Consider the following 42,110-nt stretch of genomic DNA (forward strand, 5'->3'; position numbering starts at 1 on the left):
GGGGGTCCCCCCGGCCGAAGGCTGGGGGAGTTCCGGCACAGTCCGGGACGGGCGCGGAGGGCTCCGTGGCCGAGGTGACACGGCGGCGGTGGGGCGTGGCTCTGGGCGGACCGTTCCCGGCGCGGTTCTCGGAGCCGGGGTGGAGTTACGAGGAACGGGTCGGGCACCGTTGTCCTGTCTGTGAAGGGGAGTTGCATGCCATGCGCAGGCGGTATGCGTCGCAGGGGCGGGTGTACCGGTACACCGCGTTCATCTGCCCCGCCTGCCCCACTGCGTTCAGCCTGGCGGACCTGGGGGCGAAGAAGTAGGCCTCTTCGTCGTGACCGGGGTGAGGCTCAGACCGTGGTGATGACCTGCTCGAAGTCCAGGCGCGGGGAGCGCGGGTAGGAGGCGCCCTCGCCCGGCTTGCCGATGTTGACGACCATCAGCGGGGTGTGGTCGTCGTCCAGGAACTCCTTGCGGACGCCCTCCGCGTCGAAGCCGGTCATCGGGCCGGCGGCCAGGCCGGCGGCGCGGACGCCGATGATGAAGTACGCGGCCTGGAGGGCGGCGTTGAGCTTGGCGGAGCTCTCACGCGCCGCGCGCTCGGCGAAGAAGAGATCCTTGGCCTGCGGGAACGCCGGGAACAGGGTCGGCAGCTCCTCGTGGAACTCGTTGTCCGCGGAGAGGATCGCGACCAGCGGGGCGGTGGCCGTCTTGGCCTGGTTGCCCTCGGCCATGTGCGTCACCAGACGCTCACGGGCCTCGGCGGAGCGGACCAGGGTGATGCGCAGCGGGGTCTGGTTGAAGGCGGTCGGGCCGTACTTGACCAGGTCGTAGATCGCCTCCAGCTGCTCCTCGGTCACCGGCTCGTCGGTGAAGGCGTTCGCGGTGCGGGCCTCACGGAACAGCAGGTCCTGGGCGGCGGGGTCAAGAACGAGGGACATGGGGCAACCTTCGTGAGACTTGGTGGCTTACGGCCTCGACAGTACGCAAGGGAAGTTCAAGTTTCAACCAAAGAGTCCGTCAAGTGATCCGCTTCACAGAACCCAGGGGTGGGCCTACCGCCGCCGGCATGGGCACGAGGCCCGGCCCACCAGGCCTCCCCGCGACATGACACGACCCGAACCGCTCCCCACGCGCCGGAAAGGGCCGACCTCACCCACTCGCCGGGCTCCCTGCGCCGCCCCAGCCACTCGCCTCCACGTTTGCTGCCCCGGTTGGGGGCGCTCGGTTTCGTGTGGTTCGGCCCGGTCGGGATGGCCCGGCTCCGTGTGGCTCGACCCGGTTGGGGTCGCCCGGCTTTGCGTGGCTCGACCCGGTTGAGGTCGCCGCTTTGCGTGCTCGACCCGGTCGACCTCACTCACCCGCCAGGCCCCCTGATCCGGCCCCAGCCACTCGCTTTCACGCGTGCTGCCCCGGTTGGGGGCGCTCGGCTTCGTGTGGTTCGGCCCGGTCGGCCTCACTCACCCGCCGGGCTCCCTGACTCGGCCCCAGCCAATCGCGTGGCTCGACCCGGTCGGAATCGGTCGGCTCCGGGTGGCGCCACGCGGCCGGAGTCATCCGGCTCCACGCACCCGGGCGTCCCGCCTCATTCGCCCCCGCCGCCGGAGGCCCCCGGGTCCTCGTCCTCGCCCTCTGCCAGCGCCGCGTCCAGGCGGGCGCGGGCGCCGTCCAGCCAGCGGCGGCACACCTTTGCCAGTTCCTCGCCGCGCTCCCAGAGGGCGAGGGACTCCTCCAGCGTCGTACCGCCCGCCTCCAGCCGCCGTACGACCTCGATCAGCTCGTCACGCGCCTGCTCGTAACCGAGGGTCCGGTCGGCCTCGGACATACCGGGTGCCCCCTCGGCCTCGGTCATCCCCTCGGCCTCGCTCACGTTGCTGGTCATGCGGCCCACCTTATGCGTCCCCTCCGACAGTCCCGTCGACCCGGACGGTGAACTCGCCCCCGGCCACCCGAGCCCGCAGCGGCTCCGCCGCCGTGACCTCCCCGGGAGCGCGGACCACATGGCCGTCGGCCTTCTGCAGCACCGCGTACCCCCGCTGGAGGGTCGCGGCGGGGGAGAGGGCCACCACGCGCGCGTGCGTGTGCGTCAGCTCCGAGGAGGCGCGGTCCAGATGGTGGCCGAGACAGCGCCGGCCCCGGTCGAGGAGCGAGGCCACATGGTCGGCGCGCTCGTCGATCATCCGGTGCGGATCCTCTATCGACGGGCGGGCCAGCGCATGGGCCAGCCCCCGCTCCTCCCGCTCCACGAACGCCTCGACGCACCGCCGGGCCCGGTTCCGCAACAATCGCACCCGCTCGTACTCCTCGCCCACGTCCGGCACGACCTTCTTCGCCGCGTCGGTGGGCGTGGACGCCCGCAGGTCCGCCACATAGTCCAGCAGCGGGGTGTCCGGCTCATGCCCGATGGCCGACACGACGGGCGTACGGCACGCCGCCACCGCCCGTACGAGCTGCTCGTCGGAGAACGGCAACAGGTCCTCCACACTGCCGCCGCCGCGCGCCACGACGATGACGTCCACACCGTCCAGCGCGTCCAGCTCCTTCACGGCCTGGACCACCTGCGGCACCGCGTGCGCCCCCTGCACGGCCACATTGCGCACCTCGAAGCGGACGGCCGGCCAGCGGTGCCGCGCGTTCTCCAGGACGTCCCGCTCGGCCGCCGAGGCCCGACCGCACACCAGCCCGATCAGCTGCGGCAGAAACGGCAGCGCCTTCTTCCGCTCCGGCGCGAACAGCCCTTCGCTCGCCAGGGACTTCTTCAACTGCTCAAGCCGCGCGAGCAGTTCACCGACCCCGACCGGCCTTATCTCGGTCGCCCGCAGCGACAACTGCCCCCTGGGCGCGTACCACTCCGGCTTCGCCAGTACGACGACCCGCGCGCCCTCGCTCACCACATCGGCCACCGCGTCGAACACCTGCCGGAAACAGGTCACGCTCACGGAGATGTCGTACGACGGGTCCCGCAACGTCAGGAACACGACCCCCGCCCCCGGGCGCCGCGACAACTGCGTGATCTGCCCCTCGACCCACACCGCCCCGAGCCGGTCGATCCACCCGCCGATGAGCCGGGAGACCTCACCGACGGGGAGGGGAGCCTCTGCGGACGTGTTGAGAGCCATGCGGTGAGCGTAACGGCGGGGGCCGACAACGTCAGGGCGCCCGGCGTTCGAGAGGGCACCCGGCGTTCGGCACGCGTGTCGGCCCCCACAACCGCGGCCCTTACGATGGGACCCATGACCGCTTCGCCTGGCCGCCGTCGTGTCCTCCTCGCCGCTCCGCGCGGGTACTGCGCGGGGGTCGACCGTGCTGTGATCGCTGTCGAGAAGGCCCTGGAGCAGTACGGGGCCCCGATCTATGTCCGCCACGAGATCGTGCACAACAAATACGTCGTGCAGACCCTGGAGAAGAAGGGGGCCATCTTCGTCGAGCAGACGGAGGAGGTGCCCGAGGGGAACATCGTGATGTTCTCGGCGCACGGTGTGGCGCCGACCGTTCACGAGGAGGCGGAGCGAGGGAAGCTCGCCACGATCGACGCGACGTGCCCGCTGGTCACCAAGGTGCACAAGGAGGCGATCCGATACGCCAAGGAGGACTTCGACATCCTCCTGATCGGGCACGAGGGACACGAAGAGGTCATCGGTACGTCGGGCGAGGCGCCGGACCACATCCAGCTGGTCGACGGGCCCGGCGACGTCGAGAAGGTCAAGGTCCGCGACCCGTCCAAGGTGGTCTGGCTGTCGCAGACCACGCTCTCCGTCGACGAGACGATGGAGACGGTCGGCGCCCTCAAGGAGAAGTTCCCGCTGCTCGTCTCGCCGCCCAGCGACGACATCTGCTACGCCACGCAGAACCGTCAGCTCGCCGTGAAGCAGATGGGCGCGGAGGCAGAGCTGGTCATCGTGGTCGGCTCGCGCAACTCCTCCAACTCCAAGCGGCTCGTCGAGGTCGCCAAGCTCGCCGGCTCGCGCGAGGCGTACCTCGTGGACTTCGCGAACGAGATCGACGAGGCCTGGCTGGAGGGTGTCGAGACGGTCGGTGTCACCTCCGGCGCCTCCGTGCCCGAGGTCCTCGTCGAGGAGGTCCTGGAGTGGCTCTCCCAGCGCGGCTACGAGGACGTCGAGCTGGTCAAGGCCGCCGAGGAGTCGATCACCTTCTCCCTTCCGAAGGAACTCCGCCGCGACCTGCGCGAGGAGGCCGCGACCCTCGTCGCCGAGCGCACCGGCCAGGGCTCCGCCCAGGCCTGACTCCCCACCTGCCCGTACGGCCCCGGACGAGGAAGTTCCGGGGCCGCCGTGTTCGAGGACGGGCCGTGTTCGAATACGTGAAGGTTCGGAGGCCGTACGCGTTCGAGGGCGTGAGGATTCCCCGCCCGGACGGCGGACGGACCACCCCGGGCCGTGACTGTCAGTCGTACGACGTAACGTAGGGCCATGCACATCTTCGGCGTGGACATCGGCGGATCCGGGATCAAGGGCGCTCCCGTGGACCTGGACCGGGGCGACCTGGCGGACGAGCGGTACAAGGTGCTGACCCCGCACCCGGCGACGCCCGACGCGGTGGCCGACGGGGTGAAAGAGGTCGTCGAGCACTTCGGCTGGACCGGGCCGGTCGGCATCACCTTCCCCGGCGTGGTCACGGGCGGTGCCACGATCCGTACGGCGGCCAACGTCGACAAGGCCTGGATCGACGTCGACGCGCGCGCCCTGCTCGGCGAGCGGCTCGGCGGACTGCCGGTGACGGTGGTGAACGACGCGGACGCGGCGGGCGTCGCCGAGGTGCAGTTCGGCGCCGGACGCGACCGCCGGGGCACCGTCATCCTGCTCACCTTCGGCACGGGCATCGGCAGTGCCCTCTTCAGCGACGGCGTCCTCGTCCCCAACACCGAGCTGGGTCATCTGGAGCTGCACGGCCACGACGCCGAGACCCGCGCCTCCACCAAGGCCAAGGACGACCAAGAGCTGACCTGGGAGCACTGGGCCAAGCGTGTCACCAAGTACCTCGCCCATGTGGAGATGCTCTTCTCGCCCGAGCTCTTCATCATCGGCGGCGGGGTCAGCCGCAAGTCCAACAAGTTCCTTCACCTGATCGAGGGCATCAAGGCCGAGATCGTGCCGGCACAGCTGCAGAACAACGCGGGGATCGTGGGCGCGGCGATGCGCGCGGCGAAGGCCGGCTAGACACGGGGAGCCCCACCCCGGACTCCCCGGGGGAACGGGGCTCCCTCCGAGACCCTGGCTCCAGGACCTAGGAACCCCGAGGGACGGTCCGGCGGGGCTGCGCCGTCGCGGGCCTCGGGGAGCGGGGGCGGACAGGGCGGCGGTCGTACGGCCCCTGGGCCTGAACACCGGGTGCCCGGAGCCGCCCCTGCCCCTGCCGTCGCTCCCTCTCCCTCTGCCTCTCTCGCTCCCACTCCCGCTCGGCCGCCCGGCGGGCCATCAGCCGCACTTTGCGCACGGTCACGATGACGCCGGCGACGAGGGTGCCGCCGTAGAGCCAGCCCGCCTGTACGGCGAGGGCGGTGACGAGTGCCATCAGCTGGTCGCCGAGCCCGCCCTCGTCACCCTCGACGAGGGGCAGCCCGGCGGCGAAGGCGATGGGCACGACGACCGGCGCGCTGGCGAGGTCACCCCTCCGCACCCACACCGCGGTCAAGGCGCTGACCAGCAGGAACAGCACGCCGTAGACGATGGGGGAAGCCCCGAGGAGCAGTCGGACGAGGGCGGCGAGGACGAACATCGTCACCCCGCAGAACAACCCGGAACCCAGGCCGGTGAGCCGGGGGTTCGGCATGCGGCGCACGGCGCGGACGACGCGTCGTACGGCTTGCACCGGGGGTGGAACGGGCCCGCGCGCGACCGGAGCACGACGCGGCGCCCCCGCGCCCGACGAGCCCCGGCCGCCTCTGGCCGCCTGGGGTGGGAGGGGCATGCCGCGGTGCGGGTCGGTGCGAGGCGGGTGCGTCCTGTGTTGCTCCACTGGACCAACTTAGGTCGGTTAATGTGCCGAATAGGTCTACAGACACGCCGTTGGGCGGACCTTGGCCACGCGTTCGATACCTCGCCGGGGCGGGTACCGGCACGCCGTAAACTGGGGGATCGGCCGGCCCTCTGGCCGCTGGGGCATGATCCGCCGGACAGGCCCTGAACCTCCAGGCCCTGTCGCCCCAGGCCCCGGCCGCCTGGCCCTCCTCCTACGTACGGGAAGTCGTAAACGTGTCGCTCACGATCGGAATCGTCGGTCTGCCCAACGTCGGCAAGTCGACCCTGTTCAACGCCCTGACCAAGAACGACGTGCTCGCGGCCAACTACCCGTTCGCCACGATCGAGCCGAACGTGGGTGTCGTGGGCGTACCGGACGCCCGTCTGGACAAGCTGGCCGAGATCTTCGGCTCCCAGCGGATCCTCCCGGCGACCGTCGACTTCGTCGACATCGCGGGTATCGTGCGCGGCGCCAGCGAGGGCGAGGGCCTCGGCAACAAGTTCCTCGCGAACATCCGTGAGTCGGACGCGATCTGCCAGGTCATCCGTGCCTTCAAGGACGAGAACGTCGTGCACGTCGACGGCAAGGTCTCGCCCAAGGACGACATCGAGACGATCAACACCGAGCTGATCCTCGCCGACCTCCAGACCATCGAGAAGGTCCTGCCCCGGCTCCAGAAGGAGTCGCGGATCAAGAAGGACATCGCGCCGAAGGTCAAGGCGGTGGAGGAGGCCAAGGAGATCCTGGAGAAGGGCGACACGCTCTTCGGGCAGGGCATCGTCCAGGGCAGTGACCGCGCGGAGCTCCTGCACGACCTGCACCTGCTGACCACGAAGCCCTTCCTCTACGTCTTCAACGTCGACGAGGACGAGCTGACCGACGACGACTTCAAGAACGAGCAGCGCGCCCTGGTCGCCCCCGCCGAGGCGATCTTCCTCAACGCCAAGCTGGAGGCGGACCTCGCCGAGCTGGACGAGGCGGACGCGATGGAGCTGCTGGAGTCGGTCGGCGCGGAGGAGCCCGGCCTCGCCACCCTCGCCCGCGTCGGTTTCAACGCCCTCGGCCTCCAGACCTACCTCACGGCCGGTCCCAAGGAGTCCCGCGCCTGGACCATCAAGAAGGGCGCCACCGCCCCCGAGGCCGCCGGCGTCATCCACACGGACTTCCAGAAGGGCTTCATCAAGGCCGAGGTCATCTCCTTCCACGACCTCGTCGAAACCGGCTCGGTGGCCGAGGCCCGCGCCAAGGGCAAGGCCCGCATGGAGGGCAAGGACTACGTCATGCAGGACGGGGACGTCGTCGAGTTCCGCTTCAATGTGTGAGCGAGTGCGATAACACCACGTTGGCGATCTGGCAAACTTGCAGGTCAGATGGGGTCGGCTCTTCCGGGAGTCGGCCCTTTGCTGTTTCCCGTGCTGGGATGGTGCTGGTTTTTCTGGTGAGTCGTCACGCAATTGGTTCTGGTGTGGGCGGTTGGGAGTGGTACGTTATTCGGTACCATTTGGTGTAGGTCAACGACGATCATGAGGCCATCGAGATCGTCTCCAAGCACGGCAACGCCGTACCCCTCTCTGTCAGCCTTGGGTGAGACGTCCCGCTTCGTCGGGTTAGCCTGAGAGGGCACGACAGGAGAATCACCCCCTCATGACCAGCACCACTCCTTGACGTGCGAGTGGTACAGGCGCTCGCGGCGCAGGATCGCGCCCTTCTCGTTCTTGGGTGCGGCGTCGTACTCGGCCACGATCCGCAGCTTGTACACGGCCTGCTCGGCCGGATCCGGCTGGAGTACTAGGGTGCGTTTCATATGTGGATCTTGATGTGTCAAGATCCCACTTCGTGGGGCGGCATGATCTGACGAATACACAGTGGGCGAAGCTGGAGCCCCTGCTCCCGGTCGGCAAGAAGCCTGGACGGCCACCGGTGCACACCAAGCGGCAACTGATAGACGGCATACGGTGGCGCACCCGCGCCGGTGCTTCCTGGCGGGACGTGCCCGAGCGCTATGGCCCGTGGGAGACGGTCTACGGCCTGTTCCGCCGCTGGCAGCGGGACGGCACCTGGCACCGCATCTTCGAACAGCTGCAGGCCCAGGCCGACGCCGAGGGACTGATCACCTGGGACGTCTCGGTGGACTCGACCATCGCCCGCGCCCACCAGCATGCGGCCGGCGCCCGCAAAAAGGGGATCTGCAGATCGAGCCGCCAGGCGGTGTGTTCATCGAGCCCGACGACCACGGGCTCGGACGCTCCCGGGGCGGGCTGACAACCAAGCTCCACCTGGCGGTCGAGCAGGCCCAGAAACCGATGTCGCTGGTCATCACGGCAGGACAGCGCGGTGATTCCCCGCAGTTCCAGGTGGTCTTGGGCCGCATCCGGGTGCCCCGGCTCGGGTCGGGCCGCCCGCGCACCCGGCCGGACAAGGTGCGTGCCGACAAGGCGTACGGCTCCCGCGCGAACCGTGCCTACCTGCGCAAGCGCGGTATCCGCTGCACGATCCCGGAGAAGCGCGACCAGATCGCCAACCGCAAGAACCGCGGCTCCCACGGCGGCCGGCCACCTAAGTTCGACAAGGCCGACTACAAGGAGCGCCACGCGGTCGAGTGCGGAATCAATCGCCTCAAGCGGCACCGCGCTGTCGCCACGAGATACGACAAGTTGGCAGTTCGCTACGAGGCGACCGTGCTGGTCGCAGCCATCAACGAGTGGCTGTGACCAGCACTTTCAAAACGCACCCTAGGTGCGCCTCGGCGGGGTGAGCCGGTCGAGATCCAGGCTGATGTCGAAAGGCACAGGGCGCTTGAGTGTGCCCCGGAAGATGCCCGCAGGCGCGTAGAGGCGAGTCGGTTCGTCGAGTTCGTAGACGTGCACGACAGAAGCGCCGTCCTCTTCCTCGACGCACCAATAGTGCGGGATCTTGGCTTCTGCGTACTTGTGCAGCTTCACCGTGCGGTCACGGTGGGCGGATTCCGGTGAGACGACCTCGACGACGAGCCGGACCTCTTCCGGCGCGTACCACATGCGGTCCGGGTCGTACGGCGCGGTCGTCACGAGCAGATCCGGCTCCGGGCGGTTCCGCTCGTCAAGGCGGATCGTCATCTCCCGTTCGACCTCGAGACCGGCGGGCGCGGTGGCCATGAGCGCGGTGGTGAGGGTGGTGACAAGGCGGCCGTGCCAGGATCGCTGGGGCGACATCATGAAGACGAGGGCTCCGTCGATCAGCTCGGTGTGGCGGGGCGCCTCGGGGAGGCGGTCCAGGTCCTCCGCGAACCAGCCTTCCGCGCGCGGCGGGCGCATCCAGTCGGGCAGTGCGGTCATGGCTCAACCGTAGCGACTCGACGAGGCCCGGGCCACGAGATCGACGACGGGGCGACCGGCCCTCCTGCCGCCCTGAAGCACCAGACCTACCGCCGGTGCTGATTCTGTGCTGACTTGGATCTCCCAGAAGCGCGTTGGTGGTCGGCCGCGAGCAGATCAGCGACGACGGCCGCGCACAGCGGGTAGATCCTTGGGACCGAGGCTGAGTACCTGCTGCGAGAGGATCACGCAGCACACGCTGTACCACGACATCCTCACCGCCATGGCGCAGGCGGCCACCATCCCAAGCAAGCTCGGTGCTGCCCGGAGCGCCCGTTGCGATGCCGTCGCTCACCCCCCGAAGAGCCCGGTCAGCGTGAGGACGATGAGGAGCGCGTTCAGCGCGACGACGGCCACGGCGGTGGCGTACGTGGTCAGCCGCAGTACGGTGCTGTTAGCGAACGGGCCCATGAGCCGACGGTCGGAGGTCAGTCGAGCCAGGGGAATGAGGGCGAACGGGATGCCGATGCTCAGCATGACCTGGCTCAGGACCAGGGCCTGGGTCGCGTCGATGCCGAGGGCCAGGACGACGAGTGCGGGGACGAGCGTGACGGCGCGGCGCAGCAGGAGCGGGATCCGTACGCGCAGAAGCCCGGACATCACGGCTGCGCCCGCGTAGCAGCCGACGGAGGTGGAGGCCAGCCCGGAAGCGAGGATCCCGATACCGAAGACGAGGCCGACGGCGGTGCCGAGGGCTCGGGTGATAGCGGCGTGGGCGCCCTGGATGCTGTCGACGCCGGGGATGTCGTACAGGTTGCCCGCGGCGAGCAGCAGTAGCGCGATGTTGGCCGAGCCCGCGATGAGCAGGGCGATGCCCACGTCCCAGCGGCTCGCGCCGAGCAGCAGCCGGATCCGGGAGGGGGCCGGGTCGAAACCGTGGCGGTCGCGGGTGAGCGAGGAGTGGAGGTAGATGGCGTGCGGCATGACGGTCGCGCCCAGCATGCTCGCGGCGAGCAGTACGGTCTGGGCGCCCTCGAACCGGGGGGCGAGGCCGCCGGCCGCGGCCGTCCAGTCGATGCCGTGGACGACGAGGCCGGCGGTGAAACCGAGGACGATGATGGCCAGCGCTCCCGTCACGACGCCTTCGAAGGTGCGCTGACCGTGCCTCGTCTGTACGGCGAGGACCCACATCGACACCCCGCCGACGATGAGGCCGCCGAGCGGCAGCGGCACGTCGAAGAGGATCTCCAGGGCTATCGCACCGCCGACCACCTCGGCCAGGTCGGTGGCCATCACGACCAGCTCCGCCTGGGCCCAGAAGGCCAGTCGGCCCGCCCGGGGCATCCGGTCGCCGAGTGCCTCCGGCAGGCTGCGCCCGAGGACGATCCCCAGTTTCGCCGACAGGTACTGCACAACCATGGCCATCGCGTTGGCGACGACCAGCACCCAGATCAGCAGGTATCCGTACTGTGCCCCGGCGGAGACGTTCGCCGCGATGTTGCCGGGATCCACGTAGGCGATGGCGGCGACGAAGGCGGGGCCCAGGAGCCGTGCTGGGTTCGGCCGCGTTCGCGTGGGGGTCCGTCTCGTCCCGGTCACATCGGTCGAAGGCATGGGGCTCCTCGCGGGGGGGGGGGGGGGGGGTCGGCAGGACGGTGCCGGGTGCCGCTTCAGCGGTCCCCGGTCCGGGTGGCGTACTGGTCGGTGGCGGTGACCCAATCGAGATCGGCCGCCGGGTCCTGGCCGGGCCGGGGCAGCCGCAGCAGACTCAGCAGAGGGCCTGTCATGAGCGTCGTGACCACGGCCATGACGACGAGGACGGTGTAGAGAGACGCGTCGATCAGTCCGGCTTGGAGGCCGATGTTCAGCACGATCAGCTCGGTCAGCCCCCGGGTGTTCATGCAGACGCCCACGGCGACGGACTGCCGCCAGCTCAGGCCGACGGCCCGCGAGGCCAGGGTTCCGCCGCCGACCTTGCCCAGCATCGCCAAGGCGATCACCACGGCCAGCAGGACCAAGTCCCCACCGCGCAGCGCGCTGACATCCACCGACAGCCCGGCGGTGACGAAGAAGATCGGCATCAGGAGTTCCCCGGCACGGTCGACCGGGCCGAGGACGGCGGGGGCCGGGGTGCCGTCGAGTCGCCGGGGCATGACCAGGCCGAACAGCACCGCTCCGAAGATCGTGTGCAGGTTGAGGGAGGCGGTGGCCCACGCCGAGGCCATGGCCAGCGCTACCACGGCACCGACCCACTTCGGCGTGCACAGCCCGTGCCGTGCGCCCCACAGCAGTGCCGGCCGTACCACGAGGAACATCAGCAGGACGTATCCGATGGTGAGCGTGGTGGTCACCGCCAGGGACCTACCCTCGCCGGAGTGCAGGGCGACGATCACGCCGAGCGTGCTCCAGCCGGCCACGTCCACGACGGTCGCGGCGGCGATGCTTAGTGTCCCGGGCAGCGTCGGCGTGAGCCCGCGGTCGCGGACGATGCTGATCAGGACCGGAACCGCAGTGATGGACAGGGCGACGGCCAGGTACAGCACGAAGGTGAAGGTGCCCAGACCGCCCTCCTGCGGAGCGCTGTCACCGATGACCAGGGCCAGCCCGGCGCCCAGCAGCATGGGGAGCAGAAACGATCCGGCGGAGATGGTGGCCACACCCCGGGCGGTGCCTCGCAGCAGCCCCAGGTCCATCTCGTAGCCGACCGAGAACATGAACAGCACCAGACCGATCTGGGCCAGCACGGACAGGTACGGGATGATCTCGTGGGGGACGACCAGGGTGTCGATCCCGCCGGGCAGGTGGCCCAGGACGCTGGGGCCCATCGCGATGCCCGCGAGGATCTGCCCGACGACCGGCGGCTGCCCGAGCCGTCGGGCGAGGCCGCCGAGCAGCACGGCGAGCGCGCTGATCACCGCCACGGCCCCGACGACGTGGGCGACGATGGTGTCCTGGGTCATGCTGTTCTCCTGTGGGGGCGGGACGATGACCACGACGGTGCCGCGAGGATCCGCACCACGGCCGCCGCGATGTTGAGCCCCGGGCTGATGCCCAGCATCAACAGGTGGTCCCCGTGGGCGAGTTCGCCCGAGCGCAGCGCGTGGTCGAGGAAGATCACCTGGTCGCTCGGCCCCAAGTGGCCCAGATGACGGCCGAACTCCCAGTTGGACCGGTCGATCCCGATGCCCAGCGTGCGCAGCACACCGTCCTCCATGTGTTGCCGGGAGGAGTGGTTGTAGGCGACACGCGTGACGTCCGACACCTCAATGCCGGCCTCGTCGAGCACTTGGTCGATCACCTCGATCCTGGCCTTGATCAGCGGCAGCCAGGGACTCTCGCCGTCGTCCCGCGCCGTCACGTTCACCTGGAAGTCCGCGATGCGCCGGGCCAGGTCCCAGGCCGCGGCGTCGTCGCGGGACGGGAAGAGCGGCTCCCGTCCGCGTCCCATCTCCTCCAGTTCCACCACGGTGGTGGAGGCGACGGACAACAGTTGGGCGACGCCCGCGGCACGGGTCAGGACGACCGCCGAGGCGGCGTCACCGACGACGAAGTCCGGTGCCAGGCATTGCCACCGGTTGACGTGCGGCATGCTGATGTTGTCGGCGGCAACCGTCATCGCGGCGGCGTCCGGGCCCTGGCCCGTCAGGAACCCGGCGGCCAGTTCCAGCGCGGCGAACATGCCGTTGCACCCCTGACGCACTTCGGCCGTGGCCAGGCGACCGCCCACAAGGTGGCGTTGCAGGTACGACTGCGGATACCAGCCGACGGGGCCGTTGTTGTAGTTGTCGGCGTACAGGAGCAGGGAGAGGCCCGTCGGGTCCTGGCCGGACCGGGCGAGTGCTTGCCGGGCAGCGGCCAGAGCCATATCGACCGGAGGCACGTCACCGGCCACGGCGGCACCGGTGTACCCGGACTCCCGCGCCGGTCCCTCGGCGATCAGTCCGTCGGCCACCGCTTGCTCGATCGGGACTGTGTCGGGCAGGTGGACGCCGATGCCGCTGATGAAGACGTCGGTCACTTTCATAAGGGAATCCCCATACGGGTCAGGGCCGTTGCGGCCGGGCCACCACGTAGCAGGCCGGAAGTTTCAGGGGTGTGCCGTCGGCCAGTGTCTCGGTGGTGTGCATGGACAGGCTTCCGCTGGCGAGGAGTTCGAATCCGGAGGCGGCGAAGACCGCATCCAGCTCGGCCTCTCCCGCCGCCGTCTGCAGCCCGATGCCGAAGTAGGCCGACACACGGTCGAGCTTCGGCAAGTCATGGCGGCCGATGGTCATGAGGTATGCCATGTAGCGGTAGCTGTCGGGGGTGAGTTCCTGCGCGAACACGGTGCCGCGCGCGCCTGCGAGCAGGGCCAGCGAATGGATGCAGTTGTCCCGGTCGGCCGGAGCGAGCTGGTGGATGACACCGGACTGGTAGACGTTCACATCACCCAGCTCATCCCGGAACTCCCGCACGGCCGCCTCGTCCAGGAGGTCCAGCCGTCGGAATTCCACGTGGGGGCCGACGTTGAGCTGTCTGGCCTTGGCCAGCGCGGCCTCGGCGATGTCCACGCCCAGCACCCGCCCGAAGTGCCCCGCCAGGTAGGCGGTCTGGGTGCCGTTGCCGCAGCCCACGTCGACCAGTGGCAGCGCGGGGTCCAGGTGCGGTCCGAAGAGCTGGATGTGGGTGGCCGCGCCCAGCTCCGGCGGACAGTCCCAGAACGCCTCGCTCTCGCGCTGTGGAAGGTCCTGCCAGTAGGCCTCCCACAAGGGCCCGTATCGGCTTCCCATCCGGCTGTCCTGCCTTCCTTACACACGGGCTCTGGCGGCCCGCTGCGGTGCGGCGGGCCGGTGGTGGGTGTTCCGGGGTCCTAGAAGAGGGCCAGCGCCGAGGACGACGCCTTCAGATTGCCCAGGTGGGAGTGCCAGAGATGGGTCGGATCGGCCTCGACGGCCGCGACGTACTCCTTCATCGCGGTCAGGGCCGCGGGCTCGTCGGCGTCGTACACGTCACCCTGGAGCATGCGGATGACGTCCTCCCGGTAGCGAGGGTCGTCGATGAACGCGGTGAAGAGCACGTTCAGCCGGTAGTACATGGAGATGAAGTCGTACCAGATGTTCACCCCGCGCCGGAGCATGCTGACGTAGTCGTCGAAGCGGGGTTTGGTGAAGTCGTCGGCTTCGTACGCGGCGATGATGGACTTCGCGGCGAGCCGAGCGCTGTTCATCGCGACACTCACACCGCTGGAGAAGATCGGATCCACGAAGCGGGCGGCGTCCCCGATGAGGAGCCTGCTGTCGCCGGATATCTCCCGCATGCCGTAGCTGTAGTCGCCCTCGGACTTGAACTTCCGCAGCCGCTTGGCCTTGCGCAGAGCGTCGCCCAGTTCGGGCCGGCTGCCGACAGCCTTCCAGAAGAACCCCTCCAGGTCGTCCTTGGCCGCCTTGAACCTCTTCTTCTGTGTGACCACACCGATCGACGTGATGGTCTCGGTGATGGGGATCTGCCAGACCCAGGTGTCCTCCTCGGGCAGGAAGTGCACATGGATGTAGTCGGCGTCCTGGGGGCGCCGGGCCAGAGACTCGCGGTCCAGGTCCTCGAACCAGGTGTGCACCGCGTACTGGTTGAAGACCGGGTCGTTGACCTTGACCTTGAGCTGGCTGCCCAGCAGGGTCTGGCGGCCGGTGGCGTCGACCACCATGCGCACCGGGACCTCGGTCCGCTGGTTGCCGATCTTCATCTGGAGCACCGGCCGGTCCGCCCGGGAGAAGTCCACCCGGTTGACCCGTACTCCCTGGTAGATCCTGGCGCCCAGTTCCTCGGCGTGCTTCAGCAGGACGAGGTCGAACTCGCCCCGGTCGACGTGCCAGGCGTAGGTGCGGTCGACGCCGGGTTGTTCCCGCTCCTCGTAGGCGATCTCCGCGACGCCCAGCCCGTGCGAGCCCGCGTCGAACTCCATGGTGCTGGTCGGGCGGGTGTCCGAGGAGGTCCAGGCGGCGCCGTACTTGCGGACGAAGGGACCGTTCTCGATCTTGTCTATGGCGCCGATGTCGTGCAGGACCGGGATCACGGCCGGCACCAGCGACTCGCCCACGTGTTCCCGGGGGAAGACCTCGCTCTCGAACACCGCGACGGACAGCCCGGCCTTGGCCAGGTAGGAGGCCAGGGTCGAGCCCGCGGGACCGCCGCCGATGATGCCGACGTCGTAGTCGTACTCGTGGTCACTGTTCATGACGCAGCTCCTTCGCATACGTGCCACGTGGTCTGGGGAGGGGAACGCCGGTGGTCTCAACCTGAGGAATCCTGGAGGGAGAGCAACAGATCGGCGATGCTTTCCAGGTTCTGGAAGTGCTTCTTGACCATGTCGGTCGGAGGCACCCGCACGCCCAATTCCTGCCGGACGAAGGCGACCAGCCGGGCCGTTTCTATGGAGTTGAGCAGGCCCCAGTCGAGCAACGGCGTGGTCGTGTCGAACTGTTCGACGTCTTTGCCGTCAAGTAGTTCGGCGACGACGTAGTCGTTGAGTTTGGACAGGATCGTCGTGCGGTCGAGGTCGGTCACGTGTTCTCCTTCTGCCGAGGGGGCGTGAGCGAGGCGAGCAGGCGCGCACGGTCGGTCTTGCCGTTCGCGGTCCGGGGAAGGCTTGCGGCTGCCGACACGGAGTCGACGATCATGTAGGTCGGCAGCGACGCCGCGCAGTGGGCCTTGAGGGCGAGCAGGCCGGGCGGCTTTGAGTCGCTTGGTACCACGACGGCGTGCAACCGGGCCTCAAGACCCGTGCCGGTGACGACGACCGCGACGTCGGCAATGCCCGGGTGGGTGCTGAGTACGGCCTCGATCTCGCCGGGTTCGACCCGGTGGCCGCGGACTTTCATCATGGTGTCCTTGCGGCCCAGGTACTCCAGGTTGCCGTCGGCGTCGTAGCGGCCGAGATCCCCCGTGCGGTAGCCGCCCGGAGGCAGCCGGTCCTCATCCCAGTAGCCGAGCATGACCGTGGGACCGTCCACGACGATCTCGCCGGTGCCGTCCGCCGCCGTCCCGTCCAGCCTGATGACGTTGCCGGCGGCGGGTTTCCCGATCGGCAGCGGCCCGGACCGCCGGTCGTCGGCTTCCGTCAGCTGGTACCCGGCGCACACGTTGGTCTCGGTCGGGCCGTACCAGTTGAACAGCCGCACGCCGGGCCAGGCTGCCCGTAACCGCAGGGCGCTGCCGGTGGGGAAGGGCTCACCGGCGAAGACGCAGACGCGCAGGGCTGGGGGTGCGCCGGCGTCAAGGAGCCCGCCCGGTCGCATCATGAGCAGAAGCGCTGACGGCACCGAGTACCAGACGGTGATCTTCCGCTCGAAGAGGAAGTCCACCAGGGCCGAGGGCGCGTGAGCGAGGTCGTCCGGGACCAGGTCCACCGCCGCCCCGGCGTGGAAGGCGCCGTAGAGGTCGAAGACGGAGAGATCGAAGTTGAAGGGGGCGTGGTTGGCGAGTCGGTCGGCGGCGGACACACCGGTCTCGGCCACGGCCCACCGCACGAAGGCCAGCGCGTTGCGGTGACTCAGGCACACGCCCTTGGGGTCACCGGTCGAGCCGGAGGTGTAGAGGACGTACGCCGGATCGTCCGGCCGGGTGGGGTGCCACGGTGGCGCGGGCCGGGCGGCGGCCCGTGCCCGCACGGTGTCGAAGGTGACCAGGGGCGGTGCGGAAGCGGGCCAGCCCACTGCCGCCGCGGCCCCCGCGCCCGCTTGGTCCGTGACGACGAGGGCCGGTCGCAGGGTGGCTGCGATCCGGGCCACCCGGGGGGGCGGGTTGGCGGGCGCGAGGGGGCTGTAGACCGCGCCCAGGCGCAGGGCGGCCTGCGTCAGCGCGACGACGTCGGCACTCTTCGCGGCCCAGATCAGTACCGGGTCACCGGCGGTCACGCCGACGTCGGCGAGCCCGGCGGCGTACTGCTCGGCCATGCGGTCGAGTTCGTCGTACGACCAGGTCTCGGCGCCCAGGTGAACGGCGGGCGCGTCGGGGGTGGACCGTGCGGCGTCGGCCAGCAGGTGGTGGAGTCCGGCGGGTTCCGGGGGCGTCCTCATCGGCGTGTCCTCACAGACCCAGTTCGATGGCCACCAGCTGCCGCTGGATGTCCGAGGTGCCGGAGAAGAGGGTGGCAGCGACCGAGTCGCGCAGCGCTGACTCGATGCCGAACCCCTTGCGGAACCCCCGGCCGCCAAAGGTCCGCACGGCGTCGGTGGCGGTCGTCAGGGCTGCCTCCGAGACCGCGAGCTTCGACAGCGCGGCGGACAGTCCGCTCGTGCCGTTCTGGTCCATCTCCCAGCAGGTTCGGTAGAGCAGCAGCCGGGCGCTCTCCAGACGGATCTTCATGTCGACGACGCGGTTGGACACGGACTGGAACTCGGCGATACGACGTCCGAACTGGCGCCGTTCGCGCGCGTACGTCACGCATTCGTCGACCAGGCGTTCCTGAAGGCCGACGTAGAGCGCGAACAAGCAAGCGCGTTCCCAGCCCATCGAGTGCTGGAAGATCGCCGCCCCCTGCCCCGGTTCGCCGAGCACCGCCGACTCGGGCACCGGGCAGTCCCGGAACTCGACCGCTCCGGCCGGGCACCCTTCGAGACCGAGCTTGGCGAAGGGCTCAGCCGCCACCACGCCCGCTGCGTGCGCGTCCACCGCGAACCCGGTGGTGCCCCACTGCCGGGCCCCCGGGTCGGTCGTCGCGTAGACCACCAGGACGTCGGCCACCGGACCGTTGCTGACGAACGTCTTGGTCCCGTTCAGCAGATAGCCGTCCGGTACGCGGGTGGCGGTCGTGCGGAGGTTGCCGGTGTCCGACCCGGCCTCGGCCTCGGTCATGGCGTTCCCAGCGACGAGTTCGCCCGAGCAGAGCCCGGGGAGTGTCCGTGCCCGCAGCGCGGGCGAGCCGAACGCGACGATCGGCATCAGGCAGGCGAACAGGTGAGCGGCGGCGGCGAAGGCGAGCCCGGTGTCCGGGCAGCCCCGCCCGACCGCCTCGAAGACCCGCGCGGTGTCCAGTGCCCCAAGGCCCTGGCCACCGTACTCACAGGGAACGCAGGCACCCAGTACGCCCAGGTCGCCGAGGAACCGCCATGCCTCCCGGCTGAAGCCGTCCGGTTCCGAAACCGGATCCGCGGACGTCCGCCCGAAGTACTTCGTCACCTCGGAGAGGACGCTGTCATAGCGATGCTGCTGGTCGGCAGCCCAGCTGAACTCCATGGATCTCCACCGGTTTCCTCTCAGCTGCTGCCCCGGCGGGACGGTGACGCATCGTCAGGGGCACACGGAGGCTTTCGTCACAGACGTACGGGAACTTTGCTGAGCATGCCGATCGCCTCGGCGAAGAAGTAGATCCCCTGGAAGAAGGCCAGAGTGTCGCCCTTCTCCAGCCGCAGCTCGCGGTACATCACCACGCGGCGCGGGTCGCACTCGTTCGACAGCAACCGCTGCCAGCTGGCGAGGCCGCCGCGCAGGACGTAGTCGGCCGCCACGTCGGCGGGCTGTGCCGGCCCCAGCACGGCCGCCTTGACGCACTGCCCGTCCTGCCAGTCCACGTGCAGGTAGGCGGAGCTGTCCTGGCCGTCGGGCAGGCCGACGACCCCCAGCGCCCATGAGTACGAGTACGCCGAGCGCACCCCTTCGATCCACCGCCAGTAGTTGGGCAGCTTGGCCGCGCGTGCCTCCTCGTCCGGCCCGGCGTTCAACGCCCTGCGTACGTCCTCGGCCCACTCCTCGGTGAGGAACCCGGGCGCGGTCGGCGCCGCCTTCATCGTCACATCAGCCGTCATGACGTGCTCCTCAGCTCCGGGTCCGAATCGCGGAAACCATGCTGTCCAGGTCAGGGGGGAGGCTGATGCCGACGTCCGACAGCTTCATCCAGAGCTGGCGCATCATCTCTTGCTGGAGGCCGGCCAGGTCCCAGCCGAGCGGTTCGAGCGGGATCCGCCTGCTCGTCGTGGCGGAGACGGTCAAGGCCGCCCGGAGCGTGTCGTGGATGGCGAGCAGTAGCCGCGGATCCTCCTGTACCGAGTCACGCAGGAACCGCATGCCCGACTGCACATGGCGGGCCTCGTCCCGGCAGGACGCGGTGAACCCCGTGTAGTAGCCGGGGAGTAGGCCCCGGTTGCGGCAGAAGCTCAGCGTGACCTTCATGACGGTCAGCGCCAGCACGCCCTCGATCCACAGGAAGTACGAGGTGCCGTACCGCACACGGCGGACCGGATCCTCCGGGTCGCGCCGCAGGTCGTCGGCGAGGTACGCGAGGAGCCCGAACGAGCCGACGAAGGTCTCGGAAATGTAGCCGAACGACGAGTCGAGCAGTTCCTGCACCGACTGGCCGGGCAGGTCGACGACCTCCCGGTAGAAGCGGTCGAAGAAGACCATGTGCCGGGCCTCGTCCTCGACCTGGCTGGCGAGGAACATCTTCGACTCCTCGCTCCCGCCGAGCATGAACACCGGGAGCTCCACCTCGACCTGGCGTTCCCCGTGGTGGAAGCCCGCGGAGACGGCGGTGAACGCGTCGCGCTCCTCCTGCGTCATCCGGTTCCGCCAGTCGTCCACGTCCTGAGTGAAGTCGATCTCGAAGGCGTTCCAGCGCTGGCGGTGGTATCGCTGGTACAGGGCCGTGTAGTCCGGCAGCTTCTTGAGATCGGTGTGGAGATAGGCGATGACGTCGTCGATGTCAAGGTCGCGGATCTGGGAAAGGGTGGAACTGTCCACGCGGGATATCAGTTCCTGAGACAGCTTGGTCATGACCTCTTGGCTTTCTCTTATTCCATGCGCTAATCGCTGAGAATAGATAGAACGAAACATGATGGATCGAATTCCATGAAGTGTTCCGTGGAGCCAGGAATGCGAGAGGGGAGCAGTGGATCGAACTACTTGAACTCTATACCGGCTGAGGAACTTCAGGCGAGTGAGTGAGGGTAAACTAGAATTATTGCTGGTCTCGATCTTTAGCGCGCCCAGCAGAGTCGAAGGTCTTTGAGATGTAGTTGGTCTTGAGCTGCAAGCTCGTTGTCGCCTGCCGGTAAGTGCTGCCGGAAGCTGCGCGTCCTGTAACCGGGTGATCCCCGCGAACTGGGCGCGGGCCGGGTGGGCGTCGGAGGCGGCCGTAGTACCGCGACGAGCCGGCGGACAACACAACCGCCGGCCAGGGCAGGGTCGCTGCTTCGTCGATGCGCAGATTGTCTGGAGGCTTGGTGAGTGCCGTTTCGGCTGGTTCCGCCACGTCGGGATCTCTGAAAGCTGGGTCCGGTCCGAGCCTTGCAGCAGGTCGTAACAAACGGCCCGCCGGGCGGGTTGTCGGCGGCGTTCCCGAACCGGTGAGCCAGGCAGTCGCACTCCCGGGTGACCAAGTCGGACTGCCCGGGCATCGGTACGGAAGACTGCGACTGCGATACCAGGGGCCTCCTGCTGCTCAGTGATTCACACCAACGAGCTGTTCAGGAGGCCCCGCTTGTATGCGCCGAGCCCCCCCCGCGACCACCCGATCGGGACTTCCATCCGATCGGCAAACCCCAAGATCGGTACCACAACAGCTACTTACTCGGAGGATCAAGGTGGTGCAGGTCGAGTGCGTCGTTGGCGTACAGCTCCCGCAGTCGCTTCTTGTCGGCCTTGCCGACACTCGTCTTCGGTAGCGCAACCACGAAGGTCCACCGCTCGGGCAACTGCCACCGGGGCACCCGTTCGGACAGGAACGCACGCAGTTCAGCCGGGGTCGCATGGTGTCCTGCATGCAGGACGACCGCGACCAAGGGCCGTTCGCCCCATCGCTCGTCAGGCACCCCGATCGAGGCGGCCTCAGCCACCGCGGGGTGCGCCATCACCTGGTTCTCCAGGTCAATCGAGGAGATCCACTCACCACCGGATTTGATCACGTCCTTGGTCCGGTCGGTCAGGGTCAGATAGCCGTCGGGACTGATCCGGCCGACGTCCCCGGTGCGCAGCCAGCCGTCATGGAACTGATCCGGATCGACACCGCCGTAGTAGCCGCCCGCCACCCACGGCCCGCGCAGTTCCACTTCGCCGACGCTCTCGTCATCCCAGGGCAGTTCCCGGCCCGCGTCGTCGAGCAGCCGGGCCCGCACCGGCGCCGGGAAACGGCCCTGGGAGAGGCGGTAGGCCCAGGCCTGTTCGGGGTCCGCGCCGGCCGGCGGTCGGGCGACCGTGCCCAGCGGGGAGGTCTCGGTCATGCCCCAGGAGTGCAGGAGGGGTACGCCGTGGCGCTCCTCGTACGCCTTGAAGAGGGCGGGCGGGCATGCGGAGCCGCCGACCACGATCTCCCGCAGGTGTGAGATGTCCTGCGGTGCGGACTCGAGGTACCGCAGCACAGCCTGCCAGATCGTGGGCACGCCGCAGGCCAGTGTCGGTCGCTCGGAGGCGAGCATCCGCGCGATGTCCGCGGACTGGAGGAAACGATCCGGCAGGATCAGCGAGCCGCCGATCACCGCCGATGAGTGGGGTAGCCCCCAGGCCAGTACATGGAACATGGGTACGAGGACCAGGGACCTGTCTCCCTGGTACAGGCACGTGCTGTTCGTCATGCAGTCCTGGAGGGAGTGCAGCCAGATCGACCGGTGCGAGTAGACGACTCCCTTCGGGTCACCGGTGGTGCCGGAGGTGTAGCACATGGCGGCGGCCTGGCGTTCGTCGATGTCGGGCCAGGGGAAGTCGTCCGGCTGCCCGGCCAGCAGGTCGTCGTAGCCGTGTACTTCGACGGTGGCGGGGGCCTGGAGAGTGCTCGGGTCGCCGTTGACTACCACGACGTGCCGGACCGTCGTCATCCGCGGCAGCAGCTCGGCCAGATGCGGCACGAGCGAGCCGTCAACCAGGACGACATGGTCCTCGGCGTGATTGACGGTGTAGATCAACTGGCCGGGGAACAGCCGGACGTTCAGGGTGTGCAGCACAGCGCCCATGGCGGGGACGGCGAAGTACGCGGTCAGGTGCTCGGCGTTGTTCCACATGAAGGTGGCCACCCGTTGGTCACCGGTGACACCGAGCCCGCGCAGCGCGTGAGCCAGCCGCGCGGCGTCCCGGCCGACCTCTCTGTACGTCGTACGCCGGGGCTCGCCTTCCGTCCAGGTGGTGACCTGGACATCCGCGTGCACGCGACGCGTGTACTGGAGGAGATCCGCCAGGGAGAACTGTCCGTTCTGCATGGTGCTCAACATGGGACTGCTCCAGTACGGGCCATGGGGCACGGGGATGGAATGCGAGGGGACGTGGACTCCAGCGACCCTGGTTATTTCACGTACTGTGGAAGCACCATCGGCGGCCAGCAGGTCTCATCGAAAATCTGCCTGGCGAACATTCGGGAGATCAGTGCGGTTCGGCTGGGCGCGTCGAATTTCCGCAGCAGGCCGCTGATGTGGTATTCGACGCCCTGTCGGCTCATGCTCAGCCGTGAGGCGATTTGGTTAGACGAGTCGCCCATCGCGATGCCCTCGACGATGCGGGCGGCGATCCTGCTCAGCGTGACCTGTTTCTCACTGTAGGGCGCACCGTACTGACGCCTGATGATCACCAGCGCCATCCTGCCACCGTCGACGCGGTTGCCTTCAACAGCGAAGACATGTACGTGAATGTCGTTCACGCTTCCGTCGAGTGTCGCACCGACAAAGCGCTCTACGATGTGTTCTTTTTTGCTTTGAAATAGGTCATCGAGGTGATGGGTCAGGCGGCTTCCGGGATTTAGTCTCAAAATATCGCGGAACGACAATTGCTTGATTGATTCAATGGCATTTCCGGTAATTCGGGCGAAATTCTCACTGGTAGCCGCGATATGGAAACATGGGGCAACGAGGGCTGCGCAAAGGCTGGTCTCGTCCATTAGTTTTAAGAAATCATCAAATTGCCGCGTGGGACTGCTGCATCCTCCTCTGCAGGTCCAGGAATTATCTATTCGTGCTACATGCTTGCCCGCTTTTGTGGCCATCGGGTGAGCCCTTCTGAATCCAAAGCATGTATCGGTCTCTGCTGTAGTTGGTCCCGGCGCTCAATTGGTCGGGAGGGCCCTCGTAGCGCAAAAATCTCATGCGTCGAAAGGGTGATTTACCCCTGGTGTGCTAACCGGAGGGGGGTAGTCCGTTCTTTCCCATGCCGATACGGGGTCAATCTCGATGGGATTGTGACCTAAGTCACTGATGGATGCTTCGTGGTGATTGCCGGTGGGGGCTTCCAAGCCCGGGCAGGTCGAGCACCCAGATGTCGCGTCGGGTGGACACCGGATTCCGTGGCTCCGGCGGGCTTGCGCTCTTCCCGAGCATGGGTGATCACGTCGGTCCAGGGCCGCGCGCCGCGAGACGGAGGTAGCGGCGGCCGATGGTGATGAGCCGGCCTGCGGTGCGGAACACCCGGAACCAAGGTGGTGTGGGTTCCCGGAGGCGGACGGTGTCGTGAAGGGGGGCGCAGACCGGTTGCGTGGACGGTGCGGATGCGGTCCTTGGCCCCACGCGCGCTGACGGTGGCGCAGTTCCAGGTCCGTGATCGGCGCGGATGACATGGGGGATGGTCATGCCGACCGAGTACGACACCCCCCATCGGGCAAGCCGGGCGGCGAACCCGTGCCACTGTCGACGTCTCATGGCGCCGCCGGCGTTACGGGTCAAGATCTGTTCTCCCCGCCGGAACCGTCCTCGCTGGATGCCGCACGAGACACCGATTCCTCCACGGCCCCCACCTCGCACAACTCGACCGACGGGCCGTCCGAGGCACCCGCCTCAACACGCCTCAGCACCGCCTCGGACTCGGCAGTGCACCACGTCCGTGGACGTGGCTCGAAACGGCAAGGACGGTCAGTACAGCGGATCCGAGTTCTTCCCGGACTGGGGTGGGAAGGGCTCTACCGCCGCTCCGGAAAGAGTGGGACTTCTCGTGGTTTACGTTGGGGTATGCCCAGCCATGCGGGTTGCCCGGCTAGCCTCGCGCTATGACTTCACGGGACACCGAAGCGGTGTGGCCCTCTCCGGACAGGGTTTTCGACTGGTTGGAAAAAGAGTTCGCACGGCGGGCAGAGGCTGGGATTTTTCGGCGGTTGCGGACACGCGGAGCCGAGGACGAATTCATCGCCCTGCAGGGTAACGACTACCTCGGGCTGAGCCGGGACGAGCGGGTTGTCGAGGCGGCGGTCGAGGCCACCCGCCGCTGGGGAACCAGCTCCACCGGATCCCGTGTGGTCAGCGGATCCACGGCGCTGCACGCCGAGTTCGAAGAAGAACTGGCGGACTTCACCGGGGCCGAGGCGGCACTGGTTTTCTCTTCCGGATACATGGCCAACCTGAGCGCGATCACGACGCTCTCCGGACCGGAGTCCGTCATTGTCACCGACCAGGACATCCACGCCTCATTGATCGACGGGTGTCGGCTGTCCCGGTCGGAGGTCTCCGTGGCGCCACATCTCGACGTGAAGGCGATGGGCGAAGTACTGCGGAACCGTCGACAGCCGAACGCGCTCGTGATCACCGACTCGGTTTTCTCGGTCGACGGCGACCTAGCTCCGCTCAGCGACGTGATCGAGGTCTGCCGACGACACCAGGCCGCCCTGCTTGTCGACGACGCGCACGGCTTCGGAGTACTCGGTGAGGGTGGCAGGGGCGCCGCGCACGCCGCGGGCCTTGCCTCCGCCCCGGACGTTGTCACCTCGCTCACCCTCTCCAAGTCTCTCGGCGCACAGGGAGGCGCGGTCTTCGGCCCCCGGCGGGCGATCCGTCAGATGGTCGAGAGCGCCCGCACCTTCATCTTCGACACCGGCCTTGCCCCGGCCAGCGTGGCAGCAGCGCTTGCGGCCCTGCGGATCATGCGCACCGAGCCCGATCTGGTGCCACGCGCCAGGGGCATCGCTGCGGACATGTCGACGCGGCTGAAGGAACGCGGCTTCACCGTGAGCACGCCCGATGCGGCGGTGGTGTCCGTCCGGGCGCCCTCGCCGAAGGCCGCCGACGAGTGGGCGAGACACTGCGCTGAACGGGGCGTCCGCGTGGGTTGCTTCCGGCCGCCCGCAGTGACTGACGGCATCTCCCGCATCCGCATCGCATCCCGCGCGGACCTCACCCCCGCCCAGGTCGACCGGGCAGTGACGGTGATCACGGAGACCGCACCAGAGGGGGCGCTGACGTCTTGACCTTGCCATTGCGGTAGAAGTGATGAGGTGTCGCTGATCGTCGGCTGTCGGGTGGACGACGCGATTTCAGTTGGCGGTTTCCGCCCAGTTGCTGAAAGCCCGTCACCGCACCGCGGGCACGCGTCCTACCGCTGGGCGGTGAACTCGCCGGAGCCACCGGGACATACCTTCGAAGTTCCCGTCCGGTGCTGGTACAACGTCTGCACCGTTGAAGGTGAAGGGCACCTTCACCTTCAACAGGCCCTGCTTCCAGTCATGCGCGCTGCATCCGAGGAACGGCGGGAATCGCAGGACGGGGCAGCCGTTCCGCTGGGGAGTTGCCGCCAGCTCATCCGTACCTCGCCGCCGACACCCTGACAACAGCCTCCGAACGGCAGCCGCGTGATCTCTCACTCGGCCTCGCCGATGGTCACGGTGCGGGATCCCGGAGTGAAGTCGTCGAAGGACTGTTCCCAGGACTCGCCGGGCCAGTAGTAGGTCACGCGGCGCTCAGAGGGCTCGTAGTGGGCGGTGTAGATCGTCCCCTGGCCCTCTTCGTACGCGGACTGATACAGCGGCGGTTTCAGCATCGCCCTCACGTTCGTGCCCGTCGCGCGCACGGCCCTCAGCCGCTCCTGGGTCCGGGTGGACCGTTCCTGCTTGTCGGGCACGGGCATGTGCTGGTGGTTGGCGGCGCACGCGTCCGGTGCCAGGATCAGCGGGATGTCCGGTCCCACGTGGACCGTCACCGCTTTCTCGGAGTCGACGAGGGTGACGTTCTGAGGGATGCTGATCGGTATGGACCGCAGCCTGGCGATCGCGTCGTCCACGGTGCCGCAGGTCTCCAGCAGGTAGCGCAGCACGATGAAGATGGCGAACCCGGGGCCGTGGACGAACCGTCCGCCGAAGGTGTGCGAGACCGCGAGCCCGGCATCGTTCATCCCGTCCAGCAGGCCCCAGGCCGCGACCTGCATGCCGATCACCGGACGGAGGAAGCGTGAGAAGGCGATGGTGCCCTCGTACTGGTCGGGGCTGAAGTCGTAGTTGCGCAGCAGGGTGCCCCTGTCGCCGATCTGGGTGCAGCTTGCGAAGAACGGCCGCACGGTCGCAAGAGTGAGGAAGGTCTCCCCGCCGGGCCGGTCGAGCTGATGGGCGAGCCGGTCGAGCACCGGGACCAGTTCCGGCATGTGCGCATGGAAAAGCTTCCGAGCGCGCTCCGCGCCCTCTGAGCTCCCGCTCTCCTCGTTCATCCAGCCCTCGACAAGCGGCCACAGCGCCTGCGCATGGGCGGTCCATCGCCCGTCGCCACCGTTGCCCAAGTCGAGGGAACGGAAGGCCGCCTGCCGATGATTCACGGTTGCCACTCCCTTGGAAGGTCGTGCGAACTGGCGGAATTTTAGGTTGTCAGTGATGTCACGAGCAATGGGCTGCTCACATGACACCTCCGACTCAAATTTTCAAGGCGCGGAATTGGAGGCTGGGATTCCCAGAGATGCGGAGGATAGTGACAGGCAGTGAGCCTTTTCCAGTAATGGATCACGACAGTGAGCCTTTCCCAGTAATGGATCACGACAGTGTGTGATCGTTCAGATGGTGCGGTCGTACTCGAGTTGGAGCAGGACGAGGGCTGCGGCGGCGATCTTCGTGATGCGGCTGGGGTCGAGGCTGACCCTGTGCAGGGCCTTGAAGGTCGTCTTGAGCAGGGAGTTGGCGCGCTCACAGACAACGTGGATGCCGCGGATGACCTTGTTGTACGTCTGCTGGGCCTCGGTCAGCTCGCCTCCGGCGGGCTTCTTGACGGGGTGGCGGAAGCCGTCGCCGACGTTCTCGTAGCCGAGGTCGACCAGGGTCGGCATGTCCAGCTCGGCCGCGATGCGGTTGAGCGCCTCGACCAGTCCGTGGTGGCGGGCGCAGGTGGTGTCGTGCTCCCGGCCCGGCCGTACCGGCGAGACCCAGATCGGCCAGCCATCCGGCGTGGCGATGACCTGCACGTTCCCGCCATGGTGCTTGTGTTTTCCGGACCACCAGAGGTCTGCTCCGTTGGGGCCCGGAGCGGCGACGCGGTCGGTGCGGATGACGGTGCCGTCGAGGTTCAGATGCGTCAGCCCGGCCGCCTTCGCACGCTCCAGCGCGGTCGCCAGGTCCGGTGCTCCGGCCGCCAGAACGGTCAGCCCCTCGTGGAGGTAGCGGTAGGAGGTGGAGGCTGACAGGCCGTTGTCACGGGCGAGTTGGGCCAGCCGGGTGCCGTCGAGGAACCAGCGCAGCACGAATACCGCCTGCTTGAAGCAGCCCAGCGCACGCCGCCCCTTGCGGGTCCTGGCCACGATCCGGTGGTCGCGCAGCAGCCGGGCCAGGTGCTCGGCGGTGGACCGCTTCACATCGAGCACGGCGGTGTATGTGACACTGGTCGGCACGTGAGGCCCTCGGTCGGATCTTTCTGTCGCAAGATCGTTCCTACCAGGGGCCTTACGCCTGCCCGGACTTGGGGATACCACTCCCCGCGCTCACGGACGGTGGCCGACGGTTACTGGGAACAGCTCAGTGAGTCTTTGCCAGTAACGGATTATGACGTTCTGTGATTGATCAGATGGTGCGGTCGTACTCGAGCTGGAGCAGGACGAGGGCTGCGGCGGCGATCTTGAATGCGGCTGGGGTCGAGGCTGACCCGGCGCAGGGCCTTGAAGGTAATCTTGAGCAGGGAGTTGGCAGACCCCGTGGATGCCGCCGATGACCTTGTTGTAGGTCTGCTTGGCCTCGGTCAGTTCGCCACCGACGGGCTTCTTGTGCGGGTGGCGGAAGCCGTCGCCGACGTTCTCGTAGCCGAGGTCGACGAGGGTCGGCATGTCCAGCTCGACGGCGATCGAGAGGCGATCTGACGGGCGAACTCGTCGTGGTCGGCTCAACACGCCTGGCGACCAACCAGCTTGCCGCCGCCCTGGGCGAATTGCGTCGCATTCATCCGCGCCTGCAGGTGACCCTCGTCGAGGAACCCGCGCCGGTGGGGATGGAACACCTCGACCGCCTGGGCGCGGTCGATCTGGTGCTGTACCACAGCCTCACTCCCGAGTGCGGCTACGACGCCTACGAACTGGGTGAGGAGCTCTATGCCGCGATCCTCCCGGCCCACCACCCCTTGCACCGGGCCGCCTGAGTAGGGTTGGAGGACCTGGCCAGTGAAGGCTGGGTGCGGTTCACCCGCGGCAGCCTTCTGGACGAACAACTCGGCCAGATCCTGAAGGACGCCGGACTCACCGCCGCGGCCGTGGCCCGCGCATCCCGGATCTCCAGAGCGGTACGACTGGTCGCCCACGGCCTGGGCGTGACCATGATCCCAGCCTCCGCCGTCCCCCTCCCCTGCACCCGCTTGGCCAAGCCACTGACCCCCGCCCTCTCCGAACGGGTCCTGGCCGGCCTGCGCCGAGACCCGGGACCTGCCGAAACCGCCCTGCTGGACCTGCTCCGACAACAGGACTGGTCAAATCCGGCTACCGTCGGCAGCGCGACGCCCCACTTGGCGGCCTCTGGGGGACCGGCAGGTCGGCTTCCCGCCCGGCCTGCCGGGCTCGTCCGCACTCGGTCATCTGCCCTCGGGCAAGTCCACCGCGAACTCCCCGGAGGGGGGTACCCCCGGCCTGGCTGATCCTGGCCGCCACCGTCTACAACCTCACTTCATGCCGTCCAGTCTCAAGGACAACCGTGCCCCGCGCCTGGCACCGCTGCCGGGAGATCCTGCAGAACACCATGCGGTCCGCGCCGCTCGACATGGCGGCCCAGCCCGCAGGAGGGCAAGCGCGTCTGCCGACGCTCAAGCTGCATAGACGCTGACGTGTTCGACCGTGCTGGTTCTGTGCTGACTTGGATTTCACAAGAGCCCGTTTCTGCAGGTGGGAGCGTTGTGGTGAACGTTCCGGTTCAATGTGTAATCGGAAAATTACTGTACGTTAATGCGATGCGTGGATCCGGGGTCGAGCCCTCTCGGGAGCTCGGCCCCTTCCGTGTTGTTGGGCGAGCGATACCCTTCGACGGCGGCGCTGTCGAGGTAGTCTTACTATTTCGAATAGCTCACATCTGCATACCGAGAGTGCAGCCGATGAGCTAGTAGGGCTTGGTTATCTTGGATGGGGAATAGCGTGTCGGCCTCGCGGGGGTGAGGGCCATGACCCCGCAGGAGCTGGTGGAGGCCCAGGACCGGCTGGCGGCGTTCGCGGCCGAGGTGTTCGCCCCGCTGGGGCGGGTTGACCGGCGGCGGTGGGGCGAGCGGTATGTGCGGGGGCTGCTCGGCGAGGGGCGGCGCAAGTCGATGGAGCCGATGGCGGCCCGGCTGGGGGTGGACCGGCAGGGGCTGCAGCAGTTCCTGGCCGACTCCCCGTGGTCGTACCAGATGGTGCTGGCCGAGGTGGCCTGGAGGATGGAGCCGGTCATCCGCCCGGATGCCTGGGTGGTCGATGACGTGTCCTTCCCCGAGGACGGGCACGCCTCCCCGGGCGTGGCCGCGCAGTGCTGCGGGGCGTTGGGCAAAACCGCGAACTGCCAGGTCGCGCCGAGCGTGCACCTGGTCACCGATGCCGCCTCCTGCCCGGTGAACCGGCGGCTGTTCCTGCCGGCCGCGTGGGATGCGGCCGCCGCGCCCGCCGAGGAGGCCGGCCGGGCGGAGCACAGGCGGCGCCGGGCCCGGATCCCCGCCGGCGTGGGGCATGCCGAGAAGTGGCAGCTGGCCGTCGACATGGTCGACGAGCTGCGCTGCTGGGGCCTGGAGCCGCCGCTGGTGGTGGCCGACGAGGGCTACGGGCAGGACGGGGCCTTCCGCGAGGCGCTGACCGAGCGCGGCATCGCCTACGTGGTCGGGGCGCGCTCGGACACCGCGGTCCTGCCCGAGACCGCCACGCGCACCGCCCCTGCCTGGTCGGGCACCGGCCGCAAGCCCGTTGTGCGCTACCGGGACCAGCCCGTCGCGGTGCGCGAGCTGGTCCTGGGCATCGGGCGCGGCGCCCTGCACCGGGTGACCTGGCGCCAGGGCTCCAAGGGGCCGCTGCGCTCGCGGTTCGCCGCACTGCGGGTGCGCCCGGCCGGGGTCCGCCTGCGCCGGGCGCACCGGGGCGCGGACCTTCCGGTGTGCTGGCTGCTGGCCGAGTGGCCCGCCGGGGAGGAACAGCCGGTGAAGTACTGGCTGTCCACCCTGCCGGCTGACACCCCGCTGCGGCACCTGGTGCGTGCGGCGAAGATCCGCTGGCGGGTGGAGCACGACTACCGGGAACTGAAGACCGCCCTGGGACTGGGCCACTTCGAAGGCCGCACCTTCAACGGCTTCCTGCGGCACGTCACCCTGGCCTCGGTGGCGCAGGCGTTCTGCACCCTGGAGCGGCTGTGCCCGCCAGCAGCGGCCACGGCCTGACGACCTACCAGGTTGTGGCCGAGCTCCAAGTCCTCCTCGTCTGCTGGGCAGGAACATGCCCCACCTGCCGAAGACCCTGGACCCGATACGACACGCCGGCCCCAACCTAACCAAGCCCTACTAGTTCACTGCTCACCATTGTTTTCCCGATGCCCACTCGCCCGTTGAGTACAACCGGTACGCCGTCGTCTGCCCGGTCCAGAACCCAGGAAGCAATTCGTCCACCAGTTCGGACCTTCCGAGGAAACTTGGATCGCGGTGCGGGAGCGCAAAACTCTCGTTCATCTGTGCATGTCCCTGAGCCACTCGCTGTTCGACTTCAGATGCCGCAGGTTGACCCATTCCTGGGCGAGGCGATCTTCGCCGCACAACAGCGCGGTCGCCATGGCCTGGTGCGAAGGATCAAGCCATCGGACTCGGCCGGTTGCCTGCTGTGTCGTAAGGCGTCTCTCCTTGCGCGGCAACGGGGTGCCGATGCCAAGCAGCGCGTCATAGAGCCCGACCGCAGGCAGAACTGCGGGGAGGTTGTTGTCCTTGGCGGCCTCCTTGGCAGCCGCCGCCGGGATCGACAATCCGGTCGGGTCGAGGTCGCCGAAGTAGCGGATCTCCGCGATCTTGCCGCGTCGAAGCATCTTGACACCGGCGAGTGAGGCCAAGAACGAACTTCCCATCCCACAGGCCACGTAGCCGACTGCGTGGTCCTTCATCCCGTCCAACGCCTCTATCAACGACCAGCATGTGGTGACGTTCTCTACGACCAGGAGAATGTCACCGTCGCCGATGCGCCCGTAGTAACCGTCGCTCTCTGCGATGAGTCTCTCAGTGAGGATTTGAGGCGGCGCTGAATACATTTGCAATAGTTTGTACAGAGCTTCCCGGTCTGAGAAGAACGGACCGCCCAACTCGTCGAACGCCTTTTCTTCGGCATCGAACCATCCCGAATAGGTGCGACTGCCGAAGATGTCAAGAGCACGCTCACGTTTCGGCGCAGGTTTCATGTCAGGCTCGGAGAGGAGCCAGTTGTTGACCGCGCGGTAGCCGATCCGGGTTCTGGGCGCGGCGTTGTCCCAGTACCCGGCCACCTTGCGCATGTTCGGATGCAAGGGTGGAAGAGGCTCCCGCACCTTCATCGCCGCCTGGTGGGTGGGCAGCACCCACACGCCCTTTGGCAACGGAATTCTCTCCCCGTCGTCGCCCTTCATCGCCGTGATGGCCCCGCACTCGTACAGCTCGTCCAGATGACGGCTCAGAACCACCGACTCCAGCTCGTCCTCCACCTTCGGATGGGGCACCGTACGGAAGACACGGCGCAACTCCGGCAGAGAGACGCGCGTCTTACGTGTGCCGTCCCATTTCTTCTGCGAACGGGCGTGTTCGTGAAGCGCGCTCAGCAGGTCACGCGCGGGACGACTCAGATCGGTCAACGCTCTCTTCCTCGGGATCCTGGTGGTGGTTATTCTCTGCGTCGGCACGGGCGTGATACCTGATGGACGTGATCACCGGGTTCTCGCCCTCCTCAAGAGGCTCGAGAAGATGCTTCCTCCTGTCGCCCACGACGGTGAGGTACATGCGGTGTGCGCGTAGGTCGGCGTCATTCCGCAGACGGATGACGAGCGGGAAGGAGTCCAGGACCGCCAGGTCGTTCAGCCCTGTGGTGTAGATGAGTTGGACACCCAGCGCACGGGCGACCGACTGCTGAAGCCTCAGCAGATAACCGGCCGAGGCGCGACCGATCGGGTTGTCCAGGAACAGCACGCCCGAGTTCCGGCGGTGCTGCACCCTGCCCTTCTCATTCGCGCGCAGCGCTGCCATGGTGCAGTAGAGGACGATGGCAGCGGTCAGCACCTGGCCGCCCGAGAAGAGGTCTTTCATGGCCGAGACGGGCACCCGTTCCGTCCGTAGAACGGCGTCCGGTTTGAGGATCCGCACCCGGAACCCTTTAGGAGCCACTGCTTCGGTCACGCCGCGTAGCAGCAAGGCCAGGCCGTCCCGTTTGATCTCTTTTCCATGGATCACGGCTTCGGCGGTCTCGTCCACGAGGGTGCCGAGCCGGTCCTCCAGCGCCTGTTCGGAGACCTCGGTGAAGCGGATCCGCAGGAATTCCTGCTCGGACCACTCCTGCAGCCCTCTGGGCAGCCGGGAAAGGGACTGTGCCCGCTTCAAGGTCCGCAGTGCCTCCTGCACCTGCTGGCACAGCTGGAGCACGATCTGTCGGCGGTGCCGTTCGATGGAGTCCAGGTCCACGGTGAGGCTACGCAGTCTGGGGCGAAGGCTGTCGCTCCATTCGGCCGCCCGCGCTGGTAGTTCGGCACGAGGACACGACTGGATGACGGTGCGGCTGGGGGAGGGCAGCCCCCCGAACCGCGCGTCCGCGGCGAACCCGACCAGCTGGTCGGTCAACGTTCGTTCTTCGGCGAGTGCCGTCTCGACCTTTGTCCCGATCCGGTCGTACTCGGTCTTCAGTGCGGTGTGCCGGTCCCGGGCGGCCGAGACACCGCCCTCGTACGGTATGTCGTCTTCGCGAGGCTCAGCCGACCGGGACAAGACGGTGATCAGGTCCGTGAAGTTCTTCGCGGAGGAGCGCAGGGCAGCGGCGGTACGCTCGGCACGCTCGCTGTGGTAGGCGATTTCGCGCCGGATACGTTCTGCCTCGTCCCGATCGTGCTCCGCCGCCTCGATCAGACGCATACCGTGTATGACGTGCAGAGGTGGGCCGAAGGGAGCGAGGTCCACGTCGGTGAGCGGTTCCGGAAAGTCTTTGAGGACCGCTCGGTGTTCCGCGACACTCGCGTCCGCCTCGGACAGTGAGGTCTGGCAGTCGGTGACCGCCTGTTCAGCACGGCGTTGAGCGGCGGCCCGGCTCGCGCCGTCCACTCCGTCAGGACCGTTCAGCAACGCCTGGGCAGCTGCTCGTGTTTCGGGAGAATCATCACCCAGCTCCTGCGCCGCTTGCTTCTCGCGTTGCTCCGCCTGACGCATGTCGAGGAGCAGGTCGGCTCCGACAGATGCCCGTTCGTACTCGATGGCCGCTGCCTCATAGGAACGGCGCAGCACGGGGAGCGGTTCCGCCGGAACCTCTGTCTTGTTCTCCGCAACGGCGTCGGCGCCCGGAAGCTCATTCAGTTCGGCGGTCATACGGTGTGCGGAGCCGGTCAGGCGGTCCATCGTGCGCACGTGCTCGGCGCTCGCGGCCCGGTGACTTTCGGCGGCCGTTTCTGCCTGTTGAGCGGCCTCCCGTGCTCGCGCCTCCGCCGTCCGAGCCTGGTCCACAGCGGTCTGCCAGTCGGGGATCCGCTCCTCCTGGATGGCCAGCCCACTCAACGTGGACTTACGGGTTTCCAGTGCCGACTGTGCCGTACGAAGCGGCGGAATGGCTTCGCGGATGGCCTTGAGACGGGCGGCTGCAACCTCCCGCTTCTCGGTCTGCTCGGTCAGCGCCTCCTGGGCCTCGTCGTGAGCCTGCATCCGGACGGTGACGATCTCGCGCAGTTCGGCGAGCTTTCCTTCAGGGAAGTCCACCCGCCACTCCTCAAGTCGGTTGAGCAGCGAGAGAAACATACGTTGCCGAGCGTCCAACTCGGCGATCCGCGCGCGGTGTTCGTCATGGCGACGACCGAGGGTGAGCCGCTCCTCCGCGGCTGCTCTCTCGTCGTACAGCGCCGGATGCGGAGGCACCACGAAATCCAGCCCGGCGAGTGATGCGTCGGGTTCGTGCATGTCCGTGGTGGTGCCCAGCGCCACCAGCGTGCTGGGCCACAGCTTCCGGGAGACCAGGATCTCCGTTGCCCGTGCCGTCTGCTCGGGATCATTCAGGAGTACACCCGTGACCAGATGCGGCACGCGCTCGATGAGCGTACGGCGCTGCTCAACCCGGGGCAGACCGGCGAGGTAGTCCCAGCCGGTATAGGCGTCGACACCGGCTTCTCGCAATGTCTCGCACGCTTCCGCGGCCTCCGGGGCGGGCGGCAGCAGTTCGTTCGTCTCCAACGCAAGCCTGGCACGTTCGTCACGGACCATGGCGATACGGATCTCGGTCCTTGCCACATCAGCGGCGTCACGTCGCTGAGCGAGCTTGCCAACCAGCCTGGGAGCGTCCACCTCCAGGTCGAGACGTTCGATGTCCAGGAGTGCGAGCGGCTGGATATCCGCTTCTAGGGCACGGGTGCGCTCGTCGGCTCTCGTCCAGTCGCGGCGGGCCAGATCAAGAGAGTGCCGGGCCTCGGCCAAAGTCTGCTCAGCGGCTCGGCAAGCTCGGTGGGAAGCATCGTGAAGCCCCGCCGCGTCCTCGGCGGCGGATTCCTGCCGGGATATCTCCTCGGCGTTCTTACGGGCCTCCTCCTCGGCTTGCCGCGCGGCGTCACGAGCCGTCACGCCGTCACTCAGCAGACCGTCGCGCACAGCGTCCGCAAGGGCGTTCCGCACTTCCTGGATACGGGTGTCGAGCGCCTTGGCCTGCGCCCGGTGCTCGGCAGCTAGGCCGACGGCCGCGTTGTGCTCGGTCTGAGCCTGCTCGGACAGCGTGCGTTCGCTCTCTGCCTGACGCCGCGCCGTCTCCGCCTGCTCAGTGAGGCGCCGTGACATGGTGCGCAATGCCCCGACGAGAACCTCCAGCGCGGCGTCCCGGGCCTGAAGTGCCGGAAGGGCGGCTTCCTCAGTACGCCGGACCAGCTCACGCAACCGGTTCGCGTTGGCGGTCGCTTCCAGGCTCTTGGCCAGGCGGGGTACGACCTTCCAGGCGCGTTCGGTCTCCTGCGCTCGGTTCCACGCGGCGCGGGCCTTCTGCTGTTCCTCCTCGGCTTCGGTCAGCTTCAACAAGGCTGTGAGGCGGCCAAGTTCACGAGCAGCGGCCGCGAGCTTCTCGTGGTGGAACACGGCCCGCCGCAGGTCGCCGCCAAGGCGTTTGGTGACTTCCTCGCTCGCCTTCGCGGCCTCGACCTCACGGAACGCGCGTACCTTCACCGAACGGACAAAGGTGTCCAGCGTCTTCCTCGCGGCCCGCTGTTCCTCCTGGGCAGTGAGAGCGGTGATGTGGATGCCGGCCAGCGGTTCGAGGAAATCCAGCGCGCCGGCCACAAAGTCCCGTTCCAAGGTCAGCGCACCACGCCTGCCGAGCTTGTCGCCGTAGGAGTTCAGCAGGTTGGCGAGATCCTGTGCCGGTCCGGTGGGCACCACGGCTGACAACAGGAACTCTACGAAAGCGGCGTCGCTGGCGAAGGAGAAGACGTCGGCCGCCTCGCCTTCCCCGGCGTTCATTGCCCGTTGGTAGCGGAAGAGTTCGGGATCCAAGCCGAGGTCTGTGAGTCGTTCCGTCCACTCCGACTGAACGCGGAAATGATTGAACTCAAGTTCGGGATCAGCTCGTTGGGCCTCGTCGAGTTCGCCGATGAAGTCGGCCAGCCGCAGATATCGTCCGTCCTCGGCCACGGGGAGGGTGTCGAGTGTGGTCTCCCGTGTAGGGCGGAAGTGGTACCAGCGTTCCACCAAGTTGGACGGGTCCTGAGTCGCCTTGAGGTGGCGCCACTCGGCGACTTTGCCGGTCACCAGTCGACGCCCGCTGCGGGTGTGTGTCCATTCCAGCGCGATGTGGGCCACATCGTTGTCGAGTACGAATCCGCTCAGCGTGCGAGGATCACGGGTACCCACCACTTGACGGCGTCCGGGCAACAGGACTGAGAAGATCAGCTTGATCAGTACGGACTTGCCGCCGCCGTTCTCAAGGAAGAGCACCGTGGCCGGGGAGGGGCGCCGGACAGGTTGCTCGTCCCTGACGCTAAACAAGGTGGCGGGGCGGTCGGCGATGGGATCTCCGACGCCGCTGAAGTCCAGGAGAACGTTCTCGTAGCGTGCCGCCTTGGGCCCGACGGACTGCAGGAGCACTCGGGACAGTTCATACATCCTCCGGGGCCTCCGCCACGGTTCCCGGTCCGGTCGACACAGCCATGGGAAGGACCACGCCCAGCGCCACCAACTCCTCGAAAGCGCTGGTGGCCGCAAGTTCACGCACCTGAAGCTGGTAACGCCGTGTGGTCTGAAAGACGTCCTCGCCGGCGTTCTTCATCGGCGTCAGGAAGCCCTGCTCCGCGAGGAAGTTCAGAGCTCGGGAAACCATGCCCTTGGTGGTGTTCATCGCTCGACGTTTGTCCTTGGTGGGGAATGCCTCCGGACGGTTGGCATACGCGTGCCACGCCAATTCCAGTTCCGGTGCGTCACTGGGTACATCGGCCGATTCCTCACGGGACGCCGCTTTTTCACGCAGCCGGTCGCAGGCTTCGCGAACGACGGCGTCGACCACGTCGACACTGACCCTGCCGACGTACTCGTCTTCGGCGAGGTCGTCCGGCCGGGGAAAGGACACCGCGGCGACAGCGAGGTGGATAATGCCGTGCAGAAAGCGCTCGGCGTAGCCGCCTTCCTTCTGGGTGCGGCGGGCGTAGGTCTCCATCCTGGTCTCGAAGGGAGAACCGCCGTCGGCCGCGATCGCGAGGCCGATGTCCTCGTGTTCCCCCAGCACCCTGAGCCCCAGACCGGCGGCGATCCGGCCGGTCAACGTTCGGAACGCGCCGTCGTGCCGGTAGCGGCGCAGAAGCTCTCGATAGGCGTTGTCGCGACTCGGCAGCAGCCGAGGGCGCATCGCGAAAGCGAGCAACTGCGCGGCCTGCTCGGCGTCGTCATCCGTGAAGCGAGATCTCATCACCGAACTCCTCGTGCCGAGCCGTACCTGGCTCCTCCGATCCTGGAACGACTGGCCTTACCCCCGCTTTCGTGAGCCACAGTTCATCGCCGCCGAACTGCGGGCTGTGCATGGGATCCCCGGTGGGTACAGCGATCAACACCTCAGGTACGTGCTCACGTACCGCGTCACCGACGGACGGGTTGAAAGCGTGTGCCGCCCGATGCATCACCAGCCGGGCGACCTGAGGCTCATGACGGCGCGCACGTGCGAGCAAGTCGCTCAGAGACGCGGAGCCACCGGGCAGGGAGAGGATCTCGCTCGCTAAGGGCTGTCCCGTAAATGATCTACGGCATGCTGGTTGACCTGCTCGTTTCCCGTCACTCGGCGAGGGTGAGGTTGTGCAGGCGGGCGATACCGAGCATGGCGTGGTGGACGCCGTCGCCTTTCAGGCGGCAGTCGCGCAGGATCTTCCAGCTCTTCATCCGGGCGAATACGTGCTCGACGCGGGCGCGGACCTTGCGGTGGGAGGCGTTGTGCTCTTCCTGCCAGGCCGGGAGTTCGGCCTGGCCGCGTTCGCGGCGGTGCGGGATGACCAGGCCGGTGCCCCGGTAGCCGCCGTCCGCGATCACGGTCGTCTTTCCGACGGCGTCCTTTGCGCCGGACAGTTCCCACGCCTTGCAATCGTTGCGGTTGCCCGGCAGTGGCCGGCCGACGGCGACGACGAGCCGGGTGTCGGCGTCGATGACGACCTGGTGGTTGGTGGAGTACCGGTAGTTCTTCGACTGCTCGGCGATGCTGTGGTCGCGGGTCGGCACCAGGGTTCCGTCCGCGATCAGCACGGTGTCCTTGCGGAACCGTTTGCGCTGCTGGAGCGCGAGCGACGGCCCGAGGTGGTCGACGATGCGGTCGGCCGCCGACTTCGATACCCCGAACAACAGGGCGAGCTGGCGCAGGGTGAGGTTCGTGCGCCAGTACGCGGCGACCAGCAGGACCCGGTCCTCCAGCGGCAGGCTCCAGGGCCGGCCCTTACGGACCGGATCCGCGCCCTCCCGCCGCAAGGCGGTGATCAGCTTGCTGAACTGACGCGGACTCAGCCCGGTGAACGGGGCTATCCAAGACGGCTCCGACGCCGTGATCACACCAGCCACACCAAGATCATCTCACCCGTGACCAGCAGTTACGGGACAACCCTTAGCCTGAAATGTTCGGGAGTGAACAATTCCTGTTCCGGTACGGGGTCGAACTGAGGATCTCGAACCTCGCCGGCGAATCTCTCGGGCTCTGAGGGCCGCTGCAGGAGACGCTCCACAAGTGACGGCAGCGTGAGAACTTCGGGGGGTGCCGGGCCGACCGCCCCACGGAAGAAGTCGTACACCGGCCCGAGTGCTTTGCCCACAGGAAGTCCAAGCAGCGGTACCAGCAGTTGTCCGTGCAAGTGGAGCGCGGCGCGCTGCGGTTCGCCGGAGAACAGCTGACGGTCCTGTTCGGAACGGAACTGATCGCCCGCTTCCTGTACGGCTTTCTGGAGCTGCATATGACGGCGGATGCAGTCGCGGACGATCTCCACGAGTTCCGCAGTCCGCTGCTTGTGGCGCGGATCGTCAGAGTCGTCCCGCGCGGCGGTGATATTGGTCAGGATGGCGTGTTCCGCTGAGTAGCGGCCCTCGATGTGCTCAAGCGCGTCCAACAGCAGGTCTGGTACCACCCGTTCCCAGTCCACGGTGCGAACGTCGCGACGGGTGGCATCGAGGTAACGACGTAGTGTCTCTCCATATTGGACCGTGCGGTACCTGGCCTGTTCGGCGGCGAGTTTGGCGTCGGCGAGCCGACCGCGCCTGATGAGGTTGTCGAGTTTGACCTCGGCGGCGATCTGCGCGGATTCCACGTCTGTATCCAATGCGCCGACGAGTACGTTGATGGCCTCGTCGGTGGCCCGCAGTGAAAACCCGTCGGGTGTCGACTGTTCCACCAGTAATTTGAAGTCGAACTCGAAGCGGTCGTAGGTTCCCTCGTCTCCGACAAGCCCGTAGTGCCAGGAGAACCCACGTTCGATGGTGCCGACATTGATCAGTCGCTGGAGTACCCAGTCGGCCACAGCGGCGTGCTCGGCGTCATCTCTGTCGGGCGCCTGAGCCGCGACGAAGTGTTTTACCTGTTCAAGTACCTTGGCATGTTCGGCTCCGGCGTCGAAGTCCATCGCGATGGTGACCTGATCGATCGTGTGCAACGCGATTTCGGCCATGTGATAGACCTTGGCATCTGCCCAATCCAGCGATGCCTTGCGCTGATCCAATGCCTGCAACGGTGCTGTACAAGCCAGTGCCTTGACGCGGCGAACCAGCCCTTCATCAGGCAAGTGAGGCGGGTGGGGCAGATCGTGATGCACGATCAGTCACGCTAGCACCCCTATACCACCGTAAGCGGGGGTCCTCGGATATCCGGCTCGACGACTCCCTTCGCTCGTGATTGAGCCACAGGCCGAAATTCATCGCTCACGAACTGATGCTCCCCTGTTCGGTGGCAATCTGGGTGCCTCGGGGTGCCGGGTGGATCCAGTATTCGGATTCCCTCATTCCGCTACAAGCTGCGCCAGGTGAATCATTGCGGGGACTGGCGTCAGGGCTTCGGCGTAGTCGGGCCTCGTCCTTTTTGATCATTTGAGGCCGAGAAGGGCGAGGGCGCGGGTTTGGTCCCGGGCTGTCCGGCGGAGGCCGGCGGCGATGTTGCGGACGCCGGCGAGGCGGAGGGCTCCGATCGCGAGGTTTCTGCAGGTCGCCATCGCCCGGGGTGCGTTCCCGGTCCGCAGCTGAGAGGCGTCCTCGGTGAAGGTGACGTCTCTGACGTGATGCAGGGCCTCGACCGTCCAGTGCCCGCGGACCAGTTGGGCGAGCCGGGCGGGTGGGGCCTGCTCCGCGGCGAGGCTGGTGACCCCGTAGACGGTCTTGAGGCTGATCTTCCCCGTCGTGCGATTGACGCGGCGGCGGACGATCTGGACGGCCTGGCGGGCGCCGGGGAAGAGCAGGTTGTTGACCGTGCAGACCTTCAGCCTGCGGATCTCGGAGCGTCCGTGACCGGTCGTGCGGGTCCGGTCCTGGAGCGGTATCTGCTTCCAGGGAAGGGATTTCAGCTGCTTGCGGAGCTTCTTCGTGTTGCGCTTCACGATCACGATGTAGTGGGCGTCCCGCCCGCGCAGATAGGTGGTGTGGTCGTACTGGGTGTGCATGGCGTCACTGGTCACGACGGTGCCGGACAGGTCGGGCAGTGTGTCCAGGAGAGGCTGGCAACGCGTGATCTCGTTGGTCTTCTCACCGACGTCCATCTGCGCGAGGACCAGGCCGCCGACGTGGTCGCAGGCGGCCATGAGATGGATCTTCCGGCTCCTCGCGCGGGCGGCGCCCCGCAGCGACTTCCCGTCGACGGCCAGTCCCCGCAAACCGCCCGCATGCTTTTGCCGGTCGGCGAGCCAGGCCCCGACCGCCCGGTCCAGGGCGTCCGCGTCGATCCTGGCCAGGAGTCTGCGGATGGTTGATTCCGCAGGCCAGGAATGTTCTGGGAAGAGCGGGTCGACGCGGATGCCGAGCCGCTCGAGGAGTTCCGTCGGGGCGTAGGCCACCCATTCGCTCACGGCCAGCAGCGACCTCGCGCCGGCGATGACCGCGCAGGCGGTCAGGGCCAGCACTGTGACGAGTGGATGCCGTACTCCGCGGGGATCGCGCGGGTCGGGGACCTGCGCGAGACGTTCCAGCAGGTCGGGAATCTCCCTGGGTGCGGCTCTCGGTTGGGGGCCGAGTTGATCAGAGACAGAGGAGATTGGAGATGATGCGTCGGCAGGCACGGACTTCCCAGGATCACAGAGCGTAGAGAACTCCATGATCACGGGCGTCCGTGCCTGTTCTGCACCGGACTCCGCCCAATCTGGTCATCCGTCAGGAAGCGGAGGTCAGCCGACTACGCCGAAGCCCTGGGACTGGCGGTAACGGGATTTGATCGAGAGAGCGGTGACGATTTCAGCGTCGATGCCAAGAGTGGCGGTGTACGTAGGGCGGGCCTTTCGTCCTTTTGGGAAGAGTGCAGGTCGCGATGGGGGAACGTCATGTCGGCGGGCAGTGAGAACGCTACGCGAGCAGGTGGCCGCACCTGTCTCCGCCTCGGCGGTCTCTGAGCCTGTACGGGCTGGTCGTCGGAGACGATCGGTGATCAGACGGTGCGGATGACAGGGGCGGGTTTGATGTCCTGCGCGTCGATGAGGGTGCGGATGTCGTCCGGGTTCGAGGTCCAGATGATGGCGCCGAGGCTGGCTGCCATGGTCACGACAGTGGCGTCGACGATGTCGGAGGTGCCGGCCTTGCCGCAGAGAATGCCTGCGGCTTTGGCGGTTTCGAGGCCGACGGGTACGACGTGGCACCCGGCGAGAAACTTGCCGAGTCTGACCTGGCGGCGGGAGTCCCGCCATGCCTGGCTGACGACGACGGGCGAGGACGCGCCCGCGTACGGAGCGTTCGGTGCCGCCGACCAGTCCGCCGACTACGCGGCGGCGCTGGTGCGGGACCCTGCCCGGGACGCCTCGGGTCTGCTGTACCAGCCGCACCGGGACCAGCTCTTGGACTTCTGCGACGCGGTGCGGGAGGGACGGCCCCCGCTGGTGGACGGGGCGGCAGGACGGCAGGCGGTGGCCGTGGTGACGGCGATCTA

The 42,110-nt window shown here is 67.6% G+C and carries 32 protein-coding genes and 3 pseudogenes; 8 read left to right on the forward strand and 27 right to left on the reverse strand.

The annotated features are described in order from the left end of the window. Window positions 1-335 precede the first annotated feature (335 nt). The 3 genes from STRIP9103_RS25190 to xseA all read right to left on the reverse strand — a co-directional run bounded on the left by STRIP9103_RS25190 (window position 336) and on the right by xseA (window position 3,104). On the reverse strand, window positions 336-926 hold the full coding sequence (locus STRIP9103_RS25190; protein ID WP_009322241.1) for a malonic semialdehyde reductase: 591 nt from the start codon (window positions 924-926) through the stop codon (window positions 336-338). Window positions 927-1,570: 644 nt separating this feature from the next. Next, window positions 1,571-1,837, reverse strand: coding sequence for an exodeoxyribonuclease VII small subunit (locus tag STRIP9103_RS25195; protein WP_048820951.1), 267 nt, complete (start codon window positions 1,835-1,837; stop codon window positions 1,571-1,573). Between the two features lie 40 nt (window positions 1,838-1,877). Further along, window positions 1,878-3,104, reverse strand: coding sequence for an exodeoxyribonuclease VII large subunit (xseA, locus tag STRIP9103_RS25200; RefSeq protein ID WP_009322235.1), 1,227 nt, complete (start codon window positions 3,102-3,104; stop codon window positions 1,878-1,880). Between the two features lie 105 nt (window positions 3,105-3,209). Here xseA and STRIP9103_RS25205 point away from each other — a divergent pair, with 105 nt between their 5' ends. Together STRIP9103_RS25205 and ppgK are read left to right on the forward strand one after the other, a co-directional pair. After that, window positions 3,210-4,229, forward strand: coding sequence for a 4-hydroxy-3-methylbut-2-enyl diphosphate reductase (locus tag STRIP9103_RS25205; RefSeq protein ID WP_086019306.1), 1,020 nt, complete (start codon window positions 3,210-3,212; stop codon window positions 4,227-4,229). Window positions 4,230-4,415: 186 nt separating this feature from the next. Then, the gene (ppgK, locus tag STRIP9103_RS25210) at window positions 4,416-5,162 is read left to right on the forward strand and encodes a polyphosphate--glucose phosphotransferase (RefSeq protein ID WP_009322207.1); all 747 of its coding nucleotides are present in this window, start codon (window positions 4,416-4,418) and stop codon (window positions 5,160-5,162) included. Window positions 5,163-5,229: 67 nt separating this feature from the next. Here ppgK and STRIP9103_RS25215 read toward each other — a convergent pair whose 3' ends face one another. Further along, a complete protein-coding gene (locus STRIP9103_RS25215; protein ID WP_048820943.1) occupies window positions 5,230-5,775 on the reverse strand; it encodes a DUF6542 domain-containing protein in 546 nt (181 codons plus the stop codon). A gap of 422 nt (window positions 5,776-6,197) precedes the next feature. Between STRIP9103_RS25215 and ychF the strand changes: the two genes are divergently transcribed. After that, window positions 6,198-7,286 (forward strand): redox-regulated ATPase YchF, encoded by a 1,089-nt coding sequence (gene ychF, locus STRIP9103_RS25220; RefSeq protein WP_009322239.1) that lies wholly within the window; start codon window positions 6,198-6,200, stop codon window positions 7,284-7,286. Between the two features lie 320 nt (window positions 7,287-7,606). Here the strand turns inward: ychF and STRIP9103_RS50105 are convergent, their stop codons facing one another. Beyond that, window positions 7,607-7,768, reverse strand: coding sequence for a hypothetical protein (locus STRIP9103_RS50105; protein ID WP_009322224.1), 162 nt, complete (start codon window positions 7,766-7,768; stop codon window positions 7,607-7,609). A 32-nt stretch (window positions 7,769-7,800) separates the two neighbouring features. Between STRIP9103_RS50105 and STRIP9103_RS47010 the strand changes: the two genes are divergently transcribed. Next, a protein-coding gene (locus STRIP9103_RS47010; RefSeq protein ID WP_411572367.1) for an IS5 family transposase occupies window positions 7,801-8,675 on the forward strand; the annotation gives its coding sequence in 2 pieces (ribosomal slippage) (window positions 7,801-8,190 and window positions 8,193-8,675; 873 coding nt in all). Window positions 8,676-8,696: 21 nt separating this feature from the next. Here the strand turns inward: STRIP9103_RS47010 and STRIP9103_RS25235 are convergent. The 13 genes from STRIP9103_RS25235 to STRIP9103_RS47020 form a co-directional block, all read right to left on the reverse strand. Beyond that, window positions 8,697-9,278: a Uma2 family endonuclease gene (locus STRIP9103_RS25235; RefSeq protein WP_009322211.1), complete on the reverse strand. Its 582-nt coding sequence runs from the start codon at window positions 9,276-9,278 to the stop codon at window positions 8,697-8,699. A 330-nt stretch (window positions 9,279-9,608) separates the two neighbouring features. Next, window positions 9,609-10,871: an Nramp family divalent metal transporter gene (locus STRIP9103_RS25240; RefSeq protein ID WP_009322195.1), complete on the reverse strand. Its 1,263-nt coding sequence runs from the start codon at window positions 10,869-10,871 to the stop codon at window positions 9,609-9,611. A 56-nt stretch (window positions 10,872-10,927) separates the two neighbouring features. Continuing rightward, window positions 10,928-12,217: a cation:proton antiporter gene (locus STRIP9103_RS25245; protein WP_009322199.1), complete on the reverse strand. Its 1,290-nt coding sequence runs from the start codon at window positions 12,215-12,217 to the stop codon at window positions 10,928-10,930. Then, complete coding sequence (locus STRIP9103_RS25250; protein ID WP_158696908.1) at window positions 12,214-13,275, reverse strand: ketoacyl-ACP synthase III family protein; 1,062 nt, start codon at window positions 13,273-13,275, stop codon at window positions 12,214-12,216. The genes STRIP9103_RS25245 and STRIP9103_RS25250 overlap by 4 nt, the downstream gene beginning before the upstream one ends. A 25-nt stretch (window positions 13,276-13,300) precedes the next feature. Continuing rightward, window positions 13,301-14,026 (reverse strand): class I SAM-dependent methyltransferase, encoded by a 726-nt coding sequence (locus STRIP9103_RS25255; protein WP_009322184.1) that lies wholly within the window; start codon window positions 14,024-14,026, stop codon window positions 13,301-13,303. Window positions 14,027-14,106: 80 nt separating this feature from the next. Next, complete coding sequence (locus STRIP9103_RS25260) at window positions 14,107-15,468, reverse strand: NAD(P)/FAD-dependent oxidoreductase (RefSeq protein ID WP_009322253.1); 1,362 nt, start codon at window positions 15,466-15,468, stop codon at window positions 14,107-14,109. A gap of 56 nt (window positions 15,469-15,524) precedes the next feature. Beyond that, window positions 15,525-15,797: an acyl carrier protein gene (locus STRIP9103_RS25265; protein WP_009322178.1), complete on the reverse strand. Its 273-nt coding sequence runs from the start codon at window positions 15,795-15,797 to the stop codon at window positions 15,525-15,527. Beyond that, the gene (locus tag STRIP9103_RS25270; RefSeq protein WP_009322205.1) at window positions 15,794-17,308 is read right to left on the reverse strand and encodes an amino acid adenylation domain-containing protein; all 1,515 of its coding nucleotides are present in this window, start codon (window positions 17,306-17,308) and stop codon (window positions 15,794-15,796) included. The genes STRIP9103_RS25265 and STRIP9103_RS25270 overlap by 4 nt, the downstream gene beginning before the upstream one ends. Before the next feature lie 10 nt (window positions 17,309-17,318). Continuing rightward, the gene (locus STRIP9103_RS25275) at window positions 17,319-18,467 is read right to left on the reverse strand and encodes an acyl-CoA dehydrogenase family protein (RefSeq protein WP_009322191.1); all 1,149 of its coding nucleotides are present in this window, start codon (window positions 18,465-18,467) and stop codon (window positions 17,319-17,321) included. A gap of 77 nt (window positions 18,468-18,544) precedes the next feature. Continuing rightward, window positions 18,545-19,036, reverse strand: coding sequence for a hypothetical protein (locus STRIP9103_RS25280; RefSeq protein WP_009322247.1), 492 nt, complete (start codon window positions 19,034-19,036; stop codon window positions 18,545-18,547). 10 nt (window positions 19,037-19,046) lie between these two features. Then, a complete protein-coding gene (locus tag STRIP9103_RS25285; protein WP_048820944.1) occupies window positions 19,047-20,000 on the reverse strand; it encodes a ribonucleotide-diphosphate reductase subunit beta in 954 nt (317 codons plus the stop codon). Window positions 20,001-20,788: 788 nt separating this feature from the next. Further along, on the reverse strand, window positions 20,789-22,426 hold the full coding sequence (locus STRIP9103_RS25290; RefSeq protein ID WP_009322215.1) for a long-chain fatty acid--CoA ligase: 1,638 nt from the start codon (window positions 22,424-22,426) through the stop codon (window positions 20,789-20,791). Window positions 22,427-22,497: 71 nt separating this feature from the next. Beyond that, complete coding sequence (locus STRIP9103_RS47020; RefSeq protein WP_158696909.1) at window positions 22,498-23,085, reverse strand: helix-turn-helix transcriptional regulator; 588 nt, start codon at window positions 23,083-23,085, stop codon at window positions 22,498-22,500. Window positions 23,086-24,183: 1,098 nt separating this feature from the next. Between STRIP9103_RS47020 and STRIP9103_RS25300 the strand changes: the two genes are divergently transcribed. Beyond that, the gene (locus tag STRIP9103_RS25300) at window positions 24,184-25,374 is read left to right on the forward strand and encodes an 8-amino-7-oxononanoate synthase (protein WP_048820945.1); all 1,191 of its coding nucleotides are present in this window, start codon (window positions 24,184-24,186) and stop codon (window positions 25,372-25,374) included. Between the two features lie 389 nt (window positions 25,375-25,763). On the opposite strand, the gene STRIP9103_RS25305 is transcribed toward STRIP9103_RS25300, so the two are convergent. The 3 genes and pseudogenes from STRIP9103_RS25305 to STRIP9103_RS49155 form a co-directional block, all read right to left on the reverse strand. Further along, the gene (locus STRIP9103_RS25305; protein WP_009322237.1) at window positions 25,764-26,708 is read right to left on the reverse strand and encodes a C45 family autoproteolytic acyltransferase/hydolase; all 945 of its coding nucleotides are present in this window, start codon (window positions 26,706-26,708) and stop codon (window positions 25,764-25,766) included. Between the two features lie 231 nt (window positions 26,709-26,939). Next, on the reverse strand, window positions 26,940-27,767 hold the full coding sequence (locus tag STRIP9103_RS25310; RefSeq protein WP_009322222.1) for an IS5 family transposase: 828 nt from the start codon (window positions 27,765-27,767) through the stop codon (window positions 26,940-26,942). A 169-nt stretch (window positions 27,768-27,936) separates the two neighbouring features. Next, window positions 27,937-28,214: pseudogene (locus STRIP9103_RS49155) on the reverse strand (transposase family protein); the annotation flags it as partial. Between the two features lie 29 nt (window positions 28,215-28,243). Here STRIP9103_RS49155 and STRIP9103_RS47025 point away from each other — a divergent pair. After that, a pseudogene (locus STRIP9103_RS47025) lies at window positions 28,244-28,993 on the forward strand (LysR family transcriptional regulator substrate-binding protein). Window positions 28,994-29,509: 516 nt separating this feature from the next. Then, window positions 29,510-30,745 (forward strand): IS701 family transposase, encoded by a 1,236-nt coding sequence (locus tag STRIP9103_RS25325; RefSeq protein ID WP_009322176.1) that lies wholly within the window; start codon window positions 29,510-29,512, stop codon window positions 30,743-30,745. A gap of 281 nt (window positions 30,746-31,026) precedes the next feature. Here the strand turns inward: STRIP9103_RS25325 and STRIP9103_RS25330 are convergent, their stop codons facing one another. The 6 genes from STRIP9103_RS25330 to STRIP9103_RS25360 form a co-directional block, all read right to left on the reverse strand. After that, the gene (locus STRIP9103_RS25330) at window positions 31,027-32,169 is read right to left on the reverse strand and encodes a hypothetical protein (RefSeq protein ID WP_009322226.1); all 1,143 of its coding nucleotides are present in this window, start codon (window positions 32,167-32,169) and stop codon (window positions 31,027-31,029) included. Then, window positions 32,141-36,640 (reverse strand): coiled-coil domain-containing protein, encoded by a 4,500-nt coding sequence (locus STRIP9103_RS25335; RefSeq protein WP_009322209.1) that lies wholly within the window; start codon window positions 36,638-36,640, stop codon window positions 32,141-32,143. The genes STRIP9103_RS25330 and STRIP9103_RS25335 overlap by 29 nt, the downstream gene beginning before the upstream one ends. Continuing rightward, entirely contained in the window at window positions 36,633-37,436 is an 804-nt protein-coding gene (locus STRIP9103_RS25340; protein ID WP_009322251.1) for a hypothetical protein, read from the reverse strand. Before STRIP9103_RS25340 ends, STRIP9103_RS25335 begins: the two co-directional genes overlap by 8 nt. 359 nt (window positions 37,437-37,795) lie before the next feature. Beyond that, entirely contained in the window at window positions 37,796-38,566 is a 771-nt protein-coding gene (locus tag STRIP9103_RS25350; RefSeq protein WP_009322201.1) for an IS5/IS1182 family transposase, read from the reverse strand. A gap of 29 nt (window positions 38,567-38,595) precedes the next feature. After that, complete coding sequence (locus STRIP9103_RS25355) at window positions 38,596-39,804, reverse strand: hypothetical protein (RefSeq protein WP_158696910.1); 1,209 nt, start codon at window positions 39,802-39,804, stop codon at window positions 38,596-38,598. Between the two features lie 267 nt (window positions 39,805-40,071). After that, a complete protein-coding gene (locus STRIP9103_RS25360; RefSeq protein WP_048820955.1) occupies window positions 40,072-41,289 on the reverse strand; it encodes an ISAs1 family transposase in 1,218 nt (405 codons plus the stop codon). A gap of 546 nt (window positions 41,290-41,835) precedes the next feature. On the opposite strand from STRIP9103_RS25360, the pseudogene STRIP9103_RS47035 reads away from it, so the two are divergent. Beyond that, window positions 41,836-42,110: pseudogene (locus tag STRIP9103_RS47035) on the forward strand (Gfo/Idh/MocA family protein); the annotation flags it as partial.

The sequence above is a fragment of the Streptomyces ipomoeae 91-03 genome, from assembly GCF_000317595.1.
Lineage (GTDB): Bacteria > Actinomycetota > Actinomycetes > Streptomycetales > Streptomycetaceae > Streptomyces > Streptomyces ipomoeae.

Coding starts and splice junctions, on each gene's coding strand:
- STRIP9103_RS25260 (WP_009322253.1), bottom strand. CDS start 15,468: ATGAACAGTGACCACGAGTACGACTACGACGTCGGCATCATCGGCGGC.
- STRIP9103_RS25325 (WP_009322176.1), top strand. CDS start 29,510: ATGACCCCGCAGGAGCTGGTGGAGGCCCAGGACCGGCTGGCGGCGTTC.
- STRIP9103_RS47020 (WP_158696909.1), bottom strand. CDS start 23,085: ATGGACGAGACCAGCCTTTGCGCAGCCCTCGTTGCCCCATGTTTCCAT.
- STRIP9103_RS25205 (WP_086019306.1), top strand. CDS start 3,210: ATGGGACCCATGACCGCTTCGCCTGGCCGCCGTCGTGTCCTCCTCGCC.
- STRIP9103_RS25270 (WP_009322205.1), bottom strand. CDS start 17,308: ATGAGGACGCCCCCGGAACCCGCCGGACTCCACCACCTGCTGGCCGAC.
- STRIP9103_RS25235 (WP_009322211.1), bottom strand. CDS start 9,278: ATGACCGCACTGCCCGACTGGATGCGCCCGCCGCGCGCGGAAGGCTGG.
- xseA (WP_009322235.1), bottom strand. CDS start 3,104: ATGGCTCTCAACACGTCCGCAGAGGCTCCCCTCCCCGTCGGTGAGGTC.
- STRIP9103_RS50105 (WP_009322224.1), bottom strand. CDS start 7,768: ATGAAACGCACCCTAGTACTCCAGCCGGATCCGGCCGAGCAGGCCGTG.
- STRIP9103_RS25245 (WP_009322199.1), bottom strand. CDS start 12,217: ATGACCCAGGACACCATCGTCGCCCACGTCGTCGGGGCCGTGGCGGTG.
- STRIP9103_RS25360 (WP_048820955.1), bottom strand. CDS start 41,289: ATGGAGTTCTCTACGCTCTGTGATCCTGGGAAGTCCGTGCCTGCCGAC.
- STRIP9103_RS25215 (WP_048820943.1), bottom strand. CDS start 5,775: ATGCCGAACCCCCGGCTCACCGGCCTGGGTTCCGGGTTGTTCTGCGGG.
- STRIP9103_RS25290 (WP_009322215.1), bottom strand. CDS start 22,426: ATGTTGAGCACCATGCAGAACGGACAGTTCTCCCTGGCGGATCTCCTC.
- STRIP9103_RS25335 (WP_009322209.1), bottom strand. CDS start 36,640: ATGTATGAACTGTCCCGAGTGCTCCTGCAGTCCGTCGGGCCCAAGGCG.
- ppgK (WP_009322207.1), top strand. CDS start 4,416: ATGCACATCTTCGGCGTGGACATCGGCGGATCCGGGATCAAGGGCGCT.
- STRIP9103_RS25275 (WP_009322191.1), bottom strand. CDS start 18,467: ATGGAGTTCAGCTGGGCTGCCGACCAGCAGCATCGCTATGACAGCGTC.
- STRIP9103_RS25190 (WP_009322241.1), bottom strand. CDS start 926: ATGTCCCTCGTTCTTGACCCCGCCGCCCAGGACCTGCTGTTCCGTGAG.
- STRIP9103_RS25195 (WP_048820951.1), bottom strand. CDS start 1,837: ATGACCGAGGCCGAGGGGGCACCCGGTATGTCCGAGGCCGACCGGACC.
- STRIP9103_RS25285 (WP_048820944.1), bottom strand. CDS start 20,000: ATGACCAAGCTGTCTCAGGAACTGATATCCCGCGTGGACAGTTCCACC.
- STRIP9103_RS25255 (WP_009322184.1), bottom strand. CDS start 14,026: ATGGGAAGCCGATACGGGCCCTTGTGGGAGGCCTACTGGCAGGACCTT.
- STRIP9103_RS25280 (WP_009322247.1), bottom strand. CDS start 19,036: ATGACGGCTGATGTGACGATGAAGGCGGCGCCGACCGCGCCCGGGTTC.
- STRIP9103_RS25300 (WP_048820945.1), top strand. CDS start 24,184: ATGACTTCACGGGACACCGAAGCGGTGTGGCCCTCTCCGGACAGGGTT.
- STRIP9103_RS25240 (WP_009322195.1), bottom strand. CDS start 10,871: ATGCCTTCGACCGATGTGACCGGGACGAGACGGACCCCCACGCGAACG.
- STRIP9103_RS25340 (WP_009322251.1), bottom strand. CDS start 37,436: ATGAGATCTCGCTTCACGGATGACGACGCCGAGCAGGCCGCGCAGTTG.